Source organism: Bradyrhizobium arachidis, from assembly GCF_015291705.1.
Classification (GTDB): domain Bacteria; phylum Pseudomonadota; class Alphaproteobacteria; order Rhizobiales; family Xanthobacteraceae; genus Bradyrhizobium; species Bradyrhizobium arachidis.
This window is the reverse complement of record NZ_CP030050.1, coordinates 3,410,170-3,467,840: the sequence shown is the minus strand read 5'-3', so window position 1 is coordinate 3,467,840 and position 57,671 is coordinate 3,410,170. Positions and strand designations below refer to the sequence as shown.

Annotated in this window: 47 protein-coding genes and 2 pseudogenes (2 of these 49 only partly in view); 13 read left to right on the top strand and 36 right to left on the bottom strand. The window is 64.8% G+C overall.

Annotated features, from left to right (window positions below):
* From WN72_RS15980 to WN72_RS15965, 4 genes are all read right to left on the bottom strand, one after another.
* Positions 1 to 1,182 carry the 5' portion of a carbohydrate porin gene (locus WN72_RS15980; RefSeq protein ID WP_092216977.1) on the bottom strand. It extends 168 nt beyond the left edge of the window, so the window shows 1,182 of its 1,350 coding nt (coding positions 1-1,182); it begins with the start codon at positions 1,180 to 1,182; its stop codon lies beyond the left edge, outside the window.
* 148 nt (positions 1,183 to 1,330) lie between these two features.
* A complete protein-coding gene (locus WN72_RS15975; RefSeq protein WP_092216976.1) occupies positions 1,331 to 2,389 on the bottom strand; it encodes an ABC transporter permease in 1,059 nt (352 codons plus the stop codon).
* Positions 2,386 to 3,912, bottom strand: a complete 1,527-nt coding sequence (locus tag WN72_RS15970) for a sugar ABC transporter ATP-binding protein (RefSeq protein ID WP_092216975.1) — start codon at positions 3,910 to 3,912, stop codon at positions 2,386 to 2,388. Before WN72_RS15970 ends, WN72_RS15975 begins: the two co-directional genes overlap by 4 nt.
* 60 nt (positions 3,913 to 3,972) lie before the next feature.
* A complete protein-coding gene (locus tag WN72_RS15965; RefSeq protein WP_084334242.1) occupies positions 3,973 to 4,935 on the bottom strand; it encodes a sugar-binding protein in 963 nt (320 codons plus the stop codon).
* Between the two features lie 257 nt (positions 4,936 to 5,192).
* Between WN72_RS15965 and WN72_RS15960 the strand changes: the two genes are divergently transcribed.
* A complete protein-coding gene (locus tag WN72_RS15960) occupies positions 5,193 to 6,461 on the top strand; it encodes an ROK family protein (RefSeq protein WP_092216974.1) in 1,269 nt (422 codons plus the stop codon).
* Between the two features lie 70 nt (positions 6,462 to 6,531).
* Here the strand turns inward: WN72_RS15960 and WN72_RS15955 are convergent, their stop codons facing one another.
* From WN72_RS15955 to WN72_RS15930, 6 genes are all read right to left on the bottom strand, one after another.
* On the bottom strand, positions 6,532 to 7,344 hold the full coding sequence (locus WN72_RS15955; protein WP_092216981.1) for a phosphorylase: 813 nt from the start codon (positions 7,342 to 7,344) through the stop codon (positions 6,532 to 6,534).
* Positions 7,278 to 9,245 carry a squalene--hopene cyclase gene (gene shc / locus WN72_RS15950; RefSeq protein WP_092216973.1) on the bottom strand — a complete coding sequence of 656 codons (1,968 nt, stop codon included), beginning with the start codon at positions 9,243 to 9,245 and terminating at the stop codon, positions 7,278 to 7,280. The genes WN72_RS15955 and shc overlap by 67 nt, the downstream gene beginning before the upstream one ends.
* A 64-nt stretch (positions 9,246 to 9,309) precedes the next feature.
* On the bottom strand, positions 9,310 to 10,566 hold the full coding sequence (hpnE, locus tag WN72_RS15945; RefSeq protein WP_092216972.1) for a hydroxysqualene dehydroxylase HpnE: 1,257 nt from the start codon (positions 10,564 to 10,566) through the stop codon (positions 9,310 to 9,312).
* The gene (gene hpnD, locus WN72_RS15940) at positions 10,566 to 11,405 is read right to left on the bottom strand and encodes a presqualene diphosphate synthase HpnD (RefSeq protein WP_027558693.1); all 840 of its coding nucleotides are present in this window, start codon (positions 11,403 to 11,405) and stop codon (positions 10,566 to 10,568) included. The genes hpnE and hpnD overlap by 1 nt, the downstream gene beginning before the upstream one ends.
* A complete protein-coding gene (hpnC, locus tag WN72_RS15935) occupies positions 11,395 to 12,279 on the bottom strand; it encodes a squalene synthase HpnC (RefSeq protein WP_092216971.1) in 885 nt (294 codons plus the stop codon). Before hpnC ends, hpnD begins: the two co-directional genes overlap by 11 nt.
* Before the next feature lie 192 nt (positions 12,280 to 12,471).
* Positions 12,472 to 12,711 (bottom strand): hypothetical protein, encoded by a 240-nt coding sequence (locus tag WN72_RS15930; RefSeq protein WP_143130634.1) that lies wholly within the window; start codon positions 12,709 to 12,711, stop codon positions 12,472 to 12,474.
* Between the two features lie 458 nt (positions 12,712 to 13,169).
* On the opposite strand from WN72_RS15930, the gene WN72_RS15925 reads away from it, so the two are divergent.
* Together WN72_RS15925 and WN72_RS15920 are read left to right on the top strand one after the other, a co-directional pair.
* Positions 13,170 to 13,667, top strand: a complete 498-nt coding sequence (locus tag WN72_RS15925) for a hypothetical protein (protein WP_027558690.1) — start codon at positions 13,170 to 13,172, stop codon at positions 13,665 to 13,667.
* Between the two features lie 90 nt (positions 13,668 to 13,757).
* Positions 13,758 to 14,591, top strand: a complete 834-nt coding sequence (locus WN72_RS15920; protein ID WP_092216970.1) for a hypothetical protein — start codon at positions 13,758 to 13,760, stop codon at positions 14,589 to 14,591.
* Positions 14,592 to 14,609: 18 nt separating this feature from the next.
* Here the strand turns inward: WN72_RS15920 and WN72_RS15915 are convergent, their stop codons facing one another.
* The 5 genes from WN72_RS15915 to WN72_RS15895 all read right to left on the bottom strand — a co-directional run bounded on the left by WN72_RS15915 (position 14,610) and on the right by WN72_RS15895 (position 21,951).
* On the bottom strand, positions 14,610 to 15,305 hold the full coding sequence (locus WN72_RS15915; protein WP_210339301.1) for a class I SAM-dependent methyltransferase: 696 nt from the start codon (positions 15,303 to 15,305) through the stop codon (positions 14,610 to 14,612).
* A 169-nt stretch (positions 15,306 to 15,474) separates the two neighbouring features.
* A complete protein-coding gene (locus tag WN72_RS15910; RefSeq protein ID WP_092216968.1) occupies positions 15,475 to 17,841 on the bottom strand; it encodes an efflux RND transporter permease subunit in 2,367 nt (788 codons plus the stop codon).
* 205 nt (positions 17,842 to 18,046) lie between these two features.
* Entirely contained in the window at positions 18,047 to 18,829 is a 783-nt protein-coding gene (gene eutC, locus WN72_RS15905) for an ethanolamine ammonia-lyase subunit EutC (protein ID WP_092216967.1), read from the bottom strand.
* Positions 18,826 to 20,412: a B12-binding domain-containing radical SAM protein gene (locus WN72_RS15900; RefSeq protein WP_092216979.1), complete on the bottom strand. Its 1,587-nt coding sequence runs from the start codon at positions 20,410 to 20,412 to the stop codon at positions 18,826 to 18,828. The genes eutC and WN72_RS15900 overlap by 4 nt, the downstream gene beginning before the upstream one ends.
* A 156-nt stretch (positions 20,413 to 20,568) precedes the next feature.
* Positions 20,569 to 21,951, bottom strand: a complete 1,383-nt coding sequence (locus WN72_RS15895; protein ID WP_092216966.1) for an ethanolamine ammonia-lyase subunit EutB — start codon at positions 21,949 to 21,951, stop codon at positions 20,569 to 20,571.
* 220 nt (positions 21,952 to 22,171) lie between these two features.
* Between WN72_RS15895 and WN72_RS15890 the strand changes: the two genes are divergently transcribed.
* Together WN72_RS15890 and WN72_RS15885 are read left to right on the top strand one after the other, a co-directional pair.
* Entirely contained in the window at positions 22,172 to 23,911 is a 1,740-nt protein-coding gene (locus WN72_RS15890; RefSeq protein ID WP_092216965.1) for a methyl-accepting chemotaxis protein, read from the top strand.
* 366 nt (positions 23,912 to 24,277) lie between these two features.
* Entirely contained in the window at positions 24,278 to 24,730 is a 453-nt protein-coding gene (locus tag WN72_RS15885) for an arsenate-mycothiol transferase ArsC (protein WP_027558683.1), read from the top strand.
* 442 nt (positions 24,731 to 25,172) lie between these two features.
* Here WN72_RS15885 and WN72_RS15880 read toward each other — a convergent pair.
* Positions 25,173 to 25,325: pseudogene (locus WN72_RS15880) on the bottom strand (IS5/IS1182 family transposase); the annotation flags it as partial.
* Positions 25,326 to 25,580: 255 nt separating this feature from the next.
* Here WN72_RS15880 and WN72_RS15875 point away from each other — a divergent pair.
* From WN72_RS15875 to WN72_RS15865, 3 genes and pseudogenes are all read left to right on the top strand, one after another.
* The gene (locus WN72_RS15875) at positions 25,581 to 25,787 is read left to right on the top strand and encodes a YgaP family membrane protein (RefSeq protein WP_092216964.1); all 207 of its coding nucleotides are present in this window, start codon (positions 25,581 to 25,583) and stop codon (positions 25,785 to 25,787) included.
* Between the two features lie 5 nt (positions 25,788 to 25,792).
* Positions 25,793 to 26,338: an RNA polymerase sigma factor gene (locus WN72_RS15870; RefSeq protein WP_051378508.1), complete on the top strand. Its 546-nt coding sequence runs from the start codon at positions 25,793 to 25,795 to the stop codon at positions 26,336 to 26,338.
* A gap of 277 nt (positions 26,339 to 26,615) precedes the next feature.
* Positions 26,616 to 27,104: pseudogene (locus tag WN72_RS15865) on the top strand (methyltransferase family protein); the annotation flags it as partial.
* 183 nt (positions 27,105 to 27,287) lie between these two features.
* Here WN72_RS15865 and WN72_RS15860 read toward each other — a convergent pair.
* The 20 genes from WN72_RS15860 to hpaR form a co-directional block, all read right to left on the bottom strand.
* Positions 27,288 to 27,551 carry a hypothetical protein gene (locus tag WN72_RS15860; protein ID WP_027558679.1) on the bottom strand — a complete coding sequence of 88 codons (264 nt, stop codon included), beginning with the start codon at positions 27,549 to 27,551 and terminating at the stop codon, positions 27,288 to 27,290.
* A 297-nt stretch (positions 27,552 to 27,848) separates the two neighbouring features.
* A complete protein-coding gene (locus WN72_RS15855; protein ID WP_244553787.1) occupies positions 27,849 to 29,291 on the bottom strand; it encodes a hypothetical protein in 1,443 nt (480 codons plus the stop codon).
* A gap of 521 nt (positions 29,292 to 29,812) precedes the next feature.
* A complete protein-coding gene (locus WN72_RS15850) occupies positions 29,813 to 31,033 on the bottom strand; it encodes an acyl-CoA dehydrogenase family protein (protein WP_092216961.1) in 1,221 nt (406 codons plus the stop codon).
* A gap of 408 nt (positions 31,034 to 31,441) precedes the next feature.
* On the bottom strand, positions 31,442 to 32,653 hold the full coding sequence (locus WN72_RS15845) for an ABC transporter substrate-binding protein (RefSeq protein WP_092216960.1): 1,212 nt from the start codon (positions 32,651 to 32,653) through the stop codon (positions 31,442 to 31,444).
* 111 nt (positions 32,654 to 32,764) lie between these two features.
* Complete coding sequence (locus WN72_RS15840) at positions 32,765 to 32,989, bottom strand: LapA family protein (protein WP_027558675.1); 225 nt, start codon at positions 32,987 to 32,989, stop codon at positions 32,765 to 32,767.
* A gap of 21 nt (positions 32,990 to 33,010) precedes the next feature.
* Positions 33,011 to 33,586 carry an HdeD family acid-resistance protein gene (locus WN72_RS15835; protein ID WP_027558674.1) on the bottom strand — a complete coding sequence of 192 codons (576 nt, stop codon included), beginning with the start codon at positions 33,584 to 33,586 and terminating at the stop codon, positions 33,011 to 33,013.
* A gap of 127 nt (positions 33,587 to 33,713) precedes the next feature.
* Complete coding sequence (locus tag WN72_RS15830) at positions 33,714 to 35,237, bottom strand: FAD-dependent oxidoreductase (protein ID WP_092216959.1); 1,524 nt, start codon at positions 35,235 to 35,237, stop codon at positions 33,714 to 33,716.
* Between the two features lie 31 nt (positions 35,238 to 35,268).
* Entirely contained in the window at positions 35,269 to 35,895 is a 627-nt protein-coding gene (gene folE, locus WN72_RS15825; RefSeq protein ID WP_027558672.1) for a GTP cyclohydrolase I FolE, read from the bottom strand.
* A gap of 243 nt (positions 35,896 to 36,138) precedes the next feature.
* A complete protein-coding gene (locus WN72_RS15820) occupies positions 36,139 to 37,032 on the bottom strand; it encodes an alpha/beta fold hydrolase (RefSeq protein WP_167380892.1) in 894 nt (297 codons plus the stop codon).
* Positions 37,033 to 37,105: 73 nt separating this feature from the next.
* Positions 37,106 to 37,933: an HD domain-containing protein gene (locus WN72_RS15815; protein ID WP_092216957.1), complete on the bottom strand. Its 828-nt coding sequence runs from the start codon at positions 37,931 to 37,933 to the stop codon at positions 37,106 to 37,108.
* A 226-nt stretch (positions 37,934 to 38,159) separates the two neighbouring features.
* On the bottom strand, positions 38,160 to 39,038 hold the full coding sequence (locus WN72_RS15810; RefSeq protein ID WP_092216956.1) for a transglutaminase family protein: 879 nt from the start codon (positions 39,036 to 39,038) through the stop codon (positions 38,160 to 38,162).
* A complete protein-coding gene (locus WN72_RS15805; RefSeq protein ID WP_092216955.1) occupies positions 39,035 to 41,557 on the bottom strand; it encodes a circularly permuted type 2 ATP-grasp protein in 2,523 nt (840 codons plus the stop codon). The genes WN72_RS15810 and WN72_RS15805 overlap by 4 nt, the downstream gene beginning before the upstream one ends.
* A gap of 27 nt (positions 41,558 to 41,584) precedes the next feature.
* Positions 41,585 to 44,854 (bottom strand): transglutaminase family protein, encoded by a 3,270-nt coding sequence (locus tag WN72_RS15800; RefSeq protein ID WP_092216954.1) that lies wholly within the window; start codon positions 44,852 to 44,854, stop codon positions 41,585 to 41,587.
* 205 nt (positions 44,855 to 45,059) lie between these two features.
* Complete coding sequence (locus WN72_RS15795) at positions 45,060 to 46,583, bottom strand: UxaA family hydrolase (protein WP_027558666.1); 1,524 nt, start codon at positions 46,581 to 46,583, stop codon at positions 45,060 to 45,062.
* Positions 46,584 to 46,682: 99 nt separating this feature from the next.
* Positions 46,683 to 47,459: an HpcH/HpaI aldolase family protein gene (locus WN72_RS15790; protein WP_027558665.1), complete on the bottom strand. Its 777-nt coding sequence runs from the start codon at positions 47,457 to 47,459 to the stop codon at positions 46,683 to 46,685.
* A gap of 273 nt (positions 47,460 to 47,732) precedes the next feature.
* Positions 47,733 to 48,461, bottom strand: a complete 729-nt coding sequence (locus WN72_RS15785) for an ABC transporter ATP-binding protein (protein ID WP_027558664.1) — start codon at positions 48,459 to 48,461, stop codon at positions 47,733 to 47,735.
* The gene (locus tag WN72_RS15780; RefSeq protein ID WP_027558663.1) at positions 48,461 to 50,239 is read right to left on the bottom strand and encodes a branched-chain amino acid ABC transporter ATP-binding protein/permease; all 1,779 of its coding nucleotides are present in this window, start codon (positions 50,237 to 50,239) and stop codon (positions 48,461 to 48,463) included. The genes WN72_RS15785 and WN72_RS15780 overlap by 1 nt, the downstream gene beginning before the upstream one ends.
* A complete protein-coding gene (locus WN72_RS15775) occupies positions 50,236 to 51,108 on the bottom strand; it encodes a branched-chain amino acid ABC transporter permease (protein WP_014496848.1) in 873 nt (290 codons plus the stop codon). The genes WN72_RS15780 and WN72_RS15775 overlap by 4 nt, the downstream gene beginning before the upstream one ends.
* An 84-nt stretch (positions 51,109 to 51,192) precedes the next feature.
* Positions 51,193 to 52,338 carry an ABC transporter substrate-binding protein gene (locus tag WN72_RS15770; protein ID WP_092216953.1) on the bottom strand — a complete coding sequence of 382 codons (1,146 nt, stop codon included), beginning with the start codon at positions 52,336 to 52,338 and terminating at the stop codon, positions 51,193 to 51,195.
* Positions 52,339 to 52,632: 294 nt separating this feature from the next.
* Positions 52,633 to 53,151: a homoprotocatechuate degradation operon regulator HpaR gene (gene hpaR / locus WN72_RS15765; RefSeq protein WP_027558661.1), complete on the bottom strand. Its 519-nt coding sequence runs from the start codon at positions 53,149 to 53,151 to the stop codon at positions 52,633 to 52,635.
* A 110-nt stretch (positions 53,152 to 53,261) separates the two neighbouring features.
* On the opposite strand from hpaR, the gene hpaH reads away from it, so the two are divergent.
* From hpaH to WN72_RS15740, 5 genes are all read left to right on the top strand, one after another.
* A complete protein-coding gene (hpaH, locus tag WN72_RS15760; RefSeq protein WP_092216952.1) occupies positions 53,262 to 54,068 on the top strand; it encodes a 2-oxo-hept-4-ene-1,7-dioate hydratase in 807 nt (268 codons plus the stop codon).
* Positions 54,069 to 54,097: 29 nt separating this feature from the next.
* On the top strand, positions 54,098 to 54,496 hold the full coding sequence (locus WN72_RS15755; RefSeq protein ID WP_092216951.1) for a 5-carboxymethyl-2-hydroxymuconate Delta-isomerase: 399 nt from the start codon (positions 54,098 to 54,100) through the stop codon (positions 54,494 to 54,496).
* Positions 54,489 to 56,027, top strand: a complete 1,539-nt coding sequence (gene hpaE / locus WN72_RS15750; protein ID WP_092216950.1) for a 5-carboxymethyl-2-hydroxymuconate semialdehyde dehydrogenase — start codon at positions 54,489 to 54,491, stop codon at positions 56,025 to 56,027. Before WN72_RS15755 ends, hpaE begins: the two co-directional genes overlap by 8 nt.
* 125 nt (positions 56,028 to 56,152) lie before the next feature.
* Positions 56,153 to 57,136 carry a 3,4-dihydroxyphenylacetate 2,3-dioxygenase gene (gene hpaD / locus WN72_RS15745; protein ID WP_092216949.1) on the top strand — a complete coding sequence of 328 codons (984 nt, stop codon included), beginning with the start codon at positions 56,153 to 56,155 and terminating at the stop codon, positions 57,134 to 57,136.
* A gap of 170 nt (positions 57,137 to 57,306) precedes the next feature.
* Positions 57,307 to 57,671: the beginning of a fumarylacetoacetate hydrolase family protein gene (locus WN72_RS15740; RefSeq protein WP_092216948.1), read on the top strand. 505 nt of this gene lie beyond the right edge of the window; only the first 365 of its 870 coding nucleotides appear in the window; the start codon lies at positions 57,307 to 57,309; its stop codon lies beyond the right edge, outside the window.

The following is a 57,671-nucleotide window of genomic DNA, read 5'->3' as shown; positions in this document are numbered from 1 at the left end:
GCCGCCCGCGTTGGGGCTGAGGGCCGCCGAATTCACGTGGGTCGTGCCCACCGCGAAGCCGACTTCGTCCTGGGGACGCCAGCTGAACGTTCCGGTATGCCGGAAGCCCAAGGCGATCTGGTAGTCCTGGAACGACGTCCGATGATCGGCAACGGTCGTATTGAGGAAGGTATACCAACCCACCGCACCGGGACCGTCAACGGTCAACCGTTGCAGGATCGACTCGTAGACGCCGTACCGGCCGCGTCGATCTCCGAGATTTTGATCCGGGACGCCTCCAGTGCCGGGGATGGTGGAGATGATACCGGGAAGGCCGCCATCGATGGTCGATGCGCTGTCGTACCAGCCGCCAAATCTCCAGGTCCCGTTCAAGGGCCCCTTCGGCGCCCAGACCAACTCCACCGGCACCAGCACGCCGCTGGCGGGACTGGAGTGAGGGACGCCCGGCAAGTAGTAGACGGTCGGATCGTCCGTCGTCAGATAATTCGGATTGGCGTCGTAGACGCCGACCGACAATTGAAAATCCTTGGCGAAGTTGTAGTGGACGACACCGGCCCATTGGCTCACCGGCCAGTTATAGATGTAGCCGCCCTGGATGTTGCCGGGCTGGCCGCCGCAGAAGGTCAGGTTGATGAACTCGCACAGACCGAAGAAGAAGTCGGAGCCGACTGGAAGACGGCCGCCCTTGAGTTCAAGCTGATCATTGAAAAGCTTCTGCGAGTAATAGAGTTGGGTCAGGCGAAAGATATTTCCGCGGCCGAAAACTTCGTTGGTCAGCTGCAAGGCCGGAATGCCTGCCTCGGTATTCAGGTTGTCGCCGAAACGCTGGACCAGCGTGAGGCCGACCGTGCCGCCCGGGATGCCGGCAAGCTTCGCCATATCGAGCTTGGCACCGAACCACAACTGTCCGGCGTTGGCCGCGGTGTTCCTATCTCCTCCCGACAGGTTGCCGACGGTTTCATTGCCCAGCGTCAAGCCCAGATCGATGCCCTGCTCCTTCAGCCTCGTTCTGCCGAGATCGCCGAACAGATAAGGTCTCGTCCAGAAGTCGTCGGCGTCCACATAGGGAAGAGGCGCGGCTTTCGTTGGAAAATCGGCCGCGTGTACCGCACCGCCAATCAGCGATGACAAAGCAATCCCCACACCCCATGCACATGCGGTGTTCAAAAACCTGGGCAACATTTTTCTCGTCCTCCCGCCGTCTCAGGCTTTGTCATTCTTGCCTCACGTTCCCGCCAAGCCATCGAGCCTGGAACGCGCTCCTTCCCCAGCACACCGTCGCAGCCGCGCGCCCCCGAAGCTGCTTTGTGTCGACTGGAGCCTGGATCCGTCATGCCTGGTCGCCCGTTCTTGCCGGCAGCGCGTCCACGCCGCGCGGTGCTGCGCCCTGCTGTCCTTCAAATGCCGATCTCGGCGCCGTGCGGGCGAGGCCGGCCAGCGCCATCTTGCGCCGCCGTCGGGCCTGCAACTGATGATCCGCCAACACGCCGATCAGAATCACCGTCCCCATCACCGCAAAGTTCAGGGAATTGGGAATGCCCAGGATATTCACGAGGTTCTGCAGCACCTGCAGCAGCGCGGTCCCCAGCACGATACCGAGGATGGAGCCCTCGCCGCCGCGCAGGCTGCACCCGCCGAGGACGGCAGCCGCGATCGCGTAGAGCTCATAGAAATTGCCGAAGGAGCTCGGCGACACCGAGTTCGTGTAGAACACGAACAAGACTGTTGAGACTCCGGCGAGCCCGCCGCTGATGATATAGGCGGTCGCGATCACGATATTCGTGTTGATGCCCGAGAAGCGCGCCGCTTCCTCGTTCTTGCCGACGGCATAGAGCCAGCGCCCGTAGACCGAGCGGTGCAGCAGCACGCCGAGGACGAGCGCAAGGATGATCAGAAGGATGAAGGTGTTCGGGATGCCCGCGACATTGCCCGAGGCAATGCTGCTCAGCGTCCCGGCCTCGTCGCCGTAGCCGAAGCCACGTGTCGAGTCGCTGGTGTAGTAGCGGGCGGCGCCGCGATAGATCAGCAACCCGCACAGCGTCACGATGAAGGGCTGCATCTTCAACCGGGTGACGAGGAAGCCCTGAATTCCTCCCAGCGCCAGCCCGCCCAGCAACACGGCCAGCAGCGCCAAGGGCCAGGGAACCTGATACGTCGTCAGAAGGTCGATGAATATGACGCCGAGCAGCGCGAACATCGAGCCAAGCGAGAGGTCGATGCCGCCGGTGATGATCACCAGCCCCTCGCCGAGCGCGAACACACCGAACAGGCCGATCAAATTGGCCATGTTCAACAAGTTCACCAGCGACAGGAAGGCCGGATTGATCACGCCCGTGACGGCGGAAATCACCAGCAGCAGCAGGCCCAGGCCGAGTTCTTTCTTGTTCATGGCGCAGCCCCTTCCACGGGGTCCGGCGCCTGGCCGATTGCAAGCTGCAACACGTTGTATTCGCTGAACTGCGGGCGCTCCAGCACGCCGCTGACGCGCCCTTCATGCATCACCGCGATCCGGTCGGAGACGCCAATGACCTCCTCCATGTCGGAAGAAATCATCACGATCGCGACGCCCTGGTCGGCGAGCTCGCGCATCAGCGCGTAGATCTCACTCTTGGCACCGACATCGACGCCACGGGTCGGCTCGTCGAAGAACATCACGCGCGGCTGCATCGAAAGCCACTTGCCCAGCACGACCTTTTGCTGGTTGCCGCCGGAGAGCGTCACGGCCTCCATATCGATGCTCGGCACCTTGATGGAGAGGCGCCTCACCTGCTCTTTCGCGACCTTGCGCTCGGCCGGGCCGCTGACCAGCCACATCCGCGCATAATTCAGCAGGCTGGCGAGCGTCACGTTCTCCCGGATCGGCAACTCCAGCACGAGCCCGGATTTCTTGCGGTCCTCCGGCATCAGATAGATGCCTTGCCTGATCGCGTCCCGCGGCGATGCGACATCGACCGGCGCGTTGTCGATCCTGATCTCGCCGCCCAGCTGCGGATCAATGCCGAAAGCCGCGCGGGCCAGGGAGGTGCGACCGGCGCCCACGAGCCCTGCCAGTCCGATGATCTCGCCATGCCGCACGGAAAGATCGATCTGCCGGTCGGGAAAGGCCGATGTCACGAGGCCGACGATGTCGCAGCCGCCCGGCTGCGGCGCCCGCTTCGGCGGCGTGTGCAGCGCCTTCAGGTCGCGACCGATCATCAGCCGGATCATTGCGGCGTGGCTCAGCCTGTCCCGCGCCAGCTCTCCCACCGTTCGTCCGTCGCGGAGCACCACGACGCGGTCGGCGCAGGTCATGATCTCGCTGAGCCGGTGAGAGATGTAGATCACCGAGATGCCGTGCGCCTTCAGATCGGCAATCACCTCCAGCAGCCGTTCAGTCTCCGAAATCGTCAGGCTGGAGGTCGGCTCGTCCATGATGATCACGCGGGCGTCGATCGAGAGCGCCTTGGCGATCTCCACCAGCTGACGCTCGGCGATCGACAGGTTGTCGACCAGCGTGTCCGGGGTGAAATCGGCGCCCAGCCGCTCCAGCAGCGGCGTCACGCGGGCGCGCATCTCCGCGCTGTCCACCAGCTTCAGCGGACCGCCGACAAGCCTCTCGCGTCCAATGAAGACGTTGGCGGCGACGTCGAGATTCTCGAAAAGGTTCAGCTCCTGATGCACGAAGGCGATGCCGGACTGCGTCGCCTCGTTCACGGTCATACGGGCGTGCTCGGTGCCGCCGATGCGGATCACGCCCTTGCTCGGCGCGATCACGCCACCCAGCACGCGCATCAGCGTCGACTTGCCGGCGCCGTTCTCGCCGATCAAGCCCAACACCTCGCCGCGGTACACACGCAGGCTGACATCATCGAGGGCCATGACCCCGGGATAGGACTTGCTGATCCCGGCGAGTTCGAACAGGATTTCCGCCATTCATCTCCTCCCGCACGACGTCCGACGGCCGTGCCGCCGGGCGTCGAAAGGCGCTGAAAGTCACTTCTTCAGCAGGCCCTTCAGATTTGCGGTGAACTCCGCGACGTTGGATTTGCTGATCACTTGGGTCGGCACGATCAGCTTGCTGTCAGCCGGAATCCAGGACTTGTCGCCGTTCAGCGTCTTGATGATGTTGGTGGCGGAGAGGTACCCGAACTCGTACGGTTGCTGCACGACAGTGGATTCGATTGTGCCGTCGGATATTCCCCGCAGCGTGCGCTGGTCCTCGTCGAATCCGACGATCTTCACCTTGCCGGCCTTGCCCGCCGCCTTGACCGCGTCATAGATCAGCGGTGTCTCGTAGCTCCAGAGGCCGGACAACAGCGCAATGTCGGGATATTTGACGAGCACGTTCTCCATGTTCGCCTTGGCCTTGGCGAAGTCGACCTGGTCGGTGAACACGTCGACCAGCTCGACCTTGGTGCCGGCGATCGCTTCCTTGATGCCTTGCACCCGCTCGCGGGCATTGTCCGCGTCCATCGTGCCGACGAACAGCGCGATCTTGCCGCCGTTCGGCAGCGCCTTCTTGATCTCTTCGCCTGCTTGCCGCCCGGCCGCGACGTTGTCGGTGCCGATATAGGCGAGACGATTGCTCTGCGGCGCGTCGCTGTCGGTCGTGATCAACACGGTCTTGGCCGCAACCTTGTTGAGCTGTTCGGTCGCGTGCGGCGCATCGTCGACCGAGATGGAGATGCCGGCGACGCCGCGCACCAAGAGGTCGTCGAGCTCGCGCCGCTGGCCCGCCGCCGTGCCTTCGTTGGTGACGATCAATTCGATGTTGTATTCCGGGTGCTCCTTCTGCGCCTTTTCGAGCCCGCGGCCGGCGATGGTCCAGAAGTCGGCTGCAACGTTGGTGACCAGCGCGATGGTCTTCTTCTGCTGGGCCTGCGCCACACCCGTCGCCATCGCGAGCGCCGCGGTCGCAAGCAACGGCACTAGCAATTTCTTCATCGATCCGTTCATGTTTCAGCTCCCTTTGGCCACCCCGGATGAGGGGCTTCAGACGCTTTTGCGCCTTATTTTCTTTACGAAGCGAAGAAATGTCGCAGAGCAAAAACATCGAAATTGGGATGTACTGCCCCCTTCTTCACGCGGAAATAGTACATGAGGCATGACATTAGTAAATATGACTCTCAATCGTCACCCATTAGCTGTGTTTTTTCGATCACACTACCCTTTCACTCATTCATTAACTTCACTTAATGAATTAAAGAGGCAGCATGGTTGACCAAATTGAGCAGCCGAGACGAATTTCCAGCACCGCCCGCGGCTCGAATCGCGGCCGCCTCGTGGAGGTCTTGCGACGTCAGGGGCCGTTGCCGCGTGTGGAACTCGCCCGAAGCACGGGATTGAGCTTCGCCGCCGTCTCCGGCCTGACGTCGAGACTGATCGCGGAAGAGTTGCTGTGCGAGACCGAGACGGCGCCGACCTCATGGTCCGACGACACGGACGAAGACGATGCAGAGGGGCTGAACGGCCGCCGCCGCGGCCGGCCGGCCGTGCTGCTGACCCTGAACCCGGAGTTCGGCCGCATCATCGCGGTCTCGCTCCGCATGAATCTGATTGAAACACTGATCGCGGATTTCAGCGGCTCCGGCCTGGCGCAATCGCGGCTCGAAATCGCGACGCGGGCTCTCGATCCGGGCGCGCTGTGCGATCTGGTGATAGCGCAGATCGATGCGATGCTTGAGGCGACGGCCACGCCGCGCCATCGCCTGTTGGGAATCGGGATTGCCCTGCAGGGGATCGTGAACGCGGACACCGGCCGGCATCTGTGGAGTCCGGCGCTCTCCGTCACCGATGTCGATCTGGTGAAGCCGGTGCGCGAGGCCTTCAACGCCGAAGTCGTGATGGCGAATGACGCTGTCGCCGTTGCGCTCGCCCTCACCGCCGCGGAGCCGCCACTGGCGCAGGGCCTCTCGGCCACGATCATGGTCGGCCACGGCGTCGGCATGGGCGTCGTTGTCGACGGCGAAGCGCGCTGGGGCGCCGGCGCCGGCAGCGAGATTGGCCATATCAAACTGGGATCGAACGGGCCGCAATGCCGCTGCGGCCAGCGCGGCTGTATCGAGGCCCATCTGGCCGACTATGCGCTCTACCGCGACGCCCGCACATTTCTCGACCTGCCGCCGGCGGCGGCGCAACAGCCTTCCGAGGCGCAGATGGCCCTCCTGCGCGAGCGAGCGCGGGGCGGCGACCCCCGTCTCGAGCACGTATTTCAGCAGGCGGGCCGCGCGCTTGCCGAGGCGGTCGCGGCAACGATATCCGTGCTGCGCCCACACCATGTGATCCTGGCGGGACCCGGGCTGCAGGCATTTGACATGATGCGCCGCGCCTATGAGGAGCGGCTCGAGCAAGCGGTGCTGCCATGGCTGCTCAAGTCCACGGCGATCTATCTGCGTCCCAGCGAGTCGGCAGCAATTGTCGAGGGCATGATGCGACGGACGCTGTGGGTCGTGGACCGGAACCGCATGGAGACGACCGACTGAGCATGCACCAAAACGCAAAAGGCCCGGTCACCAATGGTGACCGGACCTTTTATTTTATCGCATCAAGAGGTCAGGCCGCCTTGGACACCAGGACCTCGCTCTCGATGAGCTCCGTCCCGATCAAATAGTCGCGGCAGCCGCGAAGCGAGCGCAGCGCGCGGTTGAAGTCGATGCCGGTCGAGACCAGCGCATGCAGCGTCGTAGGATTGCGCACGATGCCGCGCAGCACGGCCGGAAGGTCGATCTGGCCGTTCGGCTTGATCGCGGCGCGGGCGATCGCGGGCAGCGCGCGGTGCGCGGGATCGCTGATGACGCGGACCGCGGCAAAGGGCAGCCCAGCCTCGGCGGCGTAGGCGGCCGCGATGTGGCTCTCCATGTCGACGGCCGCAGCCCCGGTCTCTGAATGCAGCGCCGCCTTGCAGGACCGTTTCGTGACCACCTCCTCGGCGCCGGCGAGGCTGCCGCGCACGACGCGGCGGCGGCCCGACGTCAGGCGGTCGATCAGGTCGTCGCCGAGCGATAGGCCAGCGGCCCAGCGGGTGTCGCCGGACAGCACCTCGGTCGCCAGCACGACGTCGCCGGAGCGCAGCGTCGGGTCGAGCCCGCCGGCCACGCCGAACGAGATCACACCGCGAATCGTATCAGGATCGACCACCGTCAGCAGCGCTCGGAGCTGGCTGGGGCTGCTGGACGAGCAGATCACAGCCATTCCAGGCCCGGCCGCGATACGGGCCTCCTGAACCAGTCCAGTCACGATCAAGATCGGCCGCGGATCAATGGCATTGCCCGCGGTAAAATAGTCCCCCGTCCCCAAAGTCACATTCCGACCCCTACCACCCTGCTGTTGGTGTTCCGCAAGTTCCGATACCGCGCCAGCGCCCACAGCGGAAAGAACTTTGGGTAACCATGATAACGTAGATAGAACACGCGGGGGAAGCCCGTGGCGGTGTACCGCTGCTCGTCCCACAGTCCTTTTTTGTTCTGTGTTGCAATCAGGTACTCCACCCCGCGGGCGACGGCCGGGTGATCAACCTCGCCTGCCGCCATCAGGCCAAGCAAGGCCCATGCCGTTTGCGAGGCGGTCGAGGGGGCGGTTTCCCAGCCCTTGTAGTCCAGGCGGTAGCTGACGGCGTCCTCGCCCCAGCCGCCATCCTTGTTCTGGATCGAGGCCAGCCAGGCGGCAGCCTTCCGCATCATGGGGTCCTTGTGGTCGACGCCGGCCATGTTGAGGGCGCAGAGCACGGACCAGGTTCCATAGATGAAGTTCATGCCCCAGCGACCGTACCAGGAACCCTCCGGGTGCTGGGTGTTGCGGAGATAGGCCACGCCGTCGGCGACGTGCTTGCTGGTCTTCTCGGTCTCGCCGAGCTGGGCCAGCATCGAGATGCAGCGCGCGGTGACGTCCTCGGTCGGCGGATCGAGCAGCGCGCCGTGGTCCGAGAACGGGATGTTGTTCAGGTAATATTCGAGGTTGTTGACGTCGAAGGCGGCCCAGCCGCCATCGTCGCTCTGCATGCCCTCGATCCATTCCCGGCCGCGGGCGATCGCCGCGTCGTAACCGGTCGCACCGTGCTCCCGGCGCATGCGGTCCATCGACATCACCACCACGGCGGTGTCGTCGAGATCAGGATAATGGGCGTTGTTGTACTGGAAGGCCCAGCCGCCCGGACGCACGTCGGGCCGCTTCACCGCCCAGTCGCCCTTCACCTCGAGCTCCTGCTTCGGGATCAGCCAGTCTAGGCCCTGCTTGGCTGCGGGCACCGCCTTGTCGCCGCCGGCTTCCAGCAGCGCATGCGCGGTCAGCGTCGTGTCCCACACCGGCGAGACGCAGGGCTGGCAGTAGGCTTCGTCGTCGCGGATCACCAGCAGCTTGTCGATGCCCCGGCGCGTCACCGCACGCGGCGGATAGTTCTCGTCCTTGCCGAGCGCGTCGTACATCATGACGATGTTGGCCATGGGCGGATAGATCGCGCCCATGCCGTCCTCGCCGTTCAGCCGCTCCTCGGTGAAGGCGAGCGCCGCATCGATCGCGCGCTGGCGCAGGCTCTTCGGAAACATCGGCTCGATGACGCGCAGGATCGCATCGAGCGAACGGAACAGCAGGAACCAGGCCATGCTCTGATGCGGCGCCTTCGCCGTCATGCCGATCGAGCGCGGATCCTGCAAAAACAGCTCGTCGATGCCGACGCCCTTCGGGTTCTTCGCGCGCGGCTTGAGCGCAGCGATCACCATCAGCGGCACCATGGTGGTGCGCGCCCAGTAGGAGATCTTGTTGAGGTGGAACGGCGACCAGAACGGCAGCAGCACGATCTCGATCGGCAGCACCGGCACCGCGCGCCAGGTCACGACGCCGAACGTCGCGAGCAGGAAGCGTGTGAAGACGTTGCTATGGATCGCACCGCCGCGGGCATGGATCGCCTCGCGCGCACGCACCATATGCGGGCTATCTGTGGAATCGCCGATCATCTTCAGCGCGAAGTACGCCTTCACGCTGGCGCTCATGTCGAACTCGCCGTCATACACCAGCGGCCAGCCGCCATGGGCGCCCTGGACGCGGCGCAGATAATTGCCGATCTTGGCCTCGAGCGCGGTGTCGACGGGCTCTGCGAGATAATGGCGCAGCAGGATGTACTCGGCCGGAATCGTGCAGTCGGCCTCGAGCTCGAACACCCAATGGCCGTCGGATTGCTGGAAGCCGAGGACGCCCTGCGTCGCCGACGCAATGCTCGATTCCAACACCCTCGATTCCACTGCCTCGCGGCGGGTCGCGTTCAAGGAATCCATGTCGCTCGATTGCTCCGATAGTCGATTGAAAGTGACCGGGACATTCGCCCGTCAGGGCCGCTTTTCAGGATCCTTTGGCGGCCAGCACCAGATCGGCGGCGCGATCACCCGACCGGACCGATCCCTCGATGGTTGCAGGCAACCCCGTAGCAGTCCAATCGCCGGCAAGGAACAGGTTTTTCAGCGCGGTCGCCGGCCCCGGACGCAGGGCATTCTGGGCCGGCGTCGCCGCAAATGTGGCACGGCGCTCGCGCACGATCTGCCACGGTGGCAGCTCGCCGGACACGCCGGCCGCCTCGCAGACATCGTTCCAGATCGCCTGCGCCAGTTCCTCGCGCGGCATGTCGACCAGACGGTCGCCATTGCTGATGGTCACCGAGAGGCGGTTCGGGAACGCGAACAGCCATTCCACGACGCCGCCGATCACGCCGAGGATCGGCGCCGAACCGGGCGGCGGCTCAAAGCGGAAATGCGCGTTCACGATGGCGCGGAATTCGGTCGGCGTCTTCAGGCCCGGCAGCAGGCTCGCTGCCGCGCGCGGCGGCACCGCCATCACGATGACGTCGCCCGCACCGAGCTGGACCACGTCCTCGCCGCCGAAATTCAATGCGGTCACCTTGCCGTCGCTGCTGACGAACGAACGCAGCTCATGGCCGAGCTGAACGGAGTGGCCACGCTCCTGCAGGAATTTCACCGCCGGCTCGATCAGCACGGCGCTGAGGCCGTCGCGCGCGATCAGCGGGCGGCAGGCCTGCCCGCCCGCAAGCAGCGTCTCGCGCACGATGGCGCCGGCAAGCCCGGCCGAGCCCTCGGGCGGATCGACATTGAGAGCTGCGAGCAGCAGCGGCTGCACCAGGCGCTGATAGAGGATGCCTTCGCAAGGAATCGACTTGCCGACCAGCGTGTCTTCCGAGGCCCAGATCAGCGGCGCCAGCTTCAGATAATCGGTGAGCCCGGTGTCGGGCACGCGGCGGCTTTCGTCGAGCACCCAGGTCGGCAGCCGGCCGTTGCCGAGATCGATCTGCCAGCGCTGCCCGGTCTTGATGTCGACGAAGGGAAACTGCGCGCTGTCGGGGCCGACGAGACCCGCTTCGGTGCCGATCGAGCGCGCATAGGCGCGCGCATGGCCGTTGCCTGACAGCAGCAGGTGATTGCCATTGTCGATGGTGAGATTGGTGGCGCCGTCGAAATAGGAGCGGCAGCGGCCGCCGGCCTGATGCGTCGCCTCGTGCACGGCGACCTTGAAGCCGGCATTGGCGAGCCGCACGGCGGCAGAGAGGCCGGAAATTCCGGCGCCGATGATGTGAGCTGTCTTTTGCATCAGATGAAAGCGTAACGGAGCAGGATCAGGATGCGTGTGACCTTCGACACACGCACCGGCTCGCGCGGCGCGTTGAAACCGCGCGCGATCAGGAGGTCCAGAATGGAATGGTAGTACTTCGACATGATCCGCGGCGCGCGCACGGCGCGGCGCTTGTTGCGGTTCATGATCTCGTCCGACTTTTCGAAATGCGCCTTCGCGCGCTGCGTCAGCGGTGCGCAGACCTTCGGCAATGCGCGCTCGGCGATCACGCGGTTCGGGTCGTTGGAGGTGATGCCGGCATGCAGCAGCGCCTCGCGCGGCAGATAGAGCCGGCCAAGACCTGCGTCCTCGTCGATGTCGCGCAGGATGTTGGTGAGCTGGAGCGCGCGCCCGAGATGGTACGCGAGCAGGATGCCATCCTCTTCCGGCAGGCCGAACACGCGCACCGACAATCGACCGACAGCGCTCGCGACGCGATCGCAATAGAGATCGAGCGTTGCCATGTCAGGCGCGCGGATGTCCTGCGGCACGTCCATCTCCATGCCGTCGACGATGGCGAGGAAATCCTCGCGCTTCAGGCCGAAGGTCTTCACCGAGGCGACGTAGTCCTTCAGCCGCGGCGGCGGATTGCCCTGATAGAGCGCATCGATGTCGTTGCGCCACTCCTGAAGCGCGGCGAGACGCTCGTCGCGCGGGCCGTCGGAATCGGCGATGTCGTCGACCTGGCGGCAGAAGCTGTAGATCTGGAACATCGCTTCGCGCTGGTCATGCGGCAGGATGCGCATCGCGGCATAGAACGAGCTGCCGGATGCGGTCGAGCCATAACTGGCGCCGGGCGTGGCCGCCTCAAGCGTCATGGGCAGTCCCCGGTCTGGAAATGGCCTTGCGCCCGATCGCGCGACGGCCGACTTCGCCGATCATGCCGGCGAGGCTGAAGGTGAGCAGCTCGAACTTGTTCAGATGCACGCGCTCGCGCAGGGGATCGCGGACCTTGAGCAGGCGCACGATGCGGTCGGCATAGGCCTGGATCACCGCGACGTCGACACCGAGGCGGAAATCGCGGATCTCCGCAGCTAGCGACCTGCCCTCGTCGAGCAGGGCCTCGTTGCGCGCGGCAAGCGACTGAAGGCAGGCCAGCATCGCCGGTGGCGACTGCGCAAGCCCGAGTTGCTCCACGGAAGCACCGCTCGCCGCCAGCGCATCGCGCGGCAGATAGACGCGGTTGAGCTCGCGGAAATCCTTGCCGCAATCCTGCAGGTGGTTGTTGATCTGGAGGCCTGCGCAGAGCGCATCCGACGCGACCCAGGTCGAGGTGCTCTCGCCGTGGACGTCGAGCATGAAGCGGCCGACCGGCATCGCCGAATAGCGGCAATAGTGGATGACCTCGTCCCAGGTCTCGTAGCGCAGCTTCGTCACGTCCATGCGGAACGCGATCAGCACGTCGAGCGCGTGCCGCGGCGTCATGCCGCGCTCGGCCAGCGCACGCCGCAGCGTGACGGCCTCGGCCTGGGTGTCGCCTTTGCCGAGCAGTTCCGCCTCGAGCAGGTCGAGACAAGCGAGCTTCTGGTCGGGGGGCAGCGTGGCGTGGTCTGCGATGTCGTCGGCGGTGCGGACGAAATTGTAATAGGCCAGGATCAGGGCGCGATGACGCGGATGAATGATCCAGGACGCGACGGGAAAATTCTCGTCGCGGTCACCCTTGCCGGATCGCAATTCGCTCGCAGAGGTCATCGAGGGCTGGTTTACAATCGTTTGGACAGGAAGAGCTTTTTTCGCTCGCGCGGGCTCGTGCCGGCGATGCCGCCGCGGCCCCCATATAGGGGAATACGGCCGCAAAACCAATCCTGTCTCTCGATGGCAGCCCTTCCGGATCCGGCCCGAAAAGGCGGCTCCGCGGCCGCCTTTGTGGGCCAGTGGCCGAGCTTACTGGTTATGGTTCTTCAGGACCTGGTCGCAGGCCTGCGAGATCTTGGCCCGGTTCTCCTTGAGGCAGGCCAGGATGGTGAAATCGCCCTGGTCGATGACCGGACGGCAGAACTTCTGCACATCGCGCGTGCAGGCCTTTTGCTCGGCGTCCGTGCCGCGCCCACCTTGCTGCTGGGCGAATGCTGCCGTCGAAAGAGATGCGGACACCAGGGTGAGAACGACGAGAAGCTTACGCATTGTATTCCTTCATTCTGACGGCAGAATCGCACCAATCCCGGACAGCACAGGGCGGACGGCCGGAACGGATTGTTCTGATGGCAAGTCGCCGCGGAAGTAGCGGCCTCGGAGAAGGCACAAGCACTGGCAAATGCGGCCAAATTGGCGCCACCCTGCCAAATCAGGTCTTCCCTGCGCTTTCATTGGCAGATGTAAGAGATTGATACTACGTCATAATTCAGAGGCGTCGCGTTTTGCTTGGCACCTGTTGCACACCTGCATCTCTCCGCCCGGCCATTTCGGCCAGAAACACGCGGAAACACGGGGAATTGCGATATCGGGGGCGGCGCAAGCCGTCGTGAACCACCATCTCTGGCGGCCAAGCTTTGAACCTGACACAGGCTCAAGGCACTAAACTTTCGATGTGGCGAGACGTTCTTAATCGTAAGTGAACGTCGTTCCAAAACGGGATATTTGAGATGAAATTCTTTGGGCGATCTGGACTGGCAATCAAGGCGGCCGGCATCGGGGCTGCGCTGCTCTTCTCAGTTACGGCAAGCCACGCTCAGTCGTCCGGACCCTTTGCCGGTTTCGACGGCGCGTGGACCGGCACCGGCACGGTGTCGCTGTCAGACGGCTCCACCGAGCGCATCCGCTGCAAGGCAGACTACAAGGTCGCCGGCAGCGGCCTCGCGCTCAAGCAGGCCCTGCACTGCGCCTCCGACAGCTACAAGTTCGACCTCACCAGCGATGTCACGAGCCAGGGCGAGCGGATCTCCGGCAACTGGAGCGAGTCCAACCGCAACATCTTCGGCAATCTGCAAGGCACCGCCGGCGGCGGCCAGATCGACGTCTTCGTCGAGGCCAACGGCTTCGCCGCCAATCTGTCGCTGCGCACCAACGGCACCAAGCAGACGGTACAGATCTCCTCGAAGGGCGAGATCCGCGGCGTCAACATCACGATGACGAAGGGCTGATCCCTTCCCGATCGATGTGGAACACGCCCCCGGTTCTCGCGAGCCGGGGGCTTTTTGCTGACGTGAACGTGTTCTGACGGGCTTGCTGAGATGGACCCAGTTCGCAGACATCTGCTCAAGGCGATCGGGCTGTTCGCAGCTACCCGCGCGTTCGCCGATGACCAGCGAGGACCGAACATGCAGCCGTCGCCCGTGAAGCCGCGTCACGTGCTCTGCTTTCTTGGCAAGGACGATAACCTGCTGCATCCGCCGAAGGCGGTGGCAAAGACGATCGCCGATTTCAATTTCGAGATCGACCGCACCTATTCGCAAGCCAAGCCCGATCCGCACATGGAGCGGTCGTTCGGCGTGTGCTGGGACCGGGTCTTCCCGAAAGCATGGTCTGCTGCCGACGAAGCCGCCGTCGCCAACCATAAAGCCGTGCTCTATTTGCTGAGCCCGCCGCTAGAGCAGCAGACGGCGGTCGCCTATTCGGCGGCGGCCTTGCGCATCGTCGAGGAGATGATCGAGGCCGGCGCCACCGCCGTGAAGGGCGAAAGCGCGGGCGTCGCCCACGGGCTTGTGCGGTGGCGCAGTCTCGCTGATCAGGCACGCACGGGCGCAAAGACCAGCCAGGGCCTTGGCATGACGCTCGGCCTCGCCAAGGCCTGTCGCCTTGCCTTCGCCAAGCGCCCGCTCGGCGGCGATCGCTATTACGAGACCGTCGGCTATCACCTCGTCGGCCTGCCGGAGGTCTATGTCGCGAAATCGCGCGGCAACGAGTGGTCCGCGGTGATGCTGATGGAGGAGATCGCAAACGCGATGGCTGAGCACGGCATCGAGGCGACGCTTCGCGATCGCAAGCTCACGATCTCGCGGGAGCAGGACTATGCCGAGGACGACTTCAAGTTCAATCCGTACGGGATCGTCCGCGTCGAGGCGTGAGCGCCGCACGCCGCCCGGTCAGTCCTTGCGCGCGACGCATTCGCACCGGCATCTGAAATAGACCGCATCCGGATCGCGCCCCCACGCGTCCCATCCGGCCAACGCGGTCTGAATTTCATCATCCGTGGCGAGCCCCTTGCGCAAAAGCTGCGGCCCGAAACCGAGCAAGCTCCGCCGCGCATCGGCGACGGCTTCGCTGCGGCTCGTAGCATCGGCGCTATGATTGACATAGCTCGCACCGGTCCAAACCGGCGTAAAACCGTGAGCACGAAGAATCGAGCTCTGCCGCCGGCCGAAGCGAAGCGCGTCCGGATCGTCGTGCTCGTACCAGCGCTGCCAGAGATCGAGCGCGAGGCGCACGCCGTCGATGTCAGGATGAAGGACGTTGCCGCCGACATCGGCGTCACGCGTCGCAATGAGGCCACCGGGCTTCAGCACCCGCCGCGCTTCCGCGAGCGCTCGCGTCAGCACCGCCTGGCTCTGGTGGTACAACACCGCATGGAAGAACACCGCGTCGAACGCCTCGTCCTCGAACGGAAGCGCGGTCATGTCGGCTTCGACGAAGGACAGGTTGGTCAAGCTTTCCGCCGCTGCCAGCCGATCGGCGGCGGCGATCGCGTTCGGCTCGATGTCGACGCCGACCGCCTTTGCGACCAGGCCCGCGAGCGCCGCCGTAATCGTCCCGGGCCCGCAGCCGGCGTCGAGCAGGATCATGCCCGATGTCAAGAACGGGACGAAAAAGGCGGCGCAATCGCCGCCCCGCTTCCGCTGAAACTCCACGATCGAGCTGTCGTGCCGTATCGGCCGCATGAGCTATCCTCGGAACGAAAACCGGCGCAGTCGTCCAGACTGCGCCGATTCCATGTCCGGTGGATGAAGGCGCTCAGATCGCCGGCTTGTCGGGCCCCTGAAGCCTGGCGTGCAGATTGATCAGCCACATCGCCGTCGGCCTGAGGATGAAGAGGTCGGCGACGAGCGCCATGACCATCGAGAAGGCGCTGAGCCAGCCGAACAGCCGCAGCGACGGCAGGTCCGAGAACACGGTGACGACGAGGCCGCAGGCCAGCACCACCGTGGTCAGGATCAGCGCGGGGCCGACCAGCACGGTCGCCCGCTCCACCGCGAGCGCCGAGCCGACGCCGGGCTTGCTCTCGAGCCTCAGGCGATTGAGGAAGTGGATGGTGGCGCTGAGGCCCAGGCCGAACGAGACGGTGAGCGCGACGACGCTGGCAAATTGCAGCCCCTCGCCCATCGCCCACAGCACCGTTCCCGACATCACGACGGGGAAGATGCCCGGCAGGATGCAGGCGAACATCACCACCCATGAGCGGAAGGCCAGGCCGATGAAGAGCGCGACCAGCGCGAATTCGACCGTGAGGCCGCGGTTCAGCTTCTCGATCATGCTGGCCGAGTTGCGCGCCGCGATAGCGGCGAGGCCCGTCACCGCGATCTCGTAACCCGGATGCTTCTTGCGGACGGCGTCGAGCTCGGAATCGAGCTTGTCGACGATCGGCAGCAGCTGGCTGGAATCCTTGTCCGGAACGCGGCCCGCGACCACGACGGCATCCTGCTCGGCGTCGATGAAGCGGCGCACCAGATGCTCGGGGATGACGTTGACATATTCCTTCAGCGTCGCGACGTCGGCGCTGCCGGCCTTTGCCGCCAGCCAGCGCCGCAGGGTCTCGAGCGACCAGACATTGCCGACACCGGCCGCCTTCTCCACGGTCGCGTGCACGTCCGCGATGGTCTGCAGCGTCTCCGGCGAATACAGTGTTTCGCCCTTGGGGAACTGGATCAGCACGTTGACCGGGTTGGCGCCGGTGAGCTTGGCGTCGAGCCGGTCGCTGGCGGCAACGGCCTGACGCTTGTCCGGCACCTGGTCGGCGAGCCGGTAGCGCGGCTCCAGATTGGCGTAGATGACGCCGAGGCCGCCGACGAACAGCACCGCGATCAGGCTGAACAGGCCGGGGCGGCCCACCATGCGCACCGCGATCCAGTAGCAGAAATTGCGCAGCGCCTGCACGCCAGCATCCGCGCTCTGGAATTTCACGGCAAAGATCTTCTCGTTGCGCACGAACAGCACGCCGAACACCGGCACCAGCGACAGCACCGCGACCAGCGCGATGATGGTGGCGGCGAGGCCCGCCTCGCCGAACTTGCGGATCAGGTCGGAGTCGGAGAATTGCAGCGCGATGAAGGAAATGCCCGCGGTGCCGTGCGTCAGCACGCAGGCCGGGCCCACCACCAGCACGGCGTTCTTGAACGCGGTGAACTTGTCCTGGCCTGCGATCAGCCGGTCGCGCGCGGCGAAGGTGAGCTGCATCGAGTCCGAGAAGCTGATCACCATGATGAGCGGCGTCATCACGTTCAGGAACATGTTGAGATTGAAATTGGCCCAGCCGAGCGCGCCGAGCGCCAGGAGGATCGCGATCATCGGCGGGAACGCCGCCGCGATCATGAACGAGATCTTGCGGAAGAAGATGATGGCGATGACGCAGCCGGCGAGGATGCCGAGGATGTTGTAGGTCAGCCCGTCGCGCTCGACGGCGTTGCGGATCTCGAGCTGCATCACCGGCACGCCGGAGAGCTGCACGTTGAGGCCGGTGTCGCCGAGATCCTCCTTCATCAGCGCGCGAATGTCGCCGACGGTCTTGGTCAGCTTGCTGGACGCGACCACCTCCGGATCGAGCGACAGCACGACCAGCGCCAGCGTGCCGTCCTCCGACAGCAGCTTGCCGCGGATGATCTCGTTGTTTTTGACGGTCTCGATGAACTTGTCATAGGCCTCGCCCTCGGGGAGCTCGGCCGGGAATAGCGCCGCCGGCAGCTTGCCCGGCGCCGGCGCCTGGCGCGCCGAGAACAGCGAGACTAGGCCGCGCGTGCCTTCGACCAGTTGCATGTCGGTGATGAAGTCGCGCAGCTTCTCGAGGTTGTTCCGCGCCAGGAGGTTCTTGCCCTCGACCACGACGAGGACGTCAAATTCCTCGGCCGGGAACTTCTTGGTCACCTCTTCATACTGCTTGAATTCGCGGGTATCGGAGCGGAACAGCTGCGACAGCGAATCGTCGATCTTGATCCGGTGGATGCCGAACACGGCGCCGACGATCAGCGCGAGCAGGATGATGCAGGAGACGATCGGCGCCCGGACCGCGATCAGGCCGATGCGCTCGAGCCCGAAGGCGATCGAGGACGCAGGTCCCTGCTCGACCTTGTCGACATGAACCTCACTCTCGCTGTGCTTTTCGAGCATGCCTTATCCAGTTCCTAAATCGGCTCAAGCTGTGAGCTTATGGCGTCCCGCGAACGGCTTGAAAATGCCATACCAATGGGAGGCTTGCCCTTTGAAAATGCGCGGAAAATCGCCGGCAGCGGTTTAGCAGGTCAAAAGGCCTTTTCGCAAGCAGGCGAAGGGCGGCCGAATCGATCAAGATGCGGCGATTTTGCCGGAATGCCCGTCATTCGGGCTGTGTCGTGCCGATTCGACGCGGCGCACGGTCCGCGCTCTCGTCCTTCAGCGCCACCCCCGTGACCTCCCGGGCCAGCCCTTCGCGGACCAGCCAGGCGATCTTGAAGGCGGCCTCGTCATAGCTCAACCCGGCCTTGTGGATGTTCGAGACGCAATTGCGCTCGGCATCGCTGCGGCCGGGTTTTGGCGCGAAGGTCAGGTAGGCGCCGAGGCTGTCGGGCGCCGACAAGCCGGGCCGCTCGCCGATCAGCATCACGACCATGCGCGCGCCGAGAATCGCGCCGATCTCGTCGCCGAGCGCGACGCGCGCGCCTGAGGCGACGACCAAATGGCCGATCGCGACATCCCCTTCCGCAAGCAGCGGCAGCAGGCACCCCACCAGCGCCGCCGCATGGGCGTGGACCGCCGCCGCCGAGAGGCCATCTCCGATGACGATCGCGAGCTGGCAAGGCTCGGAAGCACTTCGCGCCAGAAGCTCCGCCGATCCGGCATCGAGCTGTCGTCCGAGATCCGGCCGGCGCAGATAATCCCTGCGATCGATCGCCTGGCTGCTCGCCTCGGTGACGGCGAGACCGAGCGCGCGAAGATCGGCAGCGAGCCGCGACGCATCGAAGGCGGCATGCACGGCATCGCGGGCGCGGGCATGGTCCAACGTGAAATCGAGCAGCGGCTTGGTCGGCACGCTCGCACCGCTGCGGCCGAGCGCAACGCGCGCGGGTGTGAGCGACCGCAGATCAATGGTCGGCCGAGCCGGAACTGACTTATCACTCATTCGGCGGGAACAGCAGCCTCGCGCAGCCGGATCGAGTAGTTCGAGGCATTCTGCTGGCCGCTGGAGGCTGCGCGCGCGAAGGTGATGAGATGGTGCGCGATCAGGGTGCAGCCGATCAGGCCTTCGAGATCGCCGCGCTTGATGCGGCCCAGCGCGAACTTCCAGAACACGCGCCTGTAATTGCCGAGCACGCCGACCTTCCAGAAGATGTTCCTGACCATGACGAGGCCGCGTCGGATATTAGCCCAGGTCTTCATCTCGTCCGGCACCGGCATCTTGAGGCGGTGGGGATAGACTTGGTCGCACTGATACTGGAAGCGCGCGTAGACCTTCTCGGGCTCGTAGGCGACGGCCATGGCGTGCTTCCAGGACGCGACAACGTCGTCATAGGGCAGCAGGAAGTCGACGTTGGAATCGCGCCCCTCGTCCTCGATCAGGCGTCCTTCCTTCTCCAGCCGGTCCCAGAGCGGCGTCTTCGGCAGCGCCTGGAGCAGGTTGATGGTGAGCAGCGGAATGCGCGATTCCTCGACGAAAGCGAGCAGCGCTTCGGATGTGTTCGGCTTGTCGGTGTCGAGCCCCATGATGATGCCGGACACCACCTCCATGCCGTAGGAGTTGATGGTGCGCACGCCCTCGAGGATCGGGACCATCATGTTGTGGTCCTTGTGCATCGCCTTCAGCGCATCGGGATCGGGCGTCTCGATGCCGCAGAAGATGGTGATGAAATAGGCCTCGCGCATCTTCTCGAGGATCTCGGGGCGCTTGGCGATATTGAGCGTCGCCTCGCAGGCGAGCCGCACCACATAGCCGGTCTTCTTCTGCCATTCGATCAGGTGCGGCAGCAGATCCATCGCCGCCTTGCGGTTGCCGATGAAATTGTCGTCGACGAAATAGACCGTGTCCGTCATGCCGCATTCGCGCAGGCGGTCGAGCTCGGCGATGATCTGCTCCGGCGTCTTGATGCGCGGGTTGCGGCCGTAGAGGCCGGGGATGTCGCAGAACTCGCACTGATAGGGACAGCCGCTGGAATACTGGATGCTGCCGAGGAAGTATTTCTTCACATCGGCGAGCTCATAGGCCGGGATCGGAAACTCCGTCATCGGCACGCGGTCCTTGGTGGTCAGCACCACCTGCTCGCCAGGACGCGCGGTGTCGCGCGACAGAATCTCGATCAGCTGGTTGGTGGCGTCGCCAAGCTCGCCGACATGGAGGTAGTCGAACGACGGATAATAGTCCGGGCAGGCGCTGACGGAGGGACCGCCGAGCGCGACCGGCAGATCGAACTCATGGGCGCGGCGGCAGATGTCGTTCATCTGCTGGCGCTGGATGTGCATGCCGCTGACGAAGACGGCTTCCGCCCATTCGAACTCGTCCTTCGTGGCGCGGCGGAGATTCTCGTCGACGAATTTGACCTGCCAGTCCTCAGGCAGGTAGGCGGAGATCAGCAGCAGGCCCTGCGGCGGCATGAAGGCGCAGACGCCGTCGGTCAAGGGATAGGAGTGCTCGAAGGTCCCGAACGACGACGTGTAACGCGGAAACACACACAGGATCCGCCGGGCCGTACCGTTGCTTTCAGCTCGCATCAAAGCTCCCCCAGCCACGCTCGACAGATGGTGCGGAAATTGCCAGCAGACACATAGCGTAACGCTGCCGCCGGAATTTCTCAATATTGTGGCAGCATCTTAATTCGCGAAGCCCGCCAATGGTTTCCTCTCGGGGATCTGGGCGCTTCAGCGCCCTCATGCGATCAGCCGCGAGGCAAAATCGGGCAGCAGGCCTGCATCGCCGGCAAGGCGGAAATCGGCGCCCGCAATGCCTGACTGCACCAGCCAGTCGTCGAATTCCGGCGCACGGCGCAGTCCGAAGACGTCGCGGACATAGAGCGCGTCGTGAAAAGACGTGGACTGGTAGTTCAGCATGACGTCGTCGGCGCCGGGGACGCCCATGATGAAGGTGACGCCGGCAGCCGCGAGCAGCGTCAGCAGATTGTCCATGTCGTCCTGGTCCGCCTCGGCATGGTTGGTGTAGCAGATGTCGATGCCGAGCGGCAGGCCGAGCAGCTTGCCGCAAAAATGATCCTCCAGCCCGGCGCGGATGATTTCCTTGCCGTCATAGAGATATTCCGGGCCGATGAAGCCGACCACGCTGTTGACCAGCAACGGCGCGAAGGCGCGGGCGACCCCATAGGCGCGCGCCTCGCAGGTCTGCTGGTCGACGCCGTGATGGGCATTGGCCGACAGCGCCGAGCCCTGCCCGGTCTCGAAATACATCACGTTCTCGCCGACCGTGCCGCGCTTCTGCGACAGCCCGGCTTCTCGCGCCTCCTTCAGCAAGGCGAGGTCGATGCCGAAGCTGCGGTTGGCGGCCTCGGTGCCGGCGACCGACTGGAAGACGAGATCGACCGGCACGCCCTGCCCGATCAGCGACAGCGTCGTCGTGACATGGGTTAGCACGCAGCCTTGCGTCGGGATCTTCAGCCGCGCGATGATCTCGTCGAGCAGCCGCAGCAATTGTGCGATCACGGCCGGATCGTCGCTGGCCGGATTGATGCCGATGCAGGCATCGCCGGCCCCCAGCAAAATGCCGTCGAGGATCGAGGCGGTGATGCCCCTGGCATCGTCGAACGGATGATTGGGCTGAAGGCGCGTGCTCATCCGGCCCTTCAGGCCGATGGTGTTGCGGAAGGCGGTGGTGACCTCGCATTTCCGCGCCGCCAGGATCAGATCCTGGTTGCGCATCAGCTTTGACACCGCGGCCGCCATTTCCGGGGTGATGCCGCCCGCCAGCTTGCGCAGGACCTCGGGCGTTGCCGCATCCGACAGCAGCCAGTCGCGGAAGGCGCCGACCGTGAGCGAGGAGACCTGCGCAAACGCTTTGGCGTCGTGGCTGTCGATGACGAGGCGGGTGACCTCGTCGGCCTCATAGGGGATGACGGCTTCCTGGAGAAACTGCCCGAGCGGGACATCGGCCAGCGCCATCCGCGCCGCGATCATCTGCTCGGCGCTGGCGGCGGCGATCCCGGCCAGCCGGTCGCCGGAGCGCGGCGGGGTCGCTTTGGCGAGCAGGTCGCGCAAGTCGGGGAAGGTGTAGGTCGTGGCATCGATGGTGTGGCGGTAGACCAAGGGCCTCTCCGGGGCTCGTCGGCCAGCGGCCGACACCAGGGACTATCCTGAAACTATACCTTCGGATCAAGACGCTGAAATATCTTACCTTTCCTTCGACTAAGGGCGAAGGGGCCGAAGCTGCGCGTTAACGCTGCATCCACCTTCGTTCTGCATAGTTTTGCATCAATTTTAGACGACCGCACTTTCCGGCCGCTCCCGGCCATTCGGGCCCCGCACCATGACATCAGACCGATCTGGGAATGCCGCCAGCCAGGCGGGCCGTTTCACGCTGACCGTCAAGCTCTATGCGATCTTCGCGCTGTTCGCCCTGCTCACGGCGGCGATCGCGATGCTGTCCGACTACAACAGCCGGCGCAGCGCCGACCTGACCAGCGCGATCGAGACCGCCAACGCCGCCGCGCTGAACGTCGAGCGGGTCAACTCGCTGGTCTACGCGGTCGTGATGGAGTCGCGCGGCGTCTACATGTCGACCGAGCCCGCCGTCGTGAAGAAATTCGGCGACGGCCTGCTCAAGTTCAACGCGCAGATCATCGAGGTCGTGAAGCGCTGGGAGACCATCGTCAAAGCCGACGATGCCGAGCAGTTCGCGACCTTCAAGAAGCGCATCGAGCAGTTCGTCGACTTCCGCAAGGAGCTGGTGCGCCGCGGCGTCGAGATCAACGCAGCCGCAGGCCGCGAATGGGGCGACAACGACGCCAACCGCGCGGTGCGCTCGGCGCTGAACAAGGACCTCGAGGCGCTGTCCAAGGTCTATGCCGAGCGCGCCAAGCAGATCGCGCAGGAGACCGAGACCAACCGCACCCTGTCCTTCGTCCTGACCTGCCTCGGCGGCGTGGCGCTGGTGCTGGTCGTGATCGGCATCGTCATCATCGCTCGCTCGATCGCGCGGCCGCTCTCGGCCATCACCGCGACCATCAAGCAGGTCGCCGACGGCGCCGAGGATGTCACGGTGCCGCACACCGAGCGCGCCGACGAGATCGGCGCGCTGGCCCGCGCGATCCAGGTCTTCCAGGAGGCCATGGACCGCAACCGCAATCTGGCCTCGCAGGTCTCGCAGGACTCCGCGACACGCGAGGAGCGCGCCCGCCACATCGAGACATCCGTCGAGGCGTTCCGCGAGGCGATCGGCGCGATCATGCGCGGCCTCGGCGACAACGCCACCGTCATGCGCGAGACCGCGCAGACCATCACGCGCGCCACCGCCAACGCCAGCGGCCGCGCCGGCACGGCAGCCGACGCCACCGCGCAGGCTTCAAACAACGTCACCGCGGTGGCGGGCGCGGCCGAGGAGCTGTCGGCGTCGGTGGAGGAGATCGGCCGCCAGGTGCGGCAGTCCGCGAGCGCGGTCGAGCAGACCGGCCAGCGCACCGAGAAATCCATTGCCGAGATCGAGAGCCTTGCGGCCGCCACCCAGCGCATCGACGGCGTGCTCAATCTCATCCAGGCGATCGCCGAGCAGACCAACCTGCTCGCGCTCAACGCCACCATCGAAGCCGCCCGCGCCGGCGATGCCGGCCGTGGCTTTGCCGTCGTCGCCCACGAGGTGAAGGCGCTGGCGGGCCAGACCGCCAAGGCCACCGCCGAGATCGGCGAGAACGTCTCGATGATCCAGAGCTCCACCCGCAACGCGGTCGACGCGGTGCGCGAGATCGGCGGCGCCGTGCGCGAGATCAACGAGGTCACCTCGGCGATCGCGGGCGCCATCGGCCAGCAGGACCAGGCCACGCGCGAGATCTCCTCCAACGCGCAAAGCGCCGCCCAGGGCAACGAGACGCTGGTCGCCAACATCACCTCGCTGCGCGACGCCATCGGCGAGACCGATACGGCGGCATCCTCCGTGCTGACGGCCGCGAGCAGCCTCACCGCAACGGCCGAGACGCTGTCGCGGGAGGTGGAAAAATTCTTCCAGAACCTGCGCTCGGGCGCGGCGGACGGCCGCATCGCCAAGGCGGGATGACAAGGCGGGATGATCAGTGCATCCGCCGCTGCAGAGGCGGCGGTGGGCCTGCTCCAAACAAAATATCGAAAACAACCCCATGCACAGTAGCCGAGGTGAGCCTTATCAATGGATTGGCTGTCCGCGCAGGATTTATGCGGATTTTACGAATTCCCTTTGACACGTCGGGCAAAACACTGGCATGATGTCAGCATGCCGATCCGGACCCGTGGCCGCGCGATGCTTCCATTCCCGATCCCATCATCCCTGCGCTGGGCAGGCATTCGGTCGCAATTGCCGCCCTCGCGAGCACGGTGATTTCATTCGTCGCAAACCACGCGGGCTGCCGCAAACGGCAAAGACAGTCATCCCTGGAAGTACAACTCAATGAACAAGAACAATCGCGTGCTGTTTCTCTGCACCGGCAACTACTACCGCAGCCGCTACGCCGAAGAGATCTTCAACCACCGCGCCAGGCGCGAAGGGCTGGACTGGCTCTCCTTCTCGCGCGCCGTGGCCGAAAGGCTCTCGCCTGAAAACGTGGGACCGATCTCGCGCCACGCATTGGAAGCCCTGCAAGCGAAGGGCATCGCGCCGGGAGGCGGTACGCGGCATCCGGTGCTCTGCACGCTCGACGATTTTGCGCAAGCTGGGCTTGTGGTCGCGCTGAAGGACGCCGAGCATCGCCCCATGATCGAGCGCCGCTTTGCCGGCGTCGCCCATCGTGTCGAATATTGGGACGTGGATGATATCGAGTATCTCGATGCGGCAACGGCGCTGGGCAAGATCGATGAGCACGTTGGGCAGCTGATCGGGAGCCTGCAAAGCCGCTCCCGATAGACGGCGCCCTGCTCCGCCGTCACACCGTCAGCAACGTCTTGATCGCGCGGCGCTGGTCCATGCGCGCAGCTGGTCGATGCGAGCATAAGGCGCTTGCGCGCCGGTGGCAGCCCTAGAGCATCATGGAAGCGAGGACGATCAGGCCGATCGCGGTCAACCCCCAAGCCAGCGAATGCATTGCCCACGGCCGCATCGTTGCACTCCGTCCGGGTATCCTGCCTCAGCATGAAATCCCCGGGCGACACGCACGGCTTGAGATAGATCAATGATTGAAGATGAGCGCGGAGACGGCGGCCACAGTGAAAGCACCGGCCGCAATGGCGATGACACGCAGGAGAAGCTCGTTGCTCATGCCCAAGATTAACATGGGTTAGGCCGGTCAATTTATGCAGTTTGTGCCAGAATGGACCGTACGGACAATGCGCCACCTCGACAGGCCAGGCTAGGGGGCGGACTCATAACGCGCGGCCAGCCATAGCCGGATAGATGCGAGTTGGACGAGCACAAGGTAGTTTCCCGCAAGCCTGTCGTAGCGCGTCGCCACACGACGACATTGTTTGATCCTGTTGAAGAACCGTTCGACCTGGTTGCGCTTTGCCGTGGCGCTATGATGCAGCGGCCCGCCGATGCGATCCGGCCGGATGACCTGCGACAGACCGCGATTTTGCGCTACGCCTCATGGGCGGCCGCCTTCCGAATGTCGCGGGGCCCGCGCCCGACGCCCACGACAGCCTGCTGAAGCTGCCCCCCTGAAAATTATTTTTTCGGCCGCGACCCCGGCGCCGGGTTTGCGCCCTCTTGTCTGGGTGAGTGCGCCATAGCGGCGCGTCACGAACCGGAGCACAGAACCATGTGGTATAGGAAGAATGTTGGCGGGTGGGGGCGCGCGGCCAGGCTGATCGGCGGCGGCTTGATGCTCATCTGCGGCGTGGTCGCGCTGCACGCTTCGCCGCTCGGGCTACTGCTCAGCGGTGCGGGTGTGGTGACGCTGGTCACTGGCGTGTTCGGCTATTGTCCTGCTTGCGCCGTCGCCGGGCGCGAGCCGCTGAAGGGGTGACCGCCTTGGCGCGCGTATCAGACGATCTCTTGCTCGCGGCACAGTCGGGCGACCGGCACGCGCTCACACAGCTCTTGGTGGCGCTGCAGCCGGACATTCGACGCTACGCCCGGCGCCTTTGCTACCGCGCCTCGGTCATCGAAGATGTGGTGCAAGAAGCACTCATCGTCGTCTACCGGCGCGTGGGCACGATCCGCAGTCCAGCCGCACTCGCTGGCTGGCTGCTAACCGTCATCGCGCGCCTTTGCATGCTGCCGGCGCTGATGCTGATGCGCGGTGTCGAGGAGCTCGCCAGCCTGGAAGAGGCACGCGAGCTCGCAAAGGTCCCGCCGGACGAGTTACGCATAGACTTGGTCAATGCGATCGAGTCGCTTTCGCCGTCGCATCGCGAAGTGCTGCTGTTGCGAGATCTCGAAGATCTGACGATTGGGGAAATCGCCCGGCGGCTCGGCGTGACGCGCGAAGCGGCCAAAAGCCGCCTGCGCCGCGCCCGCACATTGGTGCGCGAATACCTGCTCGGCACAAAGAACAGCGGACGAGAGAGCACATGAATTACTTTCGTGGAATCGGCATGTTCGGGAGCGCTTTCCTGGGCGCACACCTGATGTGCGGCGCGGCGGCGGCGGCGCTACTCGCTTGGGCCATCGTCCACCAGACCGCGCACCCTTGGCTATCCCTGGGCGCGGGCGTTGCAGCCCTCGTCGCGTTACGCGGATGCCCGATGTGCTGGACTGTGGGCTTGGTCGAGACGCTTTCGCAAGGCCGTCGCGATTCAACCGATGCTCTTTCAATAAATAGCGCCGCCAGCGAAAGCATCAGGGGGTCACCATGCAAAGGGTGAGTGCCGTCTTGGGCTCTGCACTATTCTTCCTGGTTGCGCCGTGCGTGCTCGCAGGGCTGATCCCGTGGTCGATGACTCGCTGGGAGTTTAGGCCTGCTTTTTTCGGTCTTGAGGGCGCGCGCTCAGTCGGCGTCCTCCTCATCTTGGTCGGTTTGCCGGGACTCGTGGACTCCTTTGCACGATTTGCGCTTCAAGGACTCGGCACACCTGCGCCCGTTGCGCCAACCAAGAACCTGGTGGTCACTGGTCTCTACCGGCATGTGCGCAATCCGATCTACCTCGCCGTCGTCGCAATTATCCTTGGTCAGGCTATGTTGTTTGGCGATGGGCGCCTCGTTCTGTTTGGCGCACTGCTCTGGCTCGCCTTCCACCTGTTCGTCGTTGCCTATGAAGAGCCGACTTTGCGGGACACGTTTGGTTCAGAGTACGAGGCATATCGCGCGAACGTCCGCCGCTGGGTTCCGCGGGTGGCCCCCTTGGAGAGCACCGGAGTCCGGTTCGCGACAGCCCGCAAAGCAATGAGGTCAGGCGGGTGTGTTCCCTGCGGCAAATTTCGGCAAGCCCCACGAACCTGGTCGCTATTGGAGCAAAGCAGACGTAGTCACCAGGCACATGACGCCGCCGGGTTTATAGGTACACGGCCTGGTCCGCCGCTGCGCCTACTTCGGCAGACATTCCACATTGTAGGCGATGATGATCTGGCTGGGGTCGGCCTTTCCCAGGCTCTTCAAGTCTTCCAGGCCGCTCTTCAGCCTCGCGCCCGCCTGGCCCAGGCTGGACTCGAGCGTCGACTTTGCCGCCCTGCATCGCTCTTCGCTCGAGAACTCCTGAAACACGACGGTCGGCAGCAGCCGCCATTCCGCCCTGTCGTTCGTTGCGGCTGGACTGACCGAATAGGAGAAGACGTACATCAGGACCCACATTGTGGGGCTCCGGTGAAATGCGGTACGGGCCGTATCGCGCCACGCGGCGCCGTGTCCTGCTTGATCCAGATCAACGAATGATGGTGGGTCTCGCGCGGCCTGCGCAGCCATTCCCGTGGCGAAGGCCTCAACAACGAAAAGCCCCGGCATGCGGGCCGAGGCTTGCGATCCAGCCCGCGTACATCCGGCGAACCGTATCGTCGATGCAGAGACTAGCCGTGAATTTTGAATAGATCATGACGATGTTGCATCGACAAAATGTCGCGCCGGGTCGGAACCGGATCATGCATCGCGGGACTATCGTTCCGAAATCGCTTTTTGATCGACGAAGATTCGAACGCGGCCGACATCCTCGACCTCACGATAGTGGCTCAACTCGAGCTTGAGCTCGGGATCCGAATTGGCCCAGGCCAGCCAATCGAACGGAACCGAGCTCAACATGTAGGTGTCCACCAGAATCACATCGGGGCGGCCGCTTCGCAGGTCGGCCAGGAGTTGCCGCCGTTCGAAATCGATGATGCCGTCCAGCTTTGCCCGCTCGCCCTGACTGAGCTGCGCGTTTTTCTGGATCATCATCGCGCCGGCCGCCAGCATCTGCACACAGGAATTGCCCGCCCAGGTGCCATTGATCTGGCGGACGAGCGGATGCCCGAGAGCGACGTGATCGGTGATCGTGAGCAGCCGCGGGTTTTTGACGAGGGCCTCGATACGCTCTTCCAGCGGAGGAAAGTGCCGGACCGGCACGGACAGGCAGAACCCGATGAACACAATGGCCGCGAGGCCGCCGATCATGACCGGCAGGCGCAACGTTCTCGTGCGAACATGCAGCAACGGCGCGGCGACCGCGAACATGCAAAGCGCGAACGCCGTATAGGTCCAGCCCTTGCCTTGCAGAACGAAACTCGCGGCGCCGCCGACGGCTGCGGCGAGCCACGGGGTTGCGTCGCCGTCCAGCTTGAAGTGTTGCGGAGCCACAAGGCGCAGAATCGCGATGGACGCGAAGATCACGATGGCCGGAAAATACAGCAGATCGCCCAGATTCATCCTCAACGGCACATAGGTGGCCGCGACCATCGGAGCATAGGTGAACAGATAGTCGGGAAAGGCGAGAACGAGCACCGCGCCGTAGCCGATGACGACGGCAGCGGCTGCGCACGCTTCAGCGGTGAACAAGGCCCTGAGCGAGCGCTGGCGCAAGGCGGCAAGGATGATCGGAACGCCTGCCACGAGCGCAAGATGCGGCTTGAGGCTCATGGCGAGTCCTGCCCCCAGTCCCGCCACGACCGCAACCGGTCCCGGACCAAGGCCGCGCCAGCGGATCGCGGTGATCGCGACGAAAGGGGTCAGGGCAATGACGGCAATGTGCTCGCGTTGGCCGAAGACGGCGCTGGAAAGAATTGCGAACAGGAACGCGAGCAGGCAAGTTGCAAGATTTCTCTCGCCAGCTTCCAGCCCTGCCGCCACACCGGCGCGGTCGATCACGACGAGCGCGCCGACGATCTCGATCATCACCAGGATGATCACGACGATCTCGGGCGCAAGGCCGGTCGCGCGCGCAAACATCAACGCGGGCATGTAGAGGTAGACCGAGAGCGGCGGATTCACCTCGAAGACGTCGACCCCGAGCTTGCCGCCATCCAGGACCTTCTCGCCTTCGGTCAGCAGGCAGCCCAGATCCGCGTTGAGAACGACGGGTATCTGAACAAGCAAGGCCGTCAGCAGGATCGCGGCCACGATCATCCAACGGTGATTCATGCTGAAATTGCTTCCTGACAGATCCGGGGCGCGGCCGCCCCTTGTGAGGCCGGCAAAAAGCGCTCTCCGCGGGCGGAAGCGGTCTATTCCCTTCACCTGCGTGAACCTGCGGTAGAGCGCGCTCAGCGCCACTCTCAACGGCAGTCGTTACTATTGTGCTACAATGATCTGAAACAATGCCGCAATGGCCTGAAATAATGCCAAGTCATTGCCGGAGGCAGGCCAGGGGCAGCCTTCCGATTCTCATAAATAACATAAAACATAACATATAATGTTGCGCCGGAGGTGCGCGCCCTCTCCCGCTTGCGGGAGAGGGTTGGGGTGAGGGTGCATCCGCAATGGGACACTCCCCTAGAGGAGAAAGCCCTCACCCGGCGCCATAACCGATGCAAAGCATCGGCGTTTTTAAAGGACGGCGGCCAAGGGCCGCCTATGCCGACCTCTCCCGCAAGCGGGCGAGGTGAACCGAGCCTGCGGCACCTGATTCAACCTAACGCCATTCGGCCCTACCCCATCACCCCGCCGCGCTTGATCAGCTCCTTGCCGACCGCGGCAAGGTGCACCTGATCCGGCCCGTCGCCGATGCGGATGAAGCGGGCGTAGACATAGGCGCGGGCGAGGAATGTGTCCTGCGAGACGCCGGCGGCGCCGTGGATCTGGATGGCGCGGTCGATGACGCGAGCGGCCATGCTGGGCACCACGATCTTGGCCGCGGCGATCAAATCGCGCGCGGCCTTGTTGCCTTCGCGGTCCATCTTGTCGGCGGCCTGCAGCGTGAGGAGCCGCGCCTGCGCGATCTCGCAGAAGGAGTGCGCGATGTCCTCGCGCACCGAGCCCTGCTCGGCCAGCGGCTTGCCGAAGGCGACGCGCGACACGGAGCGCTGGCACATCAATTCCAGCGCGCGCTGGGCGCAGCCGATCAGGCGCATGCAATGATGGATGCGGCCGGGGCCGAGCCGCCCCTGCGCGATCTCGAAGCCGCGGCCCTCGCCGAGCAGCATGTTCTCCGCGGGCACGCGGACATTGTCGTAGACGATCTCGGGATGGCCGACCGGCGCGTCGTCGTAGCCGTAAGTGAGCATGTCGCGGACGATGCGCACGCCGGACGTCGCCTTCGGCACCAGGATCATGGATTGCTGGCGATGGCGATCGGGATCGGGATCATCGGGCGCGGTCTTGCCCATCACGATCAGGATCTCGCAATCCTCGTTCATAGCACCGGAGGTGAACCATTTGCGACCGTTGATGACGTAGTCGTCGCCGTCGCGTTTGATCGCGCACTGGATGTTGGTGGCATCGCTGGAGGCGACCTGCGGCTCCGTCATCGAGAAGCCGGAGCGGATGCGCCCTTCCAGCAGCGGCTTCAGCCAGCGCTCCTGCTGCGCCTTGGTGCCGTAGTTTGCGAGCACCTCCATGTTGCCGACATCGGGCGCCGAGCAGTTGAACACCTCGGGCGCCCAGAGGATGCGGCCCATGATCTCCTTCACCGGCGCGTATTCGAGGTTGGAGAGCCCCGGACCGTGCTCGCCTGACAGGAACAGATTCCAGAGCCCCTGCTCCCGCGCCAGCCGCTTCAGGTCCTGCAGGATCTGCGGCGTCTTGTAGCGCGCGGCCTCCGGCTTCACCTGCTCGTAATAGAGCTCCTCGACCGGCTCGACATGGGTCCGCATGAACTGCCGGACGCGGTCCTGCAGCTCCAGCGAACGGGCGGAGTGTTGAAAGTCCATGGTGGTCTCCTCTTTCCTTCTCCCCTTGTGGGAGAAGGTGGCATAGGCGGCCTTCGGCCGCCGTTCCTAAGAACGCCGAAGCAAAGCTTCGGCTATGGCGCCGGATGAGGGGTTGGCTCCGCAAACTCAAACGCAAATTCGACTCGCGGAGAGATACCCCTCACCCGGCTGCGCTTCGCGCATCCACCCTCTCCCGCAAGGGGAGAGGGTGCACCGCGTCTGTGGCATTCGTCAGTCTCGTAGGGTGGGCAAAGCGACCTGTCCGCCGTAGCTCGAAGAGCGAAGGCGGAAGCGTGCCCACGTTCCTGTTTCCGTATTGATAGGTGGTGGGCACGGCGCAAGTGCGCCTTTGCCCACCAGACGATACCGAGTTCGCGGAGAGAGCCCATCACCCGGCTCGCAATCCCCTCACGTCCCGCGCAAGAGCTCGCTCGCGACGACCCAGTCGTTGCCGTCGAACTGGAGCATGTAGCCGTCCTTGATCGGGCGGAAATCCTGCGGCGTGGTGTTGAGGGTGATGCCGGGCATCAGCAGCGACAGCGGCACGTTCTTCAGGTTAGCCGCCTGCGCCATGATGTTCTCGCGCGTCAGATTGTCCTTGCATTGCTTGAGCAGCACCACCAGCGCCTCGGCGACGGTGTAGCCGTAGAGGCCGGCGACGTTGTTGATGTCGGCATTGGGCAGGCGCTTCTTCATGAACTCGATATAGGCCGTCATCGCCGGATCGTCCTTCGGCTGCTCGACGAACGGTTTGAGCGAGCCGAGCGAGAGCACGCCCTTGCCGGCATCGAGGCCAGCAGGCGTCATCACCGTCGCCTTGTTGGCGCAGCCGCTCGCGAGGAAGCGTGTCGGCTGCCAGCCGACCTCATGGGCTTTCCGGATCGCCTGGGCGCAGGCGCGCGGCGTCACCGAATAGATCATGAAGACGTCGGCCTTGGTGTTGGCGAGAGTCAGCACCTGGGAATCGACGGTGGGATCGGTGACCTCGAAGCTCGAGGCCATCGCGATCGCCTTGTCGGCGTCAGCGCCGAGCGCCTCCTTGACCCCGCGGAAATATTCCTTGCCCGCGTCGTCGTTCTGATAGAGCACCGCGAAGCGCGCATTCGGGTTCTTGGCACGGGCATAGGCGACGTCGATCGCGGCCTCGCTGGTGTAGTTCGGCGCCCACGGCAGCGCCATCGACCACGGCATGTTGGCCGGATCGTTCCACTTCGAGGCCGAGCTGATCAAGAAGATCTGCGGCACTTTGTTGCTGTTGAGGTATTTCGCGATCGCCGAGCTCGGCGCGGTGCCCATGGTCGCGAAGATGAAGGCGACGCCGTCGCCCTCGACGAGGCGCCGCGCGGCTTCCATGGTCTTGGGCGGCGAGAAGGCGTCGTCGAGCGAGATCAGGTTGAGCTTGCGGCCGTTGACCCCGCCCTTCTCGTTGACCTCGTCGAAATAGGCGGAGATCACCCGGCCGGTGATGCCGAGCGGCGATGCCGGGCCGCTATAGGGCATGGTGTTGCCGATCTTGATCTCGGTGTCGCTGACACCGGGACCGTAGGATTTCTGCGCGAACACGGGCGTGGAAAGGCAGGCTGCAGCCAGCGCTGCGGCCAGGGCCAAAGCGGCTTTCATGGTTTCTCCCCGGTGATTATCGCCGCGCGAGGCAACCACGCGGCGCGCTGCTTCTTGTCAGCGCGTCAGCTCAGCGGAGTTCCGCAAGATGGTCTTGCGTCGAGTTGCTGGTCACTCGGCGCTTCGTTTCGAGCCTGCGTAGGAGCGGCGCAGCAGGGCAAACAGGCTACCTCCCGTCGCCGCACCGAGCAGATAGACCACGACGGTCTGGACTGCGAGCGGCAGGCTGAAATTCATCCTGAAGAAGGAGATCGTGACCGTCTCAAAATTCTGCGCGGCGAAGATCACCGTCGCCGCCGCGATGAGAACGATGATCGCGAGATAGAGCCAGCGCATCAGGGTCCCCCGGCGATCGCCCTAGCCGCGCCGCTTCAGGGCGAAGCCGAGGCTGATCCAGCCGGCGCCGGCCATGATCAGGTCGATGCCGAGGAACAGGCCGAGGATGTAGACGCTGTTGACCGGCCAGCGCGCCACGATCAGGAGGCCAAGCAGCAGCGTGATGGCGGCGGAGAGCGCCACCCACACCCACGGGCTTTCGCGCTTCATGCTGAAGGCGAGAAACAGCCTGACGGCGCCGGAGGCGATCAGCGATATGCCGAGGAAAAGCGTCAGCAGGACTGCCGCAAACAGCGGGTTCTCGAAGGTGAGGAAGCCGGCGATGACGTAGAGCACGCCGAGCAACGCCCAGATCAGGAATTTGCCCCAGCTCTTCATCTGGAACGCGCCGATGATCTCGGTGGCGCCGGCGACGATCATCATGGCGCCGACCACGATCACGCTCGCGACCGTCGCCATCACCATGCTGCCGAGCGCGATGAAGCCGGCGATGAGATAGACGACGCCGAGGGCGACGATCCAGCCCCATTTGGCGTGAAGCGCCGTAATGCCCGAGCCGAGGCCTGAAGGATGAGTCGTATCCGAAGCACTTGTCATGGCGGCTACTCCTGCATGCAAGCCCGGAGGCACACGCCAGGATAGCACGGGCCGGGCCGGGGCGACAGCCAGCAGAGCACCCTCAGCGGCAGCAACATTGACGCAAATCAAGATCGAATGCGGTGCGTCAGGGGCGCGACCGCTCCATCTCGAGCTCGGCCTTGAGGTTGTCGAGGTCGCGATAAATTGAGGCGACCGCCAGCACGCGGCCACCCTTGCGGTACTTCAACAAGCAGTCCTTGCCGGAAATGCTGCCGTCGATCGCGATGTCGTCAAAGCTCTCGGCATGGCCGACATAGTTGATCGGCACGTCGTAATGCTGGCTCCAGAAGAACGGCACCGCGTCGAAGCGCTCGCGCGTGCCGAGCATGTTGCGCGCCGCGGTCTGGCCCTGGCGCTCCGCCACCACCCAGTGCTCGACGCGGATGGTGTGCCGCGAATGCGGATCGGGCCAGCGCGCGATGTCGCCGGCTGCGAAGATGCCGGCGATGCTGGTCTCCAGAAATTCGCTGACGCTGACGCCGCGATCGGCGGCAAGGCCGGCCTGCTCGGCCAGCAAGAGGCGCGGCTTGACGCCGATTCCGACCACGACGAGATCGGCCTCGATGACGGCGCCGCTCTTCAATGTGGCGCGGGTGCCGTCGAGCTTCTCGACGGTGTCCTTGAGATGGAAGTTGACGCCGTTCTCCTCGTGCAGCGCGCGCACGAAGTCGCCCATCTCGGGGCCGAGCACCTTCTGCATCGGCCGCTCCTCGGGCGCGACGACATGCACCTCGATCTTGCGCGCACGCAGCGATGCCGCAACTTCCAAGCCGATGAAGCTGGCGCCGATCACCAGCGCGCGCTTGGCGCTGCCGGCCGCCTTGATGATGGCACGGCTGTCGGCAACGGAGCGCAGGGTGTGGACATGCGGCTGGTCCGCGCCGGGAATCCGGAGCTTGACCGGCTCGGCGCCGGTGGCGAGCAGCAGCCGATCGAACGGGAGCTTGTCGCCATTGCCGAGCGTCACGCTGCGCGCCTTCGGATCGATCGCCGAGACGTCCGTGTTCAGCCTGAGGTCGATGCCGGCGTCCTGATAATAGTCCTCGCCGCGCAGCGGCAGCCAATCCTCCGGCGCGTTGCCGGCGAGGTAATCCTTGGAGAGGTTGGGACGGTCGACCGGCATCGCGGCGTCATTGCTGAGCATGGTGATGGCGCCGCTAAAACCCTCGCGCCGGAGCGTCTCGGCCGCCGCAAAGCCCGCCGCACCGCCGCCGACGATGACGAATTTTTCCGGCGTCGGCGCGCTGCGATGAGCCGTTGATGGTTTCGGCGCCTCACGCTTGCGCTGAACGACGATCCTGTCGCCATCGCGCGCGACGTCCCATACCGCGAGTGCATTCAGCGCCGGCGGGCGGGTCGCCTCGCCCGTGCGCAAGGAGAAGCAGGCGTGATGCCAGGGACAGCGGATGGTGTCATCGACCACCAGCCCCTCGGCGAGTGGGCCGTGATAGTGGCTGCAGGCCGGCTCGATCGCGAAGATGTCGCTGCCGGCCTGCACCAGCAGGACATCCTCCTCGCCGACATGGCCGAGCAATTTGCCGTCCTTGAATTCGGTCAGCGACACGCCGCCGGTGAGGTCGGGTCCGCTCGGCTTCTTGTCCTCGGTCATGATCGTCTCCTTGGCGCCGTCTCCTTGCGGATCAATCGTCCGAATTGGCCAGCCCCAGGAGTTCCTGGCGGGTCAGCGCATTATCGCGGAACACGCCCAACATGCGGCTGGTGACAAGATCGGTGCCGGGCTTGTGCGCGCCGCGCGTCGTCATGCAGTGATGCGTCGCCTTGATGATGACACCGACGCCTTCGGGCCTCAACACATCGTTGATCGTGTTGGCGATCTGCGCGGTCATCTTCTCCTGGATCTGGAGGCGCTTGGCGTAGACATCGACGACGCGCGCAAGCTTGCTGATGCCGACGACGCGGCCCTGCGGGATATAGGCGACCCAGGCGCGGCCGACGATCGGCGCCATGTGATGCTCGCAATGGCTCTCGAAGCGAACGCCGCGCAGCACGATCATCTCGTCATAGCCCTCGATCTCCTCGAAGGTCTTTTGCAGGATTTCGGTCGGATCCTGCGCATAGCCGGAAAAATACTCCTCGAAAGCGCGCGCGACGCGGTCCGGCGTCTCGCGCAGGCCGTCGCGCGCCGGATCGTCGCCGGCCCAGCGGATCATGGTCCGGATCGCCTGCTCGACCTCCGCCCTGTCGGGCCGGTCGCTCGGCGCCTGCGCCACCGCAACCCGTTCCAGCTTGCGCGCTTGCAACTTCATTCAAAACCTCCCCTGCAACGAGCCGCGGACAGAAGCGGCCCCACAGCTTGGACGGCGGCAGCTGCAAAAGGTTCCCGGGATCGGGAAAAATCGCGAAGGGTGGCGGCTTAGTTGGGCGCAGGCGCTCCAAGACCCTCATGGTGAGGAGCGCGAAGCGCGTCTCGAACCATGCAGGCCCAGCCGTGGCCTTCATCCTTCGAGACGCCCGCTTTGCGGGCTCCTCAGGATGAGGAGCTAGGCTGTCTATGCCGCAGCCGCCTTCCGCGCGTCGAGCACGGCCTGCGCCCATTCGGCCGGCCGCTCCTGCGGCAGATTGTGACCGGCGCCGGCGAACACGCGGCGCTCGAAAAAACCTTCGAACTTGCGCGCGTGGTGTGCGGTGCCGGGATTGACGCCATCGCTGTCGCCGTCGATCGCGATCGTGGGAACGCGGATCTGTGGCTGCGCGGCGAGCTTCGCCTCGATGCCCGCATAGGCCGGATCGCCCTCGACCAGCGCGTAGCGGTGGCGATAGGAGTGGATCACGACATCGACGAAATCAGGATTGTCGAACGAGGCTGCGCTCTTCTCGAAAGTCGCGTCATCAAACGTCCATGTCGGCGACCACATCGACCAGAGCTGTCGCGCAAAGCCACGGCGGTTGCGCTCCAGCGCGCGGCGGCCGCGCTCGTTGTGAAAGAGATATTGATACCAGAGCGCCGCCTCCTCCGGCGGCGAGGCCGGCTCCATGGAGCGCGCGATGTTCTGGATGTTGTAGGAATTGCCGGAGACGAGCGCGACGACGCGCTCGGTATGCAGCGTCGAGACGACGCAGGCCGCGCGTCCGCCCCAATCATAGCCGCCGACGACAGCGCGCTCGATGCGAAGCGCGTCCATGAAGGCGAGGAGATCGGCCCCGAGCGCCGCCTGCTCGCCGGAGCGCAAGGTCGAAGCGGAACGAAACCGCGTCGGCCCATAGCCGCGCAGCCAGGGCACCAGCACCCGCGCGCCCGCCGCTGCGATGAGCGGCGCGGTGTCGGCATAGGCGTGCACATCGTAGGGAAAGCCGTGGCCCACGATGCAAGGCCAGCCGTCGGGCGCGCCGTACTCGAGATAGGCGATGTCGAGGATATCCGTGGTGATGGTTTTTTGGTGCATGATTTGCTCACGGATGCGCGGGGTATCGTGGGCCGACGACAGGCTCCGCGATATCCGGGCTACGAGCGCGCCGTTACTTCTGCGGGCCGGACAGCGAGATGTCGCGCTCGGCGCGGAAGACGTTGCTGTAGAGGTTGGCGATCCACTGCCGGCCGATCTCGGTCTTGTTGAGATAGCCGATCTCGGTCTGGATGTGTGGTGCGACGCTGTTCCAATAGAATTGTGGATAGCGGTTCACGATGTCGGCGGGCGAGTCGTAGCCGAGCTGGCGGTTGATGCCGACCTCCTCGAACTCGTAGTACAGCGCGTTGGCCTTGCGCAGATAGTTGGGATCGCCGAGCTGGCCGATGAAGTCGGCGGCGCGCAGGATCGAGGCCTCGTCGTCATATTCCTGCCCCTCGCGGGCCGGGAAGCGGGTGCCCTCGATGGCGCGGGCGACGCGCTCGCTGTCGACGCCGCGGATCGGCGGGAGCCGCCGCCTCACGAAAAGTTTCGAGCGATCAACGTGATACATCATGAGACTGGCATCCGATGCGCCGCGCGGCAGCGACACTTTGGTGCCGGCCTCGTCGACGATGAAGCCGTCCTCGTCATCCTCCGGAAACAGCCCGCGGACATAGCCGATATCGTGCGCAAGGCAGGCGATCAGGACATGAATGTAGTCCTCGGCATCGATGTGCGCGTGCAGGTTGCGGCCGAGCATGATCGCCTGGGCCGCCAGCGTCACCAGCATCGTATGTTCGATGTTGTGATAGAGCGCATCGCTGTTGCCGATGCATTCCATCGCGGTGCGCGTCGAGGCCTCCACCACCCTGGCATAGGACTCGTCGTACCTGCGACGCATGAACGAGCCCAGCAACTTCTCCAGGGATTCAGCCGCCAGTCTCGGTAACGTCATCATGGATGCAGCCCCGTTCGATGCAGCCCCGCTTGCCGGTGGTGTCTCACGCCAACTCCCGACGTTTCATTCTTGCCCTCGACGCAGGCGGCCAGCATAGCCCATCTTGGGCCAAGTGACCAAACCCCCGGCAACGCGATGACGGAAATATGTTACCGTTGTGCTCTGCGACATCAGGCTTGCGGCAACGGATCGACACGCCCGGGCGACCGCAGTGAGAACACGGCATTCACTCTGCCAGCAGCACGTCGACGGCGACGCCGAGCTTCTGTTTCGGCGAACCGACGATGATGCCGTCGACCGGCGAGACGTCGGAGAAGTCGCGGCCGACCGCGAGCATGATATGGTCATTGGCGACCAGGAGATCGTTGGTCGGATCGAAATCGACCCAGCCGAGCTCCGCCCCGCACCACAGCGACACCCAGGCATGGGTGGCGTCGGCGCCCTGCAAGCGCGGCTGACCCGGCGGCGGAATGGTGCGCAAATAGCCGCTGACATAGGCCGCCGGCAGACCGAGGCCGCGCAGCCCTGCGATCATCACATGAGCGAAATCCTGACAGACGCCGTGGCGCTTGTCGAAGACCTCGTTGAGCGGCGTGGAGATCACGGTGGCCTTGGGATCGTAGCGGAATTCGGTGCGGATGCGATGCATGAGATCGACCGCGCCAGCGAGGATACCCCTGCCTGACGCAAAACTCTCTGCAGCATAGGCACTGACGGGACGCAGCACCGGTACCAGCGGGCTTGCAAAGACATAGCCGACCGGCGAGGACGGCCCGAGGCTGGTTGCTTCGAAGGCGATGTCGCGAACGCTCTCCCAGGGCGGGCTCGACGCATCGCGCGCCGGCGGCTGCCGCTCGACGGAGACACGCGAACGTGAATCGATCCGCAAGTTGCGATGCGCCGCCTCGATCACGATGCTCTCGGTCAGCGTGCCGAAGAAATCGCGCCGGACGTGACGCTCGGCCGGACGCGGACGGATCTCGACGCGATGCGAGATCAGCTCCTGGCCATTGCCGGTTCGCGGCTCCAGTCGCAGCGTGCAGCGGGCGAAGCTGACCGGACTTTCATACTCGTAAGTGGTGACGTGACGGATGTCGTAGATCACGCCAGCCCCGTCAGCTTTTCCGGCCGGCTGGCATTGGGGCCGTGCGGGAAGTAGTGCAAGCCCACCGCCTCGGCGAGGCTGAGCAGATCCTGCTCCAGTCCGAACAGCGTCTTGACCTCGAGCTTCTCGGCTTCTGCGGTGGCGAGCATCGCCTGCACCGCCACCGCAAGCCGCTGCGGCTGCTCGATCAGGCCGTGCTCCTTCAGGCTCGGCAGCGCGGCGATGTGCTCGTTCAAGGTCGCGACCTGGAACGCGACGGACCGCGGGTTGTAGGTGTCGAGCACGGCGAGGTCGCGCACGGGCGCGAGGATCGGCGCCAGCAGATAGCGCGAGCGATAGGTGATCTGGGAATCCACCAGCGTCAGCAGGATGTCGAGATCCTCATCGCCCGCCTCGTCATATGCAAATTGACGTGCAAAGCGCGTGGTGTTGATGGCGCGCTCGGCGCGGCGGCCAATGTCGAGGAAGCGCCAGCCGGCCGCGCGGTTCATGTTCTCCTGCGCAAGGCCGGCGAAGCTCGCGAGCTCCTGCAAGGTGAGCTCGGCCGCGCTCAGCACGTCGTCGTCGTCCTCGACCTCGAGCGCGAGGCGCTCGGCCATCTCGGTGATGACCTGCCAGGCATCGGGCGACAACCGCTCGCGCAAGGAGGTCGCGGTGCGCTGTGCCGCGCGCACCAGCGACAGCGCCGAGCCAAAGCGCTCCGCGCTCTGCAACGCTTCGGCGACGATGCGCCCCGGCGCCGCGCGCGAGGCCTGCGAGATCGCGCCCCAGGCCACCAGCAGACGCTGGATGCGGTCGGCCGATTGCAGCGAGGCCGCTGTGCCCTTGTTGGGTCCGCTCGGCGAGCCCAGCGCGCGCACGAGGCGCAGCGTCGCCTCGGCGCGTTCGAGATAGCGGCCGAGCCAGAACAGATTGTCGGCGGCGCGGCTCGGCAGCACGCCGGCGATGCGGCGGATGCGGACCTTGTCAGTCGCCGGCAGCAGCGTCGCGGTCGAGACCTTCTTCTCGGAGACCACCCAGACGTCGGCCGCGCGCGCGCCGTCGCCCATCGACACCGCGCGCGCATCGGCTTGCTCGGCGATCCGGCAGAAGCCGCCGGGCATGATGGCCCAGCCGTCCGGGGTTGCGGCCGCGAACACGCGCAGCACGAAGGGGCGCGGCGTGAGCTGTCCCTGCTCCCACACCGGCATGGTCGAGAGCCGCACCACCTCCTGACCGACATAGTCCATGCCGCGCGCGCTGATGGCGTCGACCAGGCGCTGGCGACCGCTGGCATCGAGCTCGCTTGCGAGCACCGGACCTTTGCTGTCGAAGCCGGGAACGCCACGGCGGTAGGCGCCCTCGATCGCGACCTCGTCGAGCCGCGACAGCACCTCATCGCGCGCGTTGCGCTGGCCGCACCACCAGGTCGCGATGTGCGGCATCTTCAACTCTTCGCCGAGCAGGCGGCGGCTCAGCGCCGGCAGGAAGCCGAGCAGCGCCCTCGCCTCCAGGACGCCCGAACCCGGCATGTTGGCGACGACGACGCCGTCCTTGCGCAGCACGTCGATCAGGCCGGGCACGCCGAGATGCGAGGACGCATCGAGCTCGAGCGGATCGAGCGAGTTGGAATCGACCCGGCGCAGCAGCACGTCGAGCCGCTTCAGGCCGGCGACGGTGCGTATGTGGATCCGGTTGTCGCTGACGGCGAGATCGTCGCCCTCGACCAACAGGAAGCCGAGATAGCGCGCCAGCGTGGCATGCTCGAAATAGGTCTCGCTGAAGCTGCCGGGCGTCAGCACGCCGATGCGCGGCTCGTCGCGGTCGGCGCGCGCGCGAAGACTGTCACGGAACGCCTCGAAGAACGGCGCGACGCGCGGCACGTTCATCGACTTGTAGAGATCGGAGAAGGCCCGCGACTGCACCAGGCGATTCTCCAGCGCATAGCCCGCGCCCGACGGCGCCTGGGTGCGGTCGCCGAGCACCCACCAGCGGCCGTCGGGGCCGCGGCCGACATCGGCGGCATAGAGCGACAGGTAACGCCCGCCCGGCGGCGGCACGCCGCAGACCGGACGGAGATATTCGGGACTGCCGGCGATCGCGGCCGCCGGCAAAGCGCCCTCGGCGACCAGCCGGCCCTCGCCATAGATGTCGCGTAGCACGAGCTCCAGAAGCTCGGCGCGCTGGGTGATGCCGGCGGAGAGCTGCTGCCAGTCGGCCTCGTCGATCAGGAGCGGCAGTTGGCTGAGCGACCACGGCCGGTCGGCGCTGTCGCCGGGCGCGCGGTAGGTGACGCCGGCCTCGCGGAGGTGACGGTCGGCCATGGCGAAGCGCCGCTCGGCCTCGTCGGGCGCCAGCGCGCCGAAGGCGTCGAAGAAGCGGCTCCAGACCGCGCGGGGGGCACCATCGGGCCCCAGAAACTCGTCGGGGATGCCGGGCAGGCGGCTGTAGTCGCGGACCCATTGGGCGAGACGGCGCTGGCCTTCACGCTGGCCCTGCGCCTGCCCCGCTCTGTCATCCTCGGCTGCGCCCTCGGCCATGCCCCTCTCCCTGCCCCACCATCATACTCATTGCAGGAGCGGGGTCCGCAAGTCGAGGGTCAGCGGAAACTCATTTGTGCGTTCCTCGGGCGGCGGCTGCATCGGACCCGGGGTATGACCATGGTCCTGGAAGCGCGCCAGCCGCCGCGCCTCGGCCTCGTAGGTGTTGACCGGCTTGGTGTCGTAGCTGCGCCCGCCGGGATGGGCGACGTGGTAGACGCAGCCGCCGAGCGAGCGGCCGTTCCAGGTGTCGATGAGATCGAAGGTCAGCGGCGCATGCACCGGGATAGTCGGGTGCAGGCCGGAGGCCGGCTGCCAGGCCTTGAAGCGGACGCCAGCCACGGCCTCGCCCGAGCGGCCGGTCGCGGTCATCGGCAGGCGGCGGCCATTGCAGGTGACAATATGGCGGCCTTCGACGAAACCTTCAGCTTTCACTTGAAGTCGTTCAACCGACGAGTCCACGTAGCGCACGGTGCCGCCGGCCGAGCCCTCCTCACCCAAGACATGCCAGGGCTCCAGCGCCTGACGCAATTCCAAGGTCACGCCGCCATGATGAACGCGGCCGAAAGCAGGAAAGCGGAATTCGAGCTGGGCCAGATACCATTCCGGCTCAAAGGGATAGCCCGATTGCTTCAACTCAGAAAGCACATCAACGAAATCTTCCCAGATGAAGTGAGGCAGCATGAAGCGGTCGTGCAGCGCCGTACCCCAGCGCACGAACTTGCCTTGTTGCGGCTCGCGCCAGAATTTTGCGATCAGCGCGCGGATCAGGAGTTGCTGCGCCAGCGACATGCGCGGATCAGGCGGCATTTCGAGCGCGCGGAATTCGACGAGGCCGAGGCGGCCGGTCGGCCCTTCCGGCGAATAGAGCTTGTCGATGCAGATCTCGGCGCGATGGGTGTTGCCGGTGATGTCCACCAGCAAATGCCGGAACAGCCGGTCGACCAGCCACAGCGGCGTCTGGTAACCCGGCGGTGGCACGTGCGAGAGCGCGATCTCGAGCTCGTAGATGCTGTCGTGACGGGCTTCGTCGATGCGCGGCGCCTGGCTGGTCGGGCCGATGAACAAGCCGGAGAAGAAATAGGACAGCGAGGGATGTCGCTGCCAGTACAGGACCAGACTCCTCAGCAGATCGGGCCGGCGCAGGAACGGCGAGTCCTGCGGGCTCGAGCCGCCGACCACGACGTGGTTGCCGCCGCCGGTGCCGGTGTGGCGGCCGTCGACCAGGAAACGGTTGGCGCCGAGGCGCACCTTGCCGGCGTCCTCATAGAGGCCGGAGGTGATCTCGACCGCGTCGCGCCAGCTCTTCGCCGGCTGGATGTTGATCTCGATGACGCCGGGGTCGGGCGTCACCTTGATGACCTCGATGCGCGGGTCGAACGGCGGCGGATAGCCCTCGACATGGACGGGAAGCTGCATCTCCTCGGCGGTATCCTCCAGCGCCGAGATCAGCTCGAGATAATCCTCGATGCGCTCGACCGGCGGCATGAAGGCGCAGATCACGCCGTCGCGGATCTCCACCGCCATGGCGGTGCGCACCGGGATCGCAGTGTTCAGCTGCTCGGGCGCTGTCCGCGCCGGCGATGCCGGGCGCGCCATGCGGGTGAACACCGGGAGCTTGCCGCGCGGCTCCATCGGGTCCTGCTCGACGATGTAGGGATACTGGTTGGGCGGGACGTGGCCGAGCGAGCCGATCGGCAGGCGCAGGCCGAGCGGTGAATCGCCCGGCGACAGGAACAGGTGATTGCGCCGGAGCGGCCAGCGCTCGCTGCGCCAGCGCGGCGGCGCATTCCAGCGCTGGATCGGCAGCACGAAGCCGCGCGGCGTGGTCAGGCCCTGATCGAACACCCGGGCCATGCGGGCGCGCGCTTCGGGATCGGACAGCTTAGAGTCCGTCGGATCGACGTTGACCGGAAGCTCGGCCTCCTTCTGCAGCCAATAGGCCGGGTCCTCATAGGCCGGCATGATGTAGCCGAGGTCGAGACCGAGCCGCGCCGCCGTGCCTTCCATGAAGGCCTGCGCGTCCCTGACCTCCGGCCGCCGCGGATTCTCGATCTTGGCAATGAGATCGGCGTTCTTCCAGATCGGCACGCCGTCCTTGCGCCAGTAGAGACCGAAGGCCCAGCGCGGCAGGCTCTCGCCCGGATACCATTTGCCCTGGCCGTAATGCAGAAGGCCGCCGGGCGCAAAGCGCGTGCGCAGGCGGCGGATCAGGTCGTCGGCGAGCGTGCGCTTGGTCGGGCCGACGGCGTCCGTATTCCACTCTGCCGCTTCGAGGTCGTCGACCGAGACGTAGGTCGGCTCGCCGCCCATGGTGAGCCGCACGTCTTGGGCAACGAGATCGCCGTCGACCTGCTCGCCGAGATCGTTGAGGCGCGCCCAGGATTCGTCGGAGAACGGCTTGGTGATGCGCGGCGCTTCGCGGATGCGCTTCACGCTCATGTCGAAGGCGAACTCGACCTCGGCAAAACCGGCGCCGCCGGAGATCGGCGCGGCCGAGCGATAATGCGGGGTGGCGGCGACCGGGATGTGCCCCTCGCCCGCCAGCATGCCGGAGGTCGCGTCGAACCCGACCCAGCCGGCGCCCGGCAGATAGACCTCGGCCCAGGCGTGCAGATCGGTGAAATCGTTCTCGACTTCCGGCGGGCCCTCGATCGGATCGATGTCGGGACGGATCTGGACCAGGTAGCCGGAGACGAAGCGCGCAGCGAGGCCGAGATGGCGCAGCGTCTGGATCAGCAGCCAGGCGGAGTCGCGGCACGAGCCGGCACCGGAGGCGAGCGTTTCCTCCGGCGTCTGCACGCCGGGCTCCATGCGGATGATGTAGCGGACCTTCTTCTGGAGCTCCCGGTTGAGCTCGACCAGGAAGTTGACCGTGTTCGGTGCTTCATGCGGGATGGTGTCGAGATATTTCGCGAACAGGCGATCGGGCTTGATGGTCTCAAGATAAGGCGCGAGCTCCGTCTTCAGATCCTTCGGATACTCGAACGGAAAGCTGTCGGCATAGGGCTCGACGAAGAAGTCGAACGGATTGACCGTGGTCATCTGCGCCGTGAAGTCGACCTCGAATTTCAGCTCGGTGGTCTTCTCCGGAAAGACGTAGCGGGCGAGCCAGTTGCCCTGCGGGTCCTGCTGCCAGTTCACGAAATGATTTGATGGCGTGACCTTGAGCGAATAGCTCAGGATCGGCGTGCGCGTGTGCGGCGCCGGCCGCAGGCGGATGGTCTGCGGTCCGAGATCGATCGGGCGGTCGTATTTGTAATGCGTGACGTGATGTAGTGCGACGTAGATCGACACGGGGTGCGGTGCTCCAGCAGCTTTTTTGAGCAGAACACCGCTGGTGACATCGATCAAGCACTAACAACGGGCACGGTGTGCCTACGGCACGGGCGAGTGGTGAGTAGCGAAGCCAGGCGAATGGCGAGTAGGGAGTGGCGAATGGGGGCGGAATGCTCTACTCGCTACTTCCTATTCGCTACTCGCCACTCCCCATTCGCCCCTCTCACATCGTCGCGCCCAGCACCCAGGGCGCGAACTCGGCGCCGCCGAAATCGAAGCTTTCGCTCTTGGTCGGCTGGCCGGATGCGGTCTTGAGGATGAGATCGAAGATGCGCTGGCCGCATTCCTGAACGCTCTCCTCGCCTTCGAGGATGGTGCCGCAATTGACGTCCATGTCCTCTTCCATGCGCTTGTACATGGGCGTGTTGGTGGCGAGCTTGATCGACGGTGCGGGCTTGCAGCCGAACACGCTGCCGCGGCCGGTGGTGAAGCAGACGAGGTTGGCGCCGCCGGCGACCTGGCCGGTCGCAGCGACAGGGTCGTAGCCGGGCGTGTCCATGAAGACAAAGCCCTTCTTGGTGATGGGCTCGGCGTAGCGCAGCACCTCGACGAGATTGGTGGTGCCGGCCTTGGCCATCGCACCGAGCGACTTCTCCAGAATGGTGGTGAGGCCGCCGGCCTTGTTGCCGGGGCTCGGATTGGCGTTCATCTCGGCGCCTTCGCGCTCGGTGTATTCGTCCCACCAGCGCATCAGATCGACCAGCTTCTCGCCGACCTCGCGGCTGACGGCGCGGCGCGTGAGCAGATGCTCGGCGCCGTAGGTCTCGGGCGTCTCCGACAGGATCACGGTGCCGCCGTGGCGCACGATGAGATCGCTCGCAGCCCCCAGCGCCGGGTTGGCGGACACGCCGGAATAGCCGTCCGAGCCGCCGCACTGCAGGGCCACGGTAAGCTCACTTGCAGGCACACTCTCGCGCTTGACCTTGTTGGCGTCAGCAAGTGCCTCGCGCACGAAGGCAATGCCGGCCTCGACCGTCTTGCGGGTGCCGCCGACCTCCTGGATGTCCATCGCGCGCAGACGCCCGGCGAGCTTCTGCTCTTCCATGAGCCCGCCGATCTGATTCACCTCGCAGCCGAGGCCGAGCACGATGACGTGGGAGAAATTGACGTGCCGCGCATAGCCGCCGAGCGTGCGGCGGAGCAGCGCCAAGGGCTCGTTCTGCGTCATGCCGCAGCCGGTCTTGTGGGTCAGCGCGACCACGCCGTCGACATTGGGGAAGTCCGCCAGCGGATTGTCGCCGGTGAAGGGGTTCTTCTTGAAGACGTCGGCGACGAGGCTTGCGACATGCGCGCTGCAATTCACCGAGGTGAGGATGCCGATATAGTTGCGCGTGGCGACGCGGCCGTCGGGGCGGCGAATGCCTTCGAAGGTTGCCGGCAGGTCGAAATTCGGCGTCGGCTTGACGTCGGCGCAATAGGCATAGTCCTTGGCGAAGTCGCCCATGCCGATGTTCTGCACGTGCACATGCTGGCCCGGCGCGATCGGTGCGGTCGCAAAGCCGATGATCTGGCCGTAGCGGATCACAGGCTCGCCGACCGCGATCGGCTTGATCGCGACCTTGTGGCCGGAGGGAATGCGATCGACGGTGGTGACGCCGTCGGCGACGACCGTTCCCGGCGGCAGGCTGGCGCGCGCGATCAGCACGCCATCATCGGGATGCAGGCGGATGACGGGGCTGATGGTCATGGCGAATCTCCTTCGGAGGCGAATAGCGAGTGGTGAGTGGCGAATGGAAAATGGGGAGCAGCACTATTCGCTACCCCCCATTCGCCATTCGCAAGTTTCTTAGGCCTTGCCGCCCGACTCCTTGCGGGTCGCGTTGACCTGCATCTTGGCGTAGGTCGTCATCAGGCCGACCTCGTTCGAGAGCGTCACGAGCTTGAAGCCCATGTTGATGGCGCGCGCCGCGCCTTCGGCGCCGCTGCAATGAATGCCGGGGTTGAGGCCGCGCTTGCCGCACTCCTTGATGATCTTCTCGTAGATCGCGAGGATCTCCGGCTCGGTGCGGTCGAGCTTGGGCTCGAGGCCGTAGGAGAAGCCGAGGTCGGACGGGCCGATATAGACGCCGTCGATGCCCTCGACGTCGAGGATCGCTTCCATGTTCTCGACCGCGGTCTTCGTCTCCATCATCGGCAGCAGGATGGTGTCGGCATTCGCGGTCTTCTGATAGGAGCCCGCGGTGCCGTACATGCCCGCACGGATCGGACCGTTGGAGCGGACGCCCTGCGGAGGATACTTGGAATAGGAAACGAGGTTCCGGGCTTCCTGCGGCGTGTTGACCATCGGGCAGATCACGCCATAGGCGCCGCCATCGAGCACCTTGCCGATGATGCCGGGCTCGTTCCAGGGCACGCGGACCATCGGGGTCACCGGATGCTTGTCCATCGCCTGGAAGCACTGCACCATCGAGAGATAATCCTGCACGCCATGCTGCATGTCGACGGTGACGCTGTCGAAGCCGCATTGCGCGATCATTTCGGCCGAGAAGCCGGAGGGAATAGCGAGCCACGCGTTGACCACGGCCTTGCCCGACTTCCAGATTTCCTTGACCTTGTTCGCCACGTTGCCTTCCTTCTTTGTTGTTTGGACCGTGTTGTTTGGACCTTCGTCACCACGCCGAGCGCCGCCATGGCGTACCCTCGCTGTTACCGCGAACCGGGTCGCGGCGCTACGCTCGCAATGACGCAAGACCTATGCAATCGCCCTCTGGATGCCGGCCTTGCGGGCGGCGGTCACTATCGCCGCCCGGGTGCCGCCCGGCAAGGGGATGCCTCGATACCTTCACCGGCGGATTTTCCGCCCGGAATCAGTATCCCGGCGACGGAACCGGCCCCGCTACGCGCTCACCTTGGCATGGCCGCCGAGATACGCCGCGCGGATGGCTTCGTTGCCCCAGAGCTCGTCGGGCTTGCCGCCGAGCACGATACGGCCGGTCTCCAGCACATAGCCGTAATCGGCCACCGACAGGCCCATGCGCGCGTTCTGCTCCACCAGCAGCACGGTCGTGTTGCGGCGGATCTCCGAGATGATCTTGAACACCGCCTGCACGATGACGGGCGCAAGGCCGAGCGAGGGTTCGTCCAGCAGCAAAAGCCGCGGCTTGGCCATCAGCCCGCGTGCAACCGCGACCATCTGCAACTGGCCACCGGATAGCGTCCAGCCGAGCGCATTGCTGAACTTGCGGATATCCGGGAAGAGGTCGAACATCGCGTCCGCCTCGCGCGAGATCTCCGAGGTCGACGCCTTTCGATTGGAGGCACCGAGCATGATGTTCTCTTTCACCGTGAGGCCCGGGAAGACGCGGCGTCCCTCCGGCACGTGGCTGATGCCCATGCGGACGATCGCCTCCGGGCCGAGCCCCGCGATCGAATTGCCGTCGAACAGGATGTCGCCGGAGGTCGGCTTGGCGAGACCGGAGATGGCGCGCAGGGTCGTAGACTTGCCGGCGCCGTTGGCGCCGAGCAGCGTCACCACCTGGCCCTGCTCCACGGCGCAGGTCACGCCGCGCAGCGCTTCGATCTCGCCGTAGCGCACCACGAGATTGCGGATTTCGAGCAACGGCATCATTCGCTCCCGAGATAGGCGGAGACGACGTCGGGATGACGCAGCACGGCCATGGATTCGCCGTCCGCGATGCGGCGTCCGAAGTTGAGCACGGTGATGTGCTGGGCCGCTTCCGAGACCAGCGTCATGTCGTGATCGATGATCAGAATGGTCAGTCCCTGCGCGGCGATCCGCTTGAGCAGCTCGTGCAGCTCCAGCTTCTCGGTCGAATTGAGGCCGGCCGCGGGCTCGTCGAGCAGCAGCAGCGTCGGGTTCGAGGCCAGCGCACGCGCGATCTCGATCAGGCGCTGATGGCCGTAAGAGAAGCTCGAGATCAGCTCGTTGGCACGGTTGCCGAGACCGACGAAGGTCAGCGCCTCCATCGCACGCTCGGTGAGAGCGTCATCGCCCTTCCCGACCATGGTATTGCCGGGCCGCTCCGCGCCGATCTCAACATTCTCCAGCGCGGTCATCGAACGGAACAGGCGGATGTTCTGGAAGGTGCGGCCGAGACCTGCGGCCGTGCGCTGATGCGGCGGCATGTGGGTGATATCGGTGCCGTCGAGCACGATCCTGCCTGACGTCGCTTCATAGAGGCCCGAAAGCACGTTGAGCGTGGTGGTCTTGCCCGAGCCGTTCGGCCCGATCAGCGCGTGCACGCCGCCGCGCTTCACGGCGATATCGACGCCATCGACGGCCTTGAGGCCACCGAAATGCTTCGACAGGCCGGTGACTTCCAACACCGTGTCGCCGCCGACCGTTGCCGGCTTCAACTGCAGCGCGGCCGCAGCGGGCGGCGCCTTGGTTTTGGCGCGCCAGCGCGTGAAAGCATCGGCGACGAAGCCCCAGATGCCGTCGGGCATGAAGCGGATGATCAGGATCACGAACAGGCCGTAAATCGCGAGGTACAGCCCTGGCACGCTCTTGAGGAAACGCAACCATTCCGGGATCAGGATCAGAAGACCCGTGCCGATGGCCGAGCCGATCGGCGAAGCAACGCCGCCGAGCAGCGACATGGTCAGGAACACGATCGATTCCGCAAACGAGAACTGATCGGGGCTGACATAGGCAAAGCCGCCGGCGAACAGGCCGCCCGCGAGACCGCCGAGCAATGCGCAGAGCGCAAAGGCGTAGATCTTGGTGCGGAAGACGTCGATGCCGTTGACGCCGGCCGCCAGCTCGTTGTCGCGCACCGCGCGCATGGCGCGGCCAAGCTTGGTATCGGCGAGATGCCAGACCAGATAACCGACGATCGCCAGCATCGCGACGCAGAAGGCGAGATAGCTCTGCGACGACTGGAACAGCTCCGGGCGCTTGATGTTGGGAACGCCGTCGGGACCGTGCGTCAGCCAGATCGCGTTGATCATCACCAGCGTGACGATCTGCTGGAACGAGATCGTCACCATCGCAAGATAATGACCGCCGAGCCGCAAGGTCGACATGCCGAGGAACGCGCCGGCCAGCAGCGAGATCAGGCAGCCGCCGACGAGACAGACCCAGAAGCTGACATGCAGGTCCGTCGTGCCGATGCCGACCGCGTAGGCGCCGAGCCCGAAGAACGCGGCCTGCGCCAGATTGATCTGGCCGCACAGGCCGAGCACGACCGAGAGGCCGAACACCGCGATCGAGAACGTGGTGGCCTGCAGCAGGATGTTGTGGACATATCCGTCGAAGCGCATGGTCGCGGCGAGCGCGACGATGATCGCGGCGCCGATGAAGTACGGCAGATGCCGGACCAGCAGCGGCTTCGAGTGGATGGCGGGCGCCGGAATCGGCATGTTGTCGCTGGGGGCGCTCATGCTTTTTCCGCCACGCGTTCGCCGAAGATGCCCTGCGGCCGGAAGATCAGGAAGGCGATCAGCACCAGGAAGGCGAAGCCGTCCTTGTAGGGCACCGAGACATAGGCGGCCCCAAACGTCTCGATCACGCCGAGCGCAAGGCCGCCGATGATGGCGCCGGCGACATCGCCGAAGCCGCCGATGATGGTGGCCGCGAACGCCTTCAGCGCGATGGTCGAGCCCATCTGGATCGAGACGAACAGCACCGGCGCGACGAGAATGCCGGCGAGACCGCCGAGCACGGCCGAATAGATGAAAGTGATCATGATCATCGTGGAGACGGAGATGCCGAGCAGCGAGGCCATCTCCTTGTCCTGCGAGGTCGCCTGCAGCTTCTTGCCGAGCAGCGTCTTCTCGAAGAACCAGAAATTGAAGATCACGAGACAAATCGTGACGCCGATGATCAGGAGATACTGACTGTCGAGATAGACCGGCCCGACCTGAATGCCCGGCGTCTCAAACCAGCCTTCCAGGACCTGGGGCTGAGGGCCGTAGATCGCGAGCACGGAGTTCGCCAGCAGGATCGAGGCGCCGATGGTGGCGATGATCACGGGCAGATAGGTGCGGTGGCGCAGCGGATAGTAGACGCCGAGATTGAAGATGACACCAAGCAGCGCCATGCCGAGCAGCGCGACGATGAAGGCCGCCCAATAGGGCAGACCGGCTTCGATCGCGACGACCATCAGATAGGCGGCGACCATGGAGAATTCGCCCTGGGCGAAGTTCACCACGTTGGTGGCACGGAAGATCAGCACGAAGCCGAGCGCAACCAGCGCGTAGACGGCACCGATACCGATGCCGGTAAACAGGAGTTGTAGGGCGAGATCCATGACAAGCGTTCTGTTGGAGGTCAGATTCGTCCAATGAAAGACGTTTCGACCTCCCCGACTGGAATCGAGGAGGTCGTTTCAACGTCAGTCGTTGAACTCGATGTGCTTGTCGAAGACGATCTTGCCCTTGTCGTTCTTCACGATGTTGTAGCCGTGAAGACCATCGCCGTTCTGGTCGAAATTGTATTCGCCCTCGGCGCCGGCGAACTTCTTGATCGCGAGGATGGCTTCGCGAACCTTGCCGGGCTCGGTTGTACCGGCCTTGTTGATGCCCTGCGCGAGCACGTTGATGGCGTCGAAAGTCCAGGAGCTCTGGTTGTCGGGCGCAACCTTGACCGCGTCGCGGTAGATCTTGCCGAACGCCTTCGAGCCTTCGCTGGAATCCTCGGCATAGTCGGCGACGCCATAGGTGTTGTAGAGCGCGGGACCTGCGAGCTTCAGCGCAGTGATGTTGACGATCGAGGGAGAACCAACCCACGGGATGTTCACGCCGAGTTGACGGAGCTGACGGGCGAAGATGCCGAGATCGTTCTCGAAGGTGAAGTAGGAACCGAGGATGTCGGCGCCCGACTGCTTGATGGCAAGCACGACCGGGGTGAAGTCCTGGCTCTGGTTGGCATAGCCTTGATCGAGCACGGGCGGCGCGCCCAGCTTGGTCAGCGCTTCAGTCAGCGCCTTGCCGCCCGCGGTGCCGAACGCATCGGTCGAGTGCAGCACGGCCCATTTCTTCTTGGCGAGCGTATTGACGCCGTATTCGGCGATGACGCGGCCGGAATAGCTGTCATTGGGACGGCAGCGGAACAGCCACTGATTGCCCATGTGGGTGAGATTCGGATCGGTACCGCCGATCATCACGGGCTTGCCGAGCTTGATCACGTCGGGTGCCATCGCGTGCACCTGGGTCGAACGGATCGAGCCGAGGAAGCCGACGATGTCGGACTGCGCGGCGAGCTTGGAGAACGCGAGCACGATGCCGGGATTGGTGGTCTGGTCGTCCTCGACGATCAGTTCGCCCTGCTTGCCCAGGATACCGCCGGCCTTGTTGACGGCTTCGAGCGCGAGCTTGGCGCCCTTGATGGCGTAACCGCCGGATTCAGCGGCCGGACCCGTGACGGGCGCGCACATGCCGATCTTGATGGTGGCGCTCTGCGCATGTGCGCTCTTGATGAGGTAGGGCGCGGCAATGCCGGCAGCAATTCCGGCAGTGAAGTCGCGTCGCGTCAGTTTCATTCATTCCTCCCTGGGGCCGGGCATCCTTGTCGGCCCTTCTTTGTTTGGCTTCGTTACTGAATACAGAGCCGGATGCTACTTACGGATTCTCCCGGCGTGAGTAAATTGATATTGAGACATCATCAACTAAGTGCGGAGAGCGCACGCTCCCGAGGTGATTAACACCTGCGGCCGCCATCTATTCTCAGCTTGTTTTCCAGGGGATTTCGCGCATTTCACGTGGCGCGCTCTGCCCACGCATTATGCAATGATATCAGTCATGCGTGACGGGAACGTCATCATGCAAATTTGCCGCTACGTTTCGTCCGTGAAATCGTCACGCGCATCCGTGGAAGCGAGGCACGTTTCCAACTCGCCGAGCATGTCCTGCAATTCGGCGAGCTTGTGGGCGCCGAAGCGCCGCGTGATCTCGGCATAGATCGCTTCCGACGTCGGCGCGACGGAGGCCATCAGTTTCACGCCCTCCTTCGAGATCGAGACCATGCTGCGGCGCTGGTCGTTCTTCGCGGTCTTGCGCTCGATCAGATGGCGCGCCTCGAGATCGCGCAGGATGCGCGACAGGCTCGGCCCGAGCAGGAACGCGGTGCGCGCGAGTTCCGTGACCTCGACCGCCTCGATGGCCGCGAGCGCGCGCAGGATGCGCCATTGCTGCTCGGTGAGGCCGTGTTCCCGCAGCGAGGGGCGAAACTGCCGCATCACGGCCTCGCGCGCCCGCAAGAGCGACATCGGCAGCGAGCGCGAGAAGTCGCGCATCGGCACCTGCCGCGCGGCAGGCGTACCACCGTTTGCCGGATCACCCGGTCTCTTCGTCATGGCGTCCTTTCATCCCGCAAAAGTTTGCAGTGCAACAAAGCCAGATTCCGTTTGACGCATTCACTTAACATGTTAAGTATCTCCCGGCACCACGATTTGTAAGATCACAAATGGCGCTTTCCAACGACGATATCCAAGCTTGCGCAAGCCGTCTGCACCAGGCGGAGAAGACCCGCACGCAGATCCGGCAGCTCTCGCAGGATTTTCCCGAGATCACCATCACCGACGCCTACGCGATTCAGAAGGCCTGGGTCGACGTCAAGATCGCGGAGGGGCGCATCGTCAAAGGCCACAAGATCGGCCTGACCTCGAAGGCGATGCAGAGCGCGCTTAGCATCGACGAGCCGGATTCCGGCGTGCTGTTCGACGACATGTTCTTCGCTGATGGTGGCTTGGTTCCGACCGAGCGCTTCATCGCGACGCGTGTCGAGGCCGAGCTCGCCTTCGTCATGAGCAAGCGGCTTTCGGGGCCCAACTGCACGATGTTCGACGTGCTCAACGCCACCGACTTCGTGGTGCCGGCGCTGGAGATTTTGGACACGCGGATCGAGCGCGTCGATCCCAAGACCAAGGCAACGCGCAAGATCTTCGACACCATCGCCGACAATGCGGCGAATGCCGGCATCGTGCTCGGCGGACGGCCGATCCGTCCGCTCGACGCAGACCTGCGCTGGGTTGGCGCGCTGTGTTTCAAGAACGGCCAGCTCGAGGAGACCGGCCTTGCCGCCGGCGTGCTCAATCATCCCGCAACGGCCGTTGCGTGGCTTGCGAACAAGATCGCGCCGCTTGGCCTTGCACTAGAGCCGGGGCAGGTCGTGCTCGCCGGCTCGTTCATCCGCCCGATCGAGACCCGCAAGGGCGACACAATTCAAGCCGATTATGGCGCCTACGGCTCTGTCAGCTGCTACTTCGCCTGAGAGATAAAAATACAGGGAGTGAAACCGCGATGCCGCATTTCACGATCGAATATTCGGCCAATCTCGATCGCCGCCTCGACATCGCAGCGGTCTGCGAGGTCGTGCGCAAGGCCGCGGTCGAGACCGGCATCTTCCCGCTCGGCGGCATCCGCGTCCGCGCGATCAAATGCGAGCACTACGCGATTGCGGATGCGCGGCAGGATTACGGCTTTCTCGACATGGTGCTGCGCATCGGCGAGGGCCGGGATCTGCCGGCCCGGCAGAAAGCCGGCGAGCACGTGTTTCAGGCGCTTTCGAAGCATCTCGATCCCGTCTTCGCCGCCAGCAAGTTCGCCCTGTCGTTCGACATGCAGATCAACGACAAGGACACCAGCTGGAAGCGCAACAACATCCACGACGCCCTGAAAGTGGAGGCCGCACATGGATAAGCCCATCCCGAAAGCCGATGTGTTCCAGGCCAATCGCGACCGCGTCGCGCCGCTCTTGAAGAAGCTGCGGGCCGACGGCATCGGCCACATGATCGACGGCAAGATCGTGCCTTCGATCTTGGGCGAGACGTTCGAGACCAAGTCGCCGGTCGATGGCGCTGTGCTCGCCAGCGTCGCGCGCGGCAATGCCGAGGACATCGATGCAGCCGCGACCGCCGCCGCCCTCGCCTTCAAGTCCTGGCGCGACATGGGGCCGGCGATGCGGCGCAAGCTGCTGCATCGTGTCGCCGACGCGATCGAGGACAACGCCGAAGACATCGCGGTGCTCGAATGCATCGACACCGGGCAGGCCTATCGCTTCATGGCGAAGGCCGCGATCCGCGCCGCCGAGAATTTCCGCTTCTTCGCCGACAAATGCGCCGAGGCGCGCGACGGCCTCAACACGCCGAGCGACGAGCACTGGAATATCTCGACCCGCGTGCCGATCGGCCCGGTCGGCGTGATCACGCCCTGGAATACGCCATTCATGCTCTCGACCTGGAAGATCGCCCCGGCGCTGGCCGCCGGCTGCACCGTCGTGCACAAGCCGGCCGAATGGTCGCCGGTGACGGCCTCCATCCTGGCGAAGCTGGTCAAGGAAGCCGGCGTGCCCGACGGCGTCCTCAACACCGTCCACGGCTTTGGCGAGGAGGCCGGCAAGGCGCTGACCGAGCATCCCGCCATCAAGGCGATCGGCTTCGTCGGCGAGAGCGCGACGGGCTCCGCCATCATGGTTCAGGGCGCGCCGACGCTGAAGCGCGTGCATTTCGAGCTCGGCGGCAAGAACCCCGTCATCGTCTTCGACGACGCCGATCTCGATCGCGCGCTCGATGCCGTCGTGTTCATGATCTACTCGCTCAACGGCGAGCGCTGCACCTCGTCCAGCCGCCTGCTGATCCAGCAGAGCATCGCCGACAAGTTCGTGGAGAAGCTGACCGCGCGCGTGAAGGCGCTGAGGGTCGGCCATCCCCTCGATCCCGCCACCGAGATCGGGCCGCTGATCCACGAGCGCCATCTCGCAAAGGTCTGCTCCTATTTCGACGTCGCGCGCCAGGATGGTGCGACGATCGCGGTCGGCGGCAAGGCCTATGACGGCCCCGGCGGCGGGCATTATGTCGAGCCGACGCTGGTGACCGGCGCGCACGGCAAGATGCGCGTGGCGCAGGAAGAAGTGTTCGGCCCCTTCCTCACCGTGCTGCCGTTCAAGGACGAAAAGGACGCGATCGAGATCGCCAACGACATCCGCTATGGCCTTACCGGCTATGTCTGGACCAACGACGTCGGCCGCGCATTGCGCGTCGCGGACGCGCTGGAGGCCGGCATGATCTGGCTGAACTCGGAAAACGTCCGCCACCTGCCGACGCCGTTCGGCGGCATGAAGGCCTCGGGCATCGGCCGCGACGGCGGCGATTACTCGTTCGACTTCTACATGGAGACCAAGCACGTCTCGCTGGCGCGGGGCACGCACAAGATTCAGAAGCTGGGAATTTGATCGTCATTCCGGGGCGCGCGTAGCGCGAGCCCGGAATCCATTCATCCACCGACACTGCCGCACGATGGATTCCGGGTTCGGCTCTTCGAGCCGCCCCGGAATGACAGGACCGAGGGGAGCCGCAAATGCCCGTACCGCAACACATCTTCGAGCCGCCGTTCAACATCATCCGCTCCAGCCACGTCGTGCTCGACGTCACCGATCTGAAGCTGAGCCGCGAGTTCTACGAGTTGACCGTCGGCATGCATGTCGAGGACGCCGACGACAAGGTCGTCTACCTGCGTGCCGCCGAGGAGCATCAGCATCATTCGCTGGTGCTGCGGAAAGCGGCCGTGCCGGCCTGCAACCGGCTCGGCTTCAAGGTCGGCAACGAGAAGGACCTCGACAAGGCCGCCGCCTTCCTCTCCGAGAACGGCCTCGCTTATGCCTTCGCCGATCAGCCCTTCCAGGGCCGCACGCTGCAGTTCACCGATCCCTTCGGCTTCCAGATCGAGCTCTACGCGTCGATGGACCGCCGGCCGCATCTCTTGCGCCGCTACGATCTCTACCGCGGTTGCCACCCGCAGCGGCTCGACCATTTCAACGTCTTCGCCGCCGAGGTGCAGGACACCGTCGATTTCTATGCGCGGCTCGGCTTCCGCCTGACCGAATACGCCGAAGAGGACGGGCCGAACGGCCGCATCGCCGCGGCCTGGATGCATCGCAAGGGCAACGTCCACGATTTTGCGATCACCAATGGCAAGGGCCCACGCCTGCACCACTTCGCCTATTGGACACCGACGGCGATGAACATCATCCATCTCTGCGACGTCATGGCTTCGCAAGGCTTCGTGAAGAACATCGAGCGCGGCCCCGGACGCCACGGCATCTCGAACGCGTTCTTCCTCTACGTGCGCGATCCCGATGGCCACCGCCTCGAGCTCTACACCAGCGACTATTTTACGGGCGATCACGACCATGAGCCGCTGCGCTGGTCGCTGCGCGATCCGCGCCGTCAGACGCTGTGGGGCGCACCCGCGCCCCGCTCCTGGTTCGAGCAGGGCTCGCCGTTCACGGATCAGGCCGTGCGCGAGCCGAAGTTCGTGGCCGACGTGCTGGTGGCGGACTGATGCTGACAGACAAAGCCTCTCTCCCCGTCGTCCCTGCGAAAGCAGGGACCCATAACCACAGGGCGGAGTTTGGCGAAGACCCGCTGTTCGGTACTCCTGCCTCATCCAATCGATAGATTCCGCGGTATGGGTCCCGGCTTTCGCCGGGACGACAGAGAGATAGATCGCCAATGAAACTCCCTCGCCTCACCACCTATTCCGTCAAGGGTGATGTCAGCTACGGCGCCGTCCTGGAGGGCGGCATCGTCGATCTCTCCGCGCGCTACGCAAGAGACTATCCGACGCTGCGCGAGGTGATCGCGGCCGGAAAGCTCGCAAGCCTTGCGGAAGAAGCCGCCAGCCGCGCGCCGGATCACGCGCTCGGCGATATCACCTGGCTGCCGCCGATCCCTGCACCGGAAAAGATCATCTGCATCGGCGTCAACTATCCTGATCGCAACGCCGAGTACAAGGACGGGCAGGACGCGCCGAAATATCCGAGCATGTTCATGCGCTCGCCCCGCTCCTTCGTCGGCCACGACACGCCGCTGGTGCG

What these genes read in the sequence shown, in the direction of transcription:
- WN72_RS15975 (WP_092216976.1), bottom strand. Translation starts at nt 2,389, where the DNA reads ATGAACAAGAAAGAACTCGGCCTGGGCCTGCTGCTGCTGGTGATTTCC.
- WN72_RS15970 (WP_092216975.1), bottom strand. Translation starts at nt 3,912, where the DNA reads ATGGCGGAAATCCTGTTCGAACTCGCCGGGATCAGCAAGTCCTATCCC.
- WN72_RS15965 (WP_084334242.1), bottom strand. Translation starts at nt 4,935, where the DNA reads ATGAACGGATCGATGAAGAAATTGCTAGTGCCGTTGCTTGCGACCGCG.
- WN72_RS15960 (WP_092216974.1), top strand. Translation starts at nt 5,193, where the DNA reads ATGGTTGACCAAATTGAGCAGCCGAGACGAATTTCCAGCACCGCCCGC.
- shc (WP_092216973.1), bottom strand. Translation starts at nt 9,245, where the DNA reads ATGGATTCCTTGAACGCGACCCGCCGCGAGGCAGTGGAATCGAGGGTG.
- hpnE (WP_092216972.1), bottom strand. Translation starts at nt 10,566, where the DNA reads ATGCAAAAGACAGCTCACATCATCGGCGCCGGAATTTCCGGCCTCTCT.
- hpnD (WP_027558693.1), bottom strand. Translation starts at nt 11,405, where the DNA reads ATGACGCTTGAGGCGGCCACGCCCGGCGCCAGTTATGGCTCGACCGCA.
- hpnC (WP_092216971.1), bottom strand. Translation starts at nt 12,279, where the DNA reads ATGACCTCTGCGAGCGAATTGCGATCCGGCAAGGGTGACCGCGACGAG.
- WN72_RS15930 (WP_143130634.1), bottom strand. Translation starts at nt 12,711, where the DNA reads ATGCGTAAGCTTCTCGTCGTTCTCACCCTGGTGTCCGCATCTCTTTCG.
- WN72_RS15925 (WP_027558690.1), top strand. Translation starts at nt 13,170, where the DNA reads ATGAAATTCTTTGGGCGATCTGGACTGGCAATCAAGGCGGCCGGCATC.
- WN72_RS15920 (WP_092216970.1), top strand. Translation starts at nt 13,758, where the DNA reads ATGGACCCAGTTCGCAGACATCTGCTCAAGGCGATCGGGCTGTTCGCA.
- WN72_RS15915 (WP_210339301.1), bottom strand. Translation starts at nt 15,305, where the DNA reads ATGATCCTGCTCGACGCCGGCTGCGGGCCCGGGACGATTACGGCGGCG.
- WN72_RS15910 (WP_092216968.1), bottom strand. Translation starts at nt 17,841, where the DNA reads ATGCTCGAAAAGCACAGCGAGAGTGAGGTTCATGTCGACAAGGTCGAG.
- eutC (WP_092216967.1), bottom strand. Translation starts at nt 18,829, where the DNA reads ATGAGTGATAAGTCAGTTCCGGCTCGGCCGACCATTGATCTGCGGTCG.
- WN72_RS15900 (WP_092216979.1), bottom strand. Translation starts at nt 20,412, where the DNA reads ATGCGAGCTGAAAGCAACGGTACGGCCCGGCGGATCCTGTGTGTGTTT.
- WN72_RS15890 (WP_092216965.1), top strand. Translation starts at nt 22,172, where the DNA reads ATGACATCAGACCGATCTGGGAATGCCGCCAGCCAGGCGGGCCGTTTC.
- WN72_RS15885 (WP_027558683.1), top strand. Translation starts at nt 24,278, where the DNA reads ATGAACAAGAACAATCGCGTGCTGTTTCTCTGCACCGGCAACTACTAC.
- WN72_RS15875 (WP_092216964.1), top strand. Translation starts at nt 25,581, where the DNA reads ATGTGGTATAGGAAGAATGTTGGCGGGTGGGGGCGCGCGGCCAGGCTG.
- WN72_RS15860 (WP_027558679.1), bottom strand. Translation starts at nt 27,551, where the DNA reads ATGTGGGTCCTGATGTACGTCTTCTCCTATTCGGTCAGTCCAGCCGCA.
- WN72_RS15855 (WP_244553787.1), bottom strand. Translation starts at nt 29,291, where the DNA reads ATGATCGTGGCCGCGATCCTGCTGACGGCCTTGCTTGTTCAGATACCC.
- WN72_RS15850 (WP_092216961.1), bottom strand. Translation starts at nt 31,033, where the DNA reads ATGGACTTTCAACACTCCGCCCGTTCGCTGGAGCTGCAGGACCGCGTC.
- WN72_RS15845 (WP_092216960.1), bottom strand. Translation starts at nt 32,653, where the DNA reads ATGAAAGCCGCTTTGGCCCTGGCCGCAGCGCTGGCTGCAGCCTGCCTT.
- WN72_RS15840 (WP_027558675.1), bottom strand. Translation starts at nt 32,989, where the DNA reads ATGCGCTGGCTCTATCTCGCGATCATCGTTCTCATCGCGGCGGCGACG.
- WN72_RS15835 (WP_027558674.1), bottom strand. Translation starts at nt 33,586, where the DNA reads ATGACAAGTGCTTCGGATACGACTCATCCTTCAGGCCTCGGCTCGGGC.
- WN72_RS15830 (WP_092216959.1), bottom strand. Translation starts at nt 35,237, where the DNA reads ATGACCGAGGACAAGAAGCCGAGCGGACCCGACCTCACCGGCGGCGTG.
- folE (WP_027558672.1), bottom strand. Translation starts at nt 35,895, where the DNA reads ATGAAGTTGCAAGCGCGCAAGCTGGAACGGGTTGCGGTGGCGCAGGCG.
- WN72_RS15820 (WP_167380892.1), bottom strand. Translation starts at nt 37,032, where the DNA reads ATGCACCAAAAAACCATCACCACGGATATCCTCGACATCGCCTATCTC.
- WN72_RS15815 (WP_092216957.1), bottom strand. Translation starts at nt 37,933, where the DNA reads ATGATGACGTTACCGAGACTGGCGGCTGAATCCCTGGAGAAGTTGCTG.
- WN72_RS15805 (WP_092216955.1), bottom strand. Translation starts at nt 41,557, where the DNA reads ATGGCCGAGGGCGCAGCCGAGGATGACAGAGCGGGGCAGGCGCAGGGC.
- WN72_RS15795 (WP_027558666.1), bottom strand. Translation starts at nt 46,583, where the DNA reads ATGACCATCAGCCCCGTCATCCGCCTGCATCCCGATGATGGCGTGCTG.
- WN72_RS15785 (WP_027558664.1), bottom strand. Translation starts at nt 48,461, where the DNA reads ATGCCGTTGCTCGAAATCCGCAATCTCGTGGTGCGCTACGGCGAGATC.
- WN72_RS15780 (WP_027558663.1), bottom strand. Translation starts at nt 50,239, where the DNA reads ATGAGCGCCCCCAGCGACAACATGCCGATTCCGGCGCCCGCCATCCAC.
- WN72_RS15775 (WP_014496848.1), bottom strand. Translation starts at nt 51,108, where the DNA reads ATGGATCTCGCCCTACAACTCCTGTTTACCGGCATCGGTATCGGTGCC.
- WN72_RS15770 (WP_092216953.1), bottom strand. Translation starts at nt 52,338, where the DNA reads ATGAAACTGACGCGACGCGACTTCACTGCCGGAATTGCTGCCGGCATT.
- hpaR (WP_027558661.1), bottom strand. Translation starts at nt 53,151, where the DNA reads ATGACGAAGAGACCGGGTGATCCGGCAAACGGTGGTACGCCTGCCGCG.
- hpaH (WP_092216952.1), top strand. Translation starts at nt 53,262, where the DNA reads ATGGCGCTTTCCAACGACGATATCCAAGCTTGCGCAAGCCGTCTGCAC.
- WN72_RS15755 (WP_092216951.1), top strand. Translation starts at nt 54,098, where the DNA reads ATGCCGCATTTCACGATCGAATATTCGGCCAATCTCGATCGCCGCCTC.
- hpaE (WP_092216950.1), top strand. Translation starts at nt 54,489, where the DNA reads ATGGATAAGCCCATCCCGAAAGCCGATGTGTTCCAGGCCAATCGCGAC.
- hpaD (WP_092216949.1), top strand. Translation starts at nt 56,153, where the DNA reads ATGCCCGTACCGCAACACATCTTCGAGCCGCCGTTCAACATCATCCGC.